Consider the following 45,041-nt stretch of genomic DNA (forward strand, 5'->3'; position numbering starts at 1 on the left):
AAACGGCTTTTGAATCGGTTTTGGATATGGCGGCAGCCCCGGGCTCCAAAACCACTCAGATTGCAGCCCTGATGAATAATCAAGGCATTGTCGTTGCCAATGAGTTTTCAGCCAGTCGAACCAAAGCACTCTACTCCAACATTGAACGCTGTGGCGTCAGAAACAGTGCCCTGACCACATTTGACGGCCGAGTTTTCGGTGAATGGCTTCCCGAACAATTTGATGCAGTATTAATTGATGCACCTTGCTCCGGAGAAGGCACCGTGCGCAAAGATCCGGATGCGATGAAAAACTGGAGCCCGGCATCGATTGCAGCAATTGCTCAAACACAAAAAGCGCTGATAGAAAGTGCTTTCTACGCTTTAAAGCCGGGCGGCATACTGGTTTATTCAACCTGTACCCTGAGCCGTGAAGAAAACCAACATGTCTGTCATCATCTGAAGCAAACTTTCGGTGACGCCGTCACATTTGAGTCCTTAGCATCGCTTTTCCCACAGGCAGAATCGGCATTAACCGAAGAAGGCTTCTTGCATATTTTCCCACAAATTTATGATTGTGAAGGCTTCTTTGTCGCTCGGATTCGCAAGACCGCTGCCGTGCCGGCGCCTCAAGTCACAAAACGGCTCGGCAAGTTTCCTTTTAATAAAGCGACCCTCAATCAGCAACAGACGATTAATCAGGCATTAAAACAGTCACTGGATATCGATTTGCCGACACAGAGTCAGATCTGGCTTCGCGATAATGAAGTATGGCTTTTCCCACAAGCTTTAGAGCCGATGATTGGCCAATTTAAATTCTCCCGTATGGGCATTAAACTGGCTGAATCTCATAAAAAAGGTTATCGCTGGCAACATCAGGTTGTGACGGCACTGACAACAGGACAAGAAACCAAGGCGATAACACTCTCCCGGGAAGAAGCCCGCCAATGGTTTATGGGCAAAGATATTCGTCCTGAACAGACAGCGACCGGTCAGGGCGAAGTTCTGATCCAATATCAGGGCGTGTTTCTCGGACTGGGGAAATGGGTCGGCAACCGGATTAAAAATGGCCTGCCAAGAGAGCTGGTGAGAGACGGTAATTTGTTTTAATTCCCCGTGTTCTGAGCGGTTTTATCCGATAGGTCCTGTACTGACATTTGCTTTGCTCACTCTGGTACAGACAAAAAGCCCGATACCAAAAACTGGTCTCGGGCTTATTTTTACAGCAAGATCGCAGCGTGCAATGATTTACTGAGGATCCTGAATCAATCGGATACCGTTTGCTTCAATATCGACTATTCCCTGTTTATAAAGCTGACCAATCGTCTTCTTATAAGTCCCTTTACTGGTTCGGAATGCTTCAAAAATGGCTTCAGGTGACGATTTATCCCCCAGAGGCAGAAAACCGCCTTTTTGACGGAGCTGAGCAACAATTTTACCACTCAACTCATCAAGTTTGGCGACGCCAAGTTTTTGCAGAGACACATCAATTTTGCCATCATCACGAATCTGCTTCACAAACCCTTTCAGTCTCTTACCGACAAAAACTTTGCCAAAAACATCCGACTGAAACAACATTCCCCAATGCTGGCCATTGATAATCACTTTGTATCCTAAAGCGGAGCGTTCCGCGACCAGTAGATCAACTTTCTCATTGGGCGTGTAATCTGCCGGCGTTTTATCCAGCCACTTATTGAATTTTGTAGTACCGACGATACGGCCGGACGCTTTATCTGTATAGACATAAACCAAAACAGACTGTTCGGCCGTCAGTCGTCCGCGTTGTTCACTAAAAGGAATCAATAAATCTTTACTTTCGATTCCCCAATTGACAAAGGCACCAATGCTGTTGACGCCGACGACTTTCATCATCCCCCATTCTCCGACACAAGCAATCGGGGTTTCTGTTGTGGCCGCGAGCTGACTGTCAGCATCGAAATATAAAAAAACGTCCACGAATGCACCGACTTCAACCGGCTGACGTATCAGCTTCTTCGGCAACATCACCGTGCCATAATCTTTTGCATCGAGAAACACACCAAAATCCGTTTCCCGCAAAATCTCTAGCTGATTGATTTGTCCAATATTAATCATCAAATAGGTCTCATCTCAAATTTGCAGAGATTATACGCGATCTCTGATATCCTTTCTCTACCATTTACAATTATATACTCAGTCAACGTCAGGATTTTATGTCCCTATGGTGATTCAGGTATAGGTGTGTTTACCGGAGGACAGGTTTGATCAAGGTTAGCAAGCATGATGCAATTACGCTGAAAATATCCCATACAATGTCAAAGAGTAAACTTTCCAGTCTGGAAATGTATCTGTTCGTTCCGGGAGAGATCGGGCTCAATCAAGACCTGATTGCCGAAACCGAACTGTATCATAATTGCCTGACCCAAAAACGCGCCTATTACAGCGATAAACATCTCTTGCCGTTGATTCACAGCCGCCTTGCCCAGCGAGGCAGATTGTCATCGACTCAGTATCGTATTAGTTTGAGTCTGTTTGCCTACCAATATGTAATGGCACTCGACAATGCGGTCAGCAATCTGCTCCATGATAGTGACAACGTCACTGAAACTGAGATTGATAATGTTGTTGAACTGACGTTAGATATTCTGCGCCGGCTCAGGCGAACCATTCCCTATGAAGAGACGCTCAAACGGTACTACACCAATATCGATAACTATCTCTCCTGGTATACCGAACAAAAATTCCTTTCTCTGGTCGCGCATTTAACCCGGGACAGTGAGTACAAAACCATTAAAGACCGGTTGATCATTCTGGCAGAAAAAGAGCAGGCTCACCGGGCACTGCATCACTATAACTCTGAACAAGCAGCCCAGGATATCACCCGGATTAGTAATAAGATGCGTCTGTTACGTCGTTTGATCGAGCACCCGGTCATTCTCAAGGAAACCCCCATTGCCTTAGGCAATAATATCCGCCGGGCAGTGAAAGGGCTCGCCACTGGTTTCGTAATGCTTTTTGTGACTATTATCGTTATTTTTGCCCGTGATTACTGGGGAGAGATTACCGCTTCATTTATTGTTGCCATGTCTTTCATTTATGCACTGAGAGAAATATTTAAAGATGATCTGAAAGATATGCTGTGGCGCTGGCTCCGCAAAGGCAAACCGAAATGGAAAAGACGTTACTACGATCCCAGTACGGGGAACCAGATTGGACAAAAATATGAGTGGTTGAATTACCAGTCGATTAGCAATCTTCCGGATCGTATTCAACGTATTCGGAAGAAACGGATTGTTCAACGGGAAGAACAAGTGATCAGCTACCGCTCTGAAACAGAAATGTCAACATCACGCTTTATGAGCGGTTACGAAGAAACCCGTGAAACGATCTACTTTGACTTTCGTGAAATTACGCGACTTTTCGATAAAGATACTTATCGTGTTTATCGCCTGAACAACGGTCAAGTCAGCCGTGAAAAAATTGAAAAACGCCACCTGTTTAATCTCATTATCAAACAGGACAATCATATTGATGAGCCCATGTACTATCGCTGGAAAGTGGTACTCAACCGTAGCAAGATAGTCGCGATTGAGCCGATAGAGCTTACATCTAACGAACTGGAATAAAATCAGACCATGAAAACCGATGAATTAAGAACAGAACCTTTAGGGCATATGCCAACGCCCGAACAATTGCGCACACAGTCTCCGGTCAGTGCTTCCGTTGGCCAGCACATCGCACAAAGTCGTAAAGAAATCGAAGCTATTTTACAGGGCCGGGATCACCGGCTCTTAGTCATCACCGGGCCATGTTCGATTCATGATCCAGAGGCTGCATTGGATTACGCACAACGTTTGAATACCCTGCGCCAACGCTATGCCGATAATTTATTGATTGTCATGCGGACTTATTTTGAAAAACCGAGAACGGTCGTCGGTTGGAAAGGATTAATCACTGACCCGTATCTGGATGGCCGCTATGCACTCGAAGAAGGTTTAAGTAAAGCCCGGAAGGTTTTACTGGCGATTAACCAACTCGGCTTGCCAACCGCCACTGAATTTCTGGATATGATTACCGGTCAATATATTGCCGATCTGATCTCTTGGGGAGCCATCGGCGCCAGAACGACAGAGTCTCAGATTCACCGGGAAATGGCTTCTGCGCTCTCCTGCCCCGTCGGTTTTAAAAATGCCACCAACGGTAATATCAAAGTTGCAGTTGATGCGATTAGAGCTGCGAAGGCATCCCACTATTTTTATTCACCTGACAGGCAAGGCCGCATGACCGTTTATCGAACCAGTGGCAATCCCGACGGCCATATCATTCTTCGTGGTGGAGAAAACGGCCCGAACTTTGACAGTCACTCTGTTCAACAAGCTTGTGCTCAATTAGAATCACACCACCTGTCTCCCCGGGTTGTCATTGACTTCAGCCATGCAAACTGCCAGAAACAGCATAAACGTCAGTTAAAGGTTGCTGAAGATGTTTGTCAGCAGATTCGTCGGGGCAGTGAGCAAATTGCCGGGGTTATGGCCGAAAGTTTCATTGAAGAAGGTCAGCAACCGATAGCCTCGCTTGAGCAGCTGACATACGGTATGTCGATTACTGACCCATGCCTGAGCTGGTCAGATACGGCGCTGATGCTCAGCCAATTAAACGCCGCCGTACAAGACAGAAATAACGATAAACGATAATACAAGGAGCTGGCCCATGCCTTCTTTTGATATTGTGTCAGAAATAGACACAGTTGAATTAAAAAACGCTGTTGATAATTCAAACCGTGAACTATCGACACGCTTCGATTTCAGAAATGTCGAAGCAAGCTTTGAACTCAAAGATGACATCGTCAAGCTATCGGCAGAAGGTGACTTTCAGTTAAAACAGATGCGCGATATTTTGCGGGGTAATCTGGCGAAGCGCGAAGTTGACGGTAACGCGATGGAAACACAGCAAGCCACTCAATCAGGCAAACGCTGGTATCAGGATGTTTTATTTAAACAGGGAATCGAGACGCAGTTGGCCAAAAAAATAGTTAAAAGCATCAAAGATCAGAAACTCAAAGTTCAGGTGGCGATTCAAGGGGATAAAATTCGTGTCACGGGTAAAAAACGAGATGACTTACAGAGTGTGATTACTTTTATCCGTTCAGAAGATTTTGGTCAGCCATTCCAATTCGACAACTTCAGAGACTGATCCCTGCAATGACTATCGTTGTGAATGACGGTCATTATAAATGAAGTGATTTGAACGTTCAGGGGCTCGTAATCACGAGCCCCTTTTATTCCTGCGAACATTATTTGTAAACAGTACTTGCAAACCGTATTGACAAACAGTGGTTGCCAGTCAGTATAAGCAGTCAGACAGCGTGTCCCTCAACAACGCAATCTTTGCAACACAATCTTTGCAACACAAAACACCTGAATCAAAACTTGCGAGGCGCAAACCCCGTCATCACTTCAAGATGCATCGCCTGACCTAATTTGGTCGTCGGATGGGCGATCACAAGCCCCTTCACTGATTTTTTCAGTTTACCGATATCGGCTTGCTCTTCACGGGTTATTTCCCGGAAAAAGGGTAAATCAGCTAATCTTTTACGCTCTTTATTTAAATCGTATTCCTGCTTACTTTTCAATGAGTTGATCTGTTTGTCCAACGCATCAATTTCATCCGTGAACTGGGTGATCATCTCATTATCCCCCCGAGATTTGGCTGCTTCCAGCTTATGTTTACACTTGTCCAATCGATTGTTCAATTGCTGGCTCTGCTCTTTTAAACTCATAGGAAATAACTCTCATCTGTTAGTAGTCGCGCAGTATATCACAAGCACGTTTGATTTTTATTGTTCAGCTAAATCGTGAGGATAATCATCTTTCTACTCACGGTGATAAACGCCGCTACCAAACTGACGTTCCCCGGTTACTCTCAAATCAGCCACAGCCTGAAACTCGGCTGCAGTGACCATAATACACAGGCAGCGGGTCTCATCCCGGGCTTTCACCAGCAAATCTTGTAATTGAGCCCGGCTATCAAACACGGCTCTTTCGGCATCCCGGCGGCATAAATCAAGCCCTTCCGGGGGGATATCCTGATGGTAAAGCACTTGCTCAGATTGCTGCATAAAACGCACCGCTTTCATCGGCAGTAATTCCACATCCGCATCACAAACAACCCACACCACTTCCCGGACAACCTGTTCCGGCTCAGCAAGGTAACGTTGATACATGTGCTCCAGCACCGCCGGGTCTCGCGTTTCTTTGACCATTGGATCTGCCAGAAAAGCTTCCCAGAAACGGCGACGGGCACTAACATCCGGACGTTTTGCTTTCAGATGTTCCCGTTTTTCACCACAAAACTGCGCCAGAACACGTAAATTCTGCGCCAAAATCGCTTCAATGGATTCCCGAATATTGCGCGCCAACACCGGTGAAGCGCCACCACTTGAAATGGCCACTTGGATTGCTCCGCGGTCAATCATTGCTGGCGTAATAAAATCACAATACGGTTGATCATCAACCACATTCACCAGTAATCCGAGTAATTTGGCATCCGCATAAATCTGGTGATTCAGTGAAGCATGATCTGTCGTTGCCCAAACCTGCACATAATTGCGGGTCAAAAACGCGCTGTCATAGCATTGCTGAATCCATTGAATCACATCATCCTGCCACAATGTCCGGAGTGTCGCGGAAATCTCCGGGGACAAAATAGTAACGCGTGCACCGGCTTTGACCAAAGCTTCAGTTTTTCTGCTGGCAACTTCTCCTCCTCCGACGACTAAAACGGCTTTATCGGTTAAATCCATAAACAGCGGAAAATACTGCATAACATTTGCAACCTTATATTAACATCTATAACAAATCACATGACCCAAAAAAGTGCAATGATTATCGAAACAAATGAGCAATTGGAAATTATTGATTAAATTAACACCTAACATTAGATTTAAAAACTAAATTAGTCATGAGTAAAGAAATAAAAATCTAAAAAATCATTCAATAAATATATGGACGCACAATTGCACTATGATTGAACTTGATTGCACTATTTACATTTAAGTAACAATTAGCCATGCTAAATGCAGGCTTGGTTTGCGATTATACTATCATTCTTTTTGATTATAAATTTGAGAAAAACCTAATCCCTACCTAAGCTTACAGACGATTGTTACTGAAAATGGAATAGCATTCTGGACAAATAGCGGTTTCAACCGTCAGAACCAATAAATGCAAAATGAATTACTTGTGTCAGGAATGCCTCTCACAACCGAGTGGTTCATACTGGAAGGATACAAACTCATGGCAAAAACAGTCAAAATTCTTGCTTCAATCACTGTCGCATCCGCTGCAATGATGGCGGCACAGTCTGCTTCAGCAGCAGAAAGCACCCTTGATAAAGTGCTCTCAAATGGCGTGGTAACCTGTGGTGTTAGTACAGGACTCCCCGGTTTTTCCAACCCGAATGCCAAAGGTGAATGGGAAGGCATTGATGTTGAATATTGCCGAGCATTAGCCGCAGCCGTTCTCGGTGATAAAACCAAAGTCAAATTTGTACCACTAACTGCGAAAGAACGTTTCACCGCGCTACAATCCGGTGAAATCGACGTCCTTTCCCGTAATACAACATGGACACTACAGCGCGACACAGCTTTAGGCCTTAATTTTGTTGGTGTCACTTATTACGATGGTCAAGGGTTCATGGTTAAAAAGAACCTGGGTGTGAAAAGTGCCAAAGAGCTTGATGGTGCTTCCGTATGTATTCAATCAGGGACAACAACCGAGCTAAACCTTGCGGACTACTTCCGTAAAAATGGCATGTCTTATAAACCAGTTGTTTTTGACACCTCAGCTCAAACTGCGAAAGGTTTTGATGCCGGCCGATGTGATGTACTGACATCCGATCAGTCTCAACTTTACGCACTCCGTGTCAACCTCAAAGATCCAAGTTCTGCGGTCGTACTGCCGGAAATTATTTCTAAAGAGCCATTGGGTCCGGTTGTCCGTCAAGATGACGACAAGTGGTTTAACGTTGCAAAATGGACGCTCTTTGCACTCGTCAATGCAGAAGAGTATGGCATCACATCGAAAAATGTTGATGAAATGAAAAAATCAACGGATGCCAACATTACACGTATTTTAGGCATAGACGGACCGAAAGGCTCCGGCCTCGGAATCCGCGACGACTGGGGTTATCAAATCGTCAAGCAAGTCGGAAATTATGACGAAGTATTTGAACGCTCTGTCGGTTCAGGCTCTCCACTTAACATTGCCCGTGGTGTCAACGCACTATGGAATGCGGGCGGCTTCATGTACGCTCCGCCAATCCGCTAATCATTCTATTAAAAACGGGCGGTTTAATCCGCCCTTTGTCGGAAATGGACTTGAGGTTATTGTTGTATGAAGCCTGAAAATAACGCTGTGTCCTCAACAGGTAATACTCCTGCCCCCAAAAAAGTGACACACTTATTCTACAACCCCACTTTTCGATCAGTTGTCTTTCAGATAATTGCTATCTTTGTACTGATCTTCTTTATCTACACAATTGTGAATAATGCACTGACAAATCTGGAATCTCGCGGCATTACCACCGGATTTGATTTTCTCGGTCAACAGGCTGGGTTTGGTATCAGTCAGTCTCTGATTGATTACAACGAAACAGATACGTATGGCAGAACCTTTGTTGTCGGGCTACTGAATACATTATATGTATCAATCATCGGTATCTTTTTCGCGACGGTGCTCGGGTTTATTCTCGGGATAGCCCGGCTGTCATCAAACTGGCTCGTGAGCCGCTTTGCTGCAATTTACGTCGAAACCTTTCGTAATATTCCGTTACTGCTACAAATTCTTTTCTGGTACTTCTCGGTCTTACAAGCATTACCCGGCAAAAGACAAAGTATTTCTATTGGAGATTCGGTTTTTATTAACGTCAGTGGTTTGTTTATTCCTAAGCCGATTTTTGCATCGGGAAGCGGTGTGGTATTCGCAGTATTGATTTTTGGTGTTATCGCCACGATTTGTGTGAAGATCTGGGCCAGTAACCGCCAAAAAGTGACAGGGCAACAAACACCGACCCTGCGTATTGCTCTCGGGCTGATTATCGGCCTGCCTGCTATTGCTTACTTCTGGACGGGAATGCCTATTTCAGCAGAATATCCCGTTCTGCAACGATTTAATTTTCAGGGAGGCATTGAGATTATTCCTGAATTCGTTGCCCTACTCGTTGCACTCAGTATCTATACGGCTGCATTTATTGCAGAGATTGTGCGCTCAGGTATCAACGCAGTCAGTTATGGCCAGACCGAAGCCGCCATGTCATTGGGTCTGTCTCGCCGCAGAACCCTCAAATTGATCATCATTCCTCAGGCAATGAGAATTATTATTCCACCATTAACCAGTCAATACCTCAACTTAACGAAGAACTCTTCGCTCGCGGTTGCCATTGGTTACCCTGATCTCATCAATGTCTTTGCCGGGACAACCCTAAACCAGACCGGGCAAGCGATCGAAGTGATCTCGATGACAATGGCTGTCTATCTGACGATCAGTCTGGTGACTTCATTTTTAATGAACACATATAACCGTAAAGTTGCTTTGGTGGAGAGATAAGATGAAAGTACATCAATTTCAACCGGATCTGCCGCCACCGTCAAATGCCAGCGGCCCGATTGTCTGGATGCGCAAGCATTTATTCAGCAATGTATTCAATTCGGTGCTGACGATCATCATCGCTTACTTTGCATTCACCGGACTCTACCATCTCATCGACTGGGCACTGATTAAAGCCGATTGGATCGGAGAAAGCCGGGAAGCTTGTTCAAAGCAAGGGGCATGTTGGGTTTTAATTTACGTCCGCTTCAATCAGTTTATGTTTGGGTTTTATCCGGAAAGTGAACTATGGCGACCACAACTTTTCTATGCCACTTTGGCGGTTTTAGTTGTCCTGCTGGCTTATCCGAAGACCCCGAAACGTGGTTGGTTAGCCCTGTTTACATTAACGGCTTATCCACTATTGATGACCGGGTTGCTCCATGGTGAATGGTTTGGTTTACCAGTCGTTGAAACCTATAAATGGGGCGGCCTGCTGGTCACGCTTGTACTGGCTTTAGTCGGGATCGTCGCATCTTTGCCGATTGGAGTGTTACTTGCTCTAGGACGACGCTCCCATATGCCGGTCATCCGTAGTTTCTGTACCGTTTATATCGAAGTATGGCGTGGTGTCCCCCTGATCACCGTTTTGTTTATGGCCTCCGTCATGCTACCGCTATTTATGTCTGCCGGTGCAGAAAGTGATAAATTAGTCCGGGCTCTGATCGGTGTGATGTTATTCAGTGCCGCTTATATTGCCGAAGTGATCCGAGGCGGTTTACAAGCCATCCCTAAAGGACAGTATGAGGCAGCAGACTCGCTCGGGCTCAGTTACCCCAAAAAGATGGGATTAATCATTTTGCCGCAGGCGCTGAAAATTACCATCCCTTCAATTGTTAATACCTTCATCGATCTATTTAAAGATACCAGTCTGGTACTCATCATCGGGATGTTTGATGTGCTTGGTATCGGTCAGGCAGCAAATACTGATCCCAATTGGCTTGGTTTTTCCACCGAAAGTTATGCATTTGTTGCGTTAGTGTTCTGGGTATTTTGTTTTGGCATGTCGAGATATTCGATCTGGCTGGAAAACAAACTACATACGGGTCACAAACGATAAAAATTTCAAGGAACGTATTATGACGCTACAAAATACTCAAGATAAAGAAACCGTGATCCAAATTAAGGACATGAACAAATGGTATGGTGAGTTTCATGTATTAAAGAACATCAATCTGAATGTGACCAAAGGTGAACGAATCGTCATCTGTGGCCCTTCAGGCTCTGGTAAATCAACCATGATTCGCTGCATTAACCGGCTCGAAGAACATCAGAAAGGTCAGATCGTTGTTGCGGGTCATGAACTCACCGAAGATTTAAAAGATATCGAAGCCGTCCGTCGTCAGGTCGGTATGTGCTTTCAGCATTTTAATCTTTTCCCACACTTGACCGTGCTGGAAAACTGTACGCTGGCACCAATCTGGGTAAAGAAAATGCCCAAAGAAGAAGCAGAAGCCCTGGCGATGAAATACTTAGAGCGCGTTAAAATCCCCAGTCAGGCCAAGAAATATCCGGGTCAATTGTCCGGGGGACAACAACAACGAGTGGCGATTGCCCGCTCACTGTGTATGAATCCTCATATTATGCTGTTTGATGAACCGACCTCCGCGTTGGATCCGGAAATGGTTCGTGAAGTATTGGATGTCATGGTTGAACTGGCCGAAGAAGGCATGACCATGCTGTGTGTCACACACGAGATGGGATTTGCCAAAGAAGTGGCAGACCGAGTTATCTTTATGGATGCCGGTGAAATTATTGAAGAGAATAATCCGCAAGAGTTCTTTGCTAATCCACAGTCGGATCGCACTCAAAACTTCCTTGCGCAAATTCTGCAACATTAATACTCAAAAACTACTTTGATTGAGAAGGCACATGATGTGCCTTCTTTTCATTACCGGACACCGGCAAAGTTAACGCTTGTTTCTCATCAGAAAAATTGTGTTACAACTTCGTCACGGTATTGCAGTTCACTTTTGACTAAGATAAGGTCATAGTCATCATGAAGGGTTGAAGATACGAACTTTTACCCCCATATTCAGTCTTAAGTAGTAATAGACAACCACTATACGAGGAAGCGTATGAACCGTCCTATGTATTCACGCACATCGACTTTAGATAGTGCACTTCAAACAAACAAAGTGTTAAGAAACACCTATGCGCTATTAGGGATGACACTGTTGTGGTCTGCTGTCGTCGCTGGCGTATCCATGGCGATGAACCTGCCGTCTCCGGGGTTGATCATCATGTTGGTCGGCTTCTATGGTTTGCTGTTCCTGACTGAGAAAAACCGTGATAACAGTATGGGGTTAGTTTTCACCTTCCTGTTTACTGGTTTCCTCGGTTATACGTTAGGACCGATCCTAAACGCATATATCAGTGCCGGTCTCGGCGATGTGGTATTAACAGCGCTCGGTGGTACAGCCCTGACCTTTATGGCGGCTTCTGCTTATGCCCTAACCACCAAACGTGACCTCTCATTCCTGTCCGGAATGCTGTTGGCCGGTTTTGCCGTACTGCTCGTTGGGTTTATTGCAAATATCTTCCTGCAACTCCCTGCGCTTTATCTGGCAATGAGCGGCCTGTTCGTGCTGTTCTCAACCGGTGCGATTTTGCTGACTACACAGCAAATTGTCCGCGGTGGTGAGACGAACTATATTTCGGCAACAATCACGCTGTATGTTTCAATCTATAACCTGTTCATCAGCCTGCTGAGTATTCTGGGCTTCATGAACGACGATTAATTGTTCTGAAACAGGCGTTCTGAAATAAAATCAGCGAACTGCCATGTTTTGAACGACACAGCAGCGCAAAAAAAGCCCAGATTCTGGGCTTTTTTTATATTTTCACACATCTTTTCGATAACAGTGATTGTGCCATTCCCGGCACTCCGCTACCCTTACCGCGTTCTAATTGATGAGGCAACACCGAGCTATGTTCGAATATAACGGTCAAATAATTGAAACCGACAGCGAAGGTTATTTACTTGATCACACCCAGTGGCAAGAAGGAATGATCCCACTATTGGCTGAAGCAGAAGGTATTGAATTAACTGAAGCACATATGGAAGTCATTCATTTTGTCAGAGCATTCTACGAAGAATACAACACCTCTCCTGCCATCCGCATGTTGGTCAAGGCCATGGAAAAAGCCCATGGTCCGGAAAAAGGCAACAGCAAGTATCTCTTTAAGCTGTTTCGTAAAGGCCCGGCTAAACAGGCAACCAAACTGGCCGGACTCCCCAAACCAGCAAAATGCCTGTGACACCATCACGATCTCAGGTCGGTGAACATTAAATTAGATGTAACCGACACATTCAAATGACATCGAACCGGTTGAGGTACAGCCTGTTTACGGTTAAACACATTATCGCCTATCGCGCTATCCGTTGAAACAAAGCCCCCTCAACCACGACATTACCCATGAATGAAATTGCCCATTAATGGATTGAAAAGCCCCGAAATGACTTTTCACTGTGAAAATCGGTCCGTTCAACTGCTTCTACACGCGCAGCCGGAGAACCTTGCTGGAGCCAGTGATAAAATAATTCCAGTTTATCCGCTTCACCACAGGCAACCACCTCAACATCACCATTATGTAAATTTTTCGCATAACCGGTCAGCCCTAATTTCAAAGCCTGATGCGAGGTGTAATAACGAAAACCAACCCCTTGGACAACACCTTTCACGGTAAAGATTTCTCGTTTTTGTGACATTTTCAGCTCCTCCTCTTTCGCATCAGAAAACTCATCGAGCCATGAGATTCGCTATAGGGACAGTATATCTGAATTTCTATCAAATGTGATGGATACCCCGCTCACTGTGAACAATAATTCACCACATTCAAAAACACTTGCAACCCAAAGGCTAATCCCTTCAAGCAATTGCTTTTCCCCCTCACATCACCGACAATATCGTTTTTCAAGCTACAGAATACATCTATGACAGCCGCTATCTATCTCGCCAAAGGGCGTGACAAATCCCTCCTCCGCCGCCATCCTTGGATTTTTTCCCGCGCAATTCATCACGTTCAAGGTGAGCCAGTTTCAGGCCAGACTGTGGATGTCTATAGCCACGACGGACAGTGGCTGGCGAAGGCCGGTTTTTCGCCGCAATCGCAAATTCGCGCCCGGGTCTGGAGTTTCGAGCCGACTGATATTGATACCGACTTTTTCATCCGGCGTATCCGTCAGGCACAACAGCTTAGAGAACCCGTCATTCATCAGGGTCAATTAACCGGCTATCGGCTGATCGCCGCTGAATCTGATGGCTTACCGGGAATTACGATAGACAGATATGGCGATTATCTGGTTTGTCAGGTGTTAAGTGCAGCCGCTGAGTTGTTAAAACCCTTGCTGGTCGAAGCGCTTAAAACTTGTTTCCCGGAATGCCATATTTATGAGCGTTCAGACGTTGCCATGCGCAAAAAAGAAGGGTTACCAGAACAAGTCGGTGTATTACATGGTAGCGCACCGACCGCACCGGTTATCATTGAAGAAAATGGTATAAAAATCAGCGTTGATATCATCAATGGCCATAAGACTGGCTTTTATCTGGATCAACGGGACAGTCGTTTGCACGCCATGAAATATGTTCAGGATAAAGAAGTGCTGAATTGCTTCTCTTATACTGGCGGGTTTGGTCTCTACGCACTAAAAGGTGGGGCGAAACGGGTAATCAACGCCGATGTATCCCAACCGGCACTAGATACCGCCAAGGCCAATGCCCAATTGAATGAGTTCGATCTCTCTAAAAAGCGCGCAGTCTTTCTAAACGCAGATGTCTTCAAATTATTACGCGAATACCGTGATCAAGGTACTCAATTTGATGTCGTTATTATGGATCCGCCAAAGTTTGCCGAATCAAAAGCACAGTTGAACGGTGCTTGCCGAGGATATAAAGATATTAATATGCTGGCAATGCAGATTCTCAGACCGGGCGGGACGTTACTCACCTACTCCTGCTCCGGTCTTATGGATCAGATGTTATTTCAGAAAATTATTGCTGATGCCGCACTGGATGCCGGGCGAAGTGTTAAGTTTGTCGAACGTTTTAGTCAGGCCGCAGATCATCCCATCGACTCGGCCTATCCGGAGGGCTTCTACCTCAAAGGTTTAGCCTGTAAAGTTCTGTAACAATAGCTCTCGATGAATGGGTGTGCAGTGCGCCCATTCTTTCCCCGATTCCCCTCACTACTCACACCGTTTTCAATTACAAAAAAACAGACGATAACTCTTATAACAAGTCGCTCACAAAGCAAAAAAATGAGAGCTCACTCCATATTCTGCAACATGAATGTAAATAAAAAGAAAGATTCTGGTATTGACTAACTCATGTTTATAACCTAATTAAAAATATGAGGGAAGATTTTTAGACATCGTCAGTAGTTTTTTAATTTTCGTTAATTAAACAACTAATTAGATAAATGATGGACTGTATAATAAATTATATAAAAGCCAGCCATATAGATAACTACCGGAAATCGGCATATCCAGGATTGATATTTTGTGAAAAATGTTGAGTCAAACGGGAATCACGCGTTCAGGATATCGATTTTCAACCACTTGATATCACTTAGTAGGAAATGAGAATGTTTCAGAATCGCCTCACCTTAAAATTACGACTGGTCATTGCTGTGGCAATTCCTTGTCTTGCTCTGATTCTGGTTGGTATCAATAGCCTCCATAAGATGGCCAATATTCAACATCAATCCGAGCAGCTTTATGTCAATACCGCAGAGCCTTTGCGAGCAATGGCTGAGGCCGCGTCGCGAATTCCGAGAATGCGGGTCGGTATCGATATGATGTTGATGCAAGATACTTCCCTCAAAGATAAAAAAGGGATTCAGACTCGCGTAAAAGAGGCATATAAAGAAGATATTCCCGAAATGCGTCAAGCAATGCAACTTGCGGTGGATACACAGGTTGATCCAGATATGAAGCGAGATGCCCTCAAGCTGCAAAAAGACTATGAAGAGATGATCTCTCAGGCAATTACACCATTGCTGGAAGCTCTGAGTAAAAACGATCTGGAAGGTGCCAGAGAAATCTACAAAGCACGCTATGCCGGATACTATAACGTCACACGTAAAGCATCGAACAAATTACTGGATACCCTACTGGAGCAAGCCCGAAAGCACAATCAAATCAGTATTGATACATACAACCAAGCTCAAATCGTGATGATAATTACCATTGCTCTCGGTTTGCTTGCTTCCATCGTTGTCTCTACATGGATCGTCATTCAGCTCAGAAAACGAGTAAGCTCTCTGAGAAACTCCATTACTTATGCCGCCAATAATCTCGCACTACATACACGAATCACACTCACCGGTCAGGATGAAATCAGTCAAATTGCCGAAAGCTTCAACCGCTTTATCGAGAAAGTCCACAGCTCAATACAGGACGTTTCCAATAATGCCAGAGAACTAGCCGAAACCGCGCAGAATGTAGCCAAACAATCCAACCTCACTCACAACAACTGTACTCGTCAGAGTGAACGGATTATTCAGGTCGCCACCGCAATTACTGAAATGGGCAGCACCGTGAGTGAAATTGCTTCAAATGCGGCAAACGCTGCTGAAACAGCCCATCAGGCAACTCAACAGACATCTGAAAGTAATCAAATTGTGATGCGAACACAGCAAGAGATTGAAGCACTGACAGAAACGTTGAATCAGTCAAGTGATGTCGTCCAGTCACTCAGTCATCAGGTTGATGACATCAGTACCATACTGGATACGATTCGCGGGATCTCGGAACAGACGAACTTGCTGGCGCTTAACGCTGCAATTGAGGCTGCCAGAGCGGGTGAACAAGGGCGTGGTTTTGCTGTCGTGGCTGATGAAGTCCGTAATCTTGCCACGCGCTCAGCCGCATCGACTGATGAAATCCAAGAAGTTATCGAAAAATTACGTCATGAGTCATCTCGCGCAGTCTCCGCCATGCAACTCGGTAAAGATAAAAGCCAGCTGGTAGTCGGCCATGCAACAGCCACCAGTAATTCATTACAGGAGATCAGCCACCATATCCATCAATTAAATGATCAAAACACCCAAAATGCCGCAGCAACTGAAGAACAATCATCGGTCGTGGCTGAGTTGGGCGAGAATATCGAAGACATTAGTATGCTGACGGATGAAACAACCAGACTGTCTGAGCAACTGACAGACGCCAGTACTCATCTGCACAATGTGTCCCAGCAATTGGATGATTTGGTGAAATATTTTGATCTAGGCAAGCAATAACAGTTTTATATCCCACTCACTTAACATGAAGCGCATTTTGTATTCAGTCATAAAAACCAATACGAAATGCGCTTCATCACAGCACCATACAACAGTATGTATGCGCCAGTGATGATTAAAAATATCTCCCCCAGATAAAAAACTTCGGTAGAGTAACGTCACCTACCGAAGAAAAAGTACCACCAAATCTATCCAAACTTACTTTAAACCGAATAAAAATGAGCAGCAAAAGGTCAGTAGCCCCTAATCTATCGGGGAAAAGATGCTCTCTAATTCTGCAATCAGCCAAGTCACAGCCAGTAAATCAGCGCTACCGCCCGGGCTGAGATGACGTTCTATCAGGCAACGGTCAAACTGATTCAATGCCATTTCGATATCCGGATGGGCAATTCCCCCGGATGCCAACAGGCTGGACGCATATTGCTGAGCATACAGTAATCCGGCCATTCCTCCGCGAGCAAGCAAATTAGTATCCTGATTATTGGCAATCAGCACCAACAACGTCTGCCACAAAGCTTGTTCTGTCGAGACCCCTTGTGCGATAGCAGATTGGTAGGCCGGTAATGCATGTACCATAATCGTCTCAAAACCCGACGCAGCTTCACCCCGGGCACCGGTCACACCATATTGTTGATAGAGCTTTTCTCCTTGCGTCACCGGTGTACGATGTTTCATCTCCCGCAGCTCATCCCAGACCGGCTGTTGACAACACTGACTCACCGCTGCACTGATAGCTCGAGCGTTTATCTGCTGCTGATTGGCTTTCAACCAACCGACCACACCACCAATGAGCCCCATCGAAAAGATCATCCCCTTATGAGTATTGACGCCCGAAGTGGCCTGAAACATGGTTGTTTCTGCATCAATGCCTATCGGTCGCAACTCATTTAAGAGCGATGAGAGCGGTTGATGATGCTGCTGCCACCCCATCCGAACAAAACTGGTCATGTATGGGGCAAGCGCTTCAGCACTGCGGACAAATAACGCCAGATCCATGTCCTGATGGGCTCCTTGATTTACGGTATCAACCAACCCCGGTTTCGGTGTCAGATGAACTTCTAGCATCATGGCATGATAAGCCAAATGGCCGACGAATTGGTCGAAAGGAAACTGACCTCGATCGTGACAGTGTAACATGCTAATATTGTCACGATTCAGCTCATCTCTATCCCGTTGTTTTTCAAACAGTAAATCAATGACAGCACTCGTCTGCATGAACCATTTCCTCAATTTTCGCCAAAAGCGCCTGCAACGGATGTCGGCGGGAACGGGCACAGATGACCGCATCTTCCTCACAGAGCAAACACTTTCTCCGCCCTATCTGATAAGCTTTACGACTAATACTTTTGCCTTGCTTATCAATCACGTCTAAGTCCATCAGCCGCCCTGTCGGATGCGTCTTCTCTATGTGCATCATCTGCTTCTTGAGTATGGATGCACTCACCCCTTGCACTGCAAATATCCCCTCAGGACCTGTTTTTTCATGATGTATTTGCTGCGCGATGAGTGTCCATCCCTGTTCATGACAAATGGCTTCTAATGCTGCGAGCCCCTGAGCAAAAATTTGCTCACTGACCGCATTCAGTTTTACCGGCCCCGGCATATTGATGCTAAACGAAACCAGAGGAACACCATAAGTTCTCAACCAAGCCAATTGTGTTTTTGCCCGTTGTTCTTTGCATGCAAGTAACTCGCATAATTGGACGGGTGTTTCTTCTGCTATGTGTGTCATTGAGCAACCTCTTTAATCACATCAATGACAGAACCATCCCGGTAACGAACAAAGGCAATTGTTCTGTCAGTAAATTGAATGGGTTCAGGCTTACCGGTAATTAATTCAGCCCGTGCCTGCAATGCATCGATAGAATAAACCGGAATTGAAATTGCATTCAGTCGTTCGATCAGGTCTTCACGTCTCGGATTTACAGCAATACCGTGATCCGTGACTAACACATCAACCGATGCGCCCGGTGTTACCACATTCGTTACCCGCTCAACAACGGTCGGAATCCGTCCCCGAACTAATGGTGCGACCACAATCGTTAAATTCGCAGCGGCAGCAGTATCACAATGACCACCGGAGGCGCCACGAATCACCCCGTCAGAGCCCGTAATCACATTGACATTAAACTGCATATCAATTTCTAAAGCACTGAGGATTACCACATCCAGCCGATCAACAACAGCTCCTTTGGAAGAAGGATTGGCGTATTCATTGGCTGAAATTTCATGATGGTTCGGATTCCGGGACAAAGAGTCAGCAGCCACCGAATCAAAACACTGCACATCCAGTAGTGTTTCGATCAAACCCTGCTCATGTAAATCAACCATCGTGGCCGTAATTCCGCCCAGACCGAAAGATGCCACAATATTATGTTTGATCATCTTATCTTTGAGGAAACGCGTCACCGCAAGAGAAGCGCCGCCGGAGCCGGTTTGCAAAGAAAAACCCGGTTGAAAATAACCGGAATGTTCAATGACCTCAGCCGCATGTTTTGCAATCAACAATTCACGTGGATTGGTAGTCATTCGCGTTGCATCTCCACCGATTTTATCCGGGTCCCCCACCTCTGCGACCTGAACCACTGCATCGACACAGTCCTGACGAATTGAAGCGGGCGCATTGGGATAATCAACAATTGATTCCGTCAGAATGATAACCCGATCCGCATATTGCGCATCAACCTGAGCATAACCTAAAGAACCACAGCGAGATTTGCCTTGAATGCCGTTAGCATTGCCAAACTCATCACTACATGGCACACCGATAAATGCGACATCGATATGGACTTCACCACTTTGGACTAAGTGAACCCGTCCGCCATGCGAATGAATGTGAACCGGCTCTTCCAGCAGCCCCCGGGAAACCGCTTCAGCAAGCTCTCCCCGTAATCCGGAGGTATACATTTTACGGACGACACCATTGCGGATATGTTCAATTAATGGTGCATGAATCGACGTCAGAGAGCTGGAAGCTAAAGTTAAATCTTTGAACCCCATTCTGGCAATCACATCCATCACAGCATTGATAGTTTTATCACCGCCTCGAAATGCATGATGAAAAGAAATCGTCATCCCATCCGCCAAGCCCATTTCTTTAATGGCCTGCTCAAGTGAACCTTTTAGTTTTCTGCCTTTTTTAAATCGTTCTTCAGCCAGATGCGGTGTAATTGCGTTGGCTCTTGTATATGGCGTTAATGAATGGATTTCCAGTTCATCAAGCGAAATAGGATTATTTAACGTACTGACACTCATAACACACTGCCTTCTATTGTTTGATACCGGATTCAGCACGTTGCAATGTCCAGCGTGCACGTTCAATGATTGGGCTATCGACCATTTTCCCGTTAAGAGACACAACCCCTAGCCCTTGCTGCTCTGCTTCTTCAGCCGCTTCAATGACGGCATAAGCATAATCAACCTCTTTTTGGGTCGGCGCATAGACATTGTGAAGTAAATCGATTTGGCGTGGGTTAATCAGTGATTTACCATCAAATCCAAGCTGTTTGATGTGCTCAGCCTCGCGGAGAAACCCTGCTTCATTGTTCGCATCCGAATAAACCGTATCAAATGCCATAATTCCGGCAGCTCGTGCAGCCTGAAGAATACTACACCGGGCAAACAGTAACTCCGTCCCTTCCGGAGAGCGGTTTGTTCTCAGGTCACGGACATAGTCTTCCGCGCCCAGCGCAATCCCGATAAGCCGGGAAGAACTATGCGCGATCTCGACTGCATTATTGATTCCTTGAGCACTCTCAATCGCAGCCAAAAGTTTGGTACTACCGACGGCACGACCACAGGCTCTCTCAATTTCTTCAATTTGGCTTGCCATCAGTGTCACGTCATGAGCCGTATCGGTTTTAGGAAGACGCACAACATTCGCTCCTCCTCTCACGACTGCATTTAAATCATTGATACCGAATCTGGAGTCAATCGGATTCACCCGGACAACTGTTTCAATATCCTGATATAACGGATGTTGCAATGCACGATATACCAACATCCGGGCAGTATCTTTTTCCCGTAGTGAAACCGAGTCCTCAAGATCGAACATGATCGCATCAGGTTTATAGATAAAGGTATTACTCAACATTGCGGCATTAGCGCCCGGCACAAATAACATACTTCTGCGTAATCGACTCATGACAATAAGCTCCAATCAATCTGTTCGACACCACAAGCACGCATTACTGCCGCCTGCACCCGAGCCTGAATCACGCAATCCAAAGCCCCTTTATCTTCAATGGTTAAAATGGCATCGGCAACTTTCAGTTGCTGGAGAGAATCGAGAACAACGTGCCTGATCACTTCACCGAACTGCTGCTGAACCGTACTATCAAGATGAATGATGATGCCACCTTCGTGATTAGGGGCGATTCGAACCTGAAGATCACTGGACTCCAGAGTTCCTGCAAACGCTGGTTGTTTAATTTCCATGGATTTGGCCTTTCTGATTTTAAATTTTTATATGAGATGCCGTTCAGGCCGCAACCGACTTGGCCCTATGGTACTGAACGTCATCGCTAAATAAGATTTTATAGGTGGTTTTCGGTACCAGTTTTGCAACTAGCTCATCCTGTTGCTGAGATAGCAACCGTCGTACTCTGGACGCCGATACAGGCTCACCATCAATGGCTTTTCTTGGCACTTCGACAATTTCAATACGGTTTGACCGGCAAGCCCCTGATGCCAACCAACAATGCATCGACTCGTTATAATGATTGGTTACCGGACAAAGTGGTTCCGTGCCGACATAGCGGTGGGTGATCCCTAAAGCAGGAACAATCCCGTCGCGAAATAGCTGAAGATCCAGTGCTGCATGACAATAATTAATTTTTTTCTGATCTTTGATGAAGTAAGTCGGGAATGTCGCTCTGGAAATCATGTAATCCGAGCCCGGATGAACCGTTACATTTTTCAAGTGCTGTGTACCGGCTCGAATCATGCTCAGCCGTTCAAGATAAGAGAAATCCTTTCCTTCTTCCCGGACAACAAACAGATGAACCCAATCACACTCCGCACAGGCTTTTTCAACCAGATATTGATGCCCCAATGTGAATGGGTTGGCATTCATGATCATGCCACCGATACGTTCTCCGGCCACTTTCATGAGTTTGAGTTGTTGACAGTAGGATTGAAAACGATTGGGACTATTTTCCATGAGAATCATGGCGTCATCGACTTGCGCAAGCGGGAAAAAGCCAGACTGGCGGAATAAATTAAAATTCTGAGGTTTGGTAAATAAAAATAAATTGTATCGTCCTAACTCATAAGCAAAGTTGGTTAATTCGGTCATCAGTGTCAATGATAATCCACTGCCGCGATACGTCTTCTCAATTGCAATCGACTTTAAAACTTTTCCGGCGATTGCACCACAGGCAAGTATCTGTCCAGAGATATGTTTCCCAATCACGAAGTATTCTACATCTTCATCAATATCCAACCCGTTATGTGCTAAAAAGGTTTGAATTTTGTCTATTTTATAGCGATTCGTAATCGGAACTCGAGAAAAGGATATCTCGTCTAACATGACGTACTGCCTCTGTAACTAAATTCATCACGACATAGTTTGCGGTGTTTATATTCATAAAATAATGATATGAATCACTTTATATACGAGCTTAAAAACTCTTTATGAATTTAATGAATTAAACTATTTATCTCATTGTTTTTTAAAAATAAAAAACAATAAAAACCATTAACGCCATTGACGTTTTTAACGTCACTTCATTCAATGAACTTTTTCACAATTATGGATCAATTTTTTATCTAAATTGCTAAATTGAACATCAACCTACGGAAATTGATTATGAATGAAAAAACGTTACGAATAACAAGTGACGCCCCCAGCGCTCATTCGCTTCTGTCACAAATAAAAATATTCGGGATACCATTCCATCTTTTTGCCCTACTATTTCTTGTGGTTTTGACTGCACACATTACCGATACACTACCGAACAATATTGTCGGTGGGTTCTGTTTTATGTTTGTTGTCGGTGCCATATTCGGTGAAATCGGTAAACGTCTACCGATATTCAATAAATATATTGGTGGCGCGCCTGTGATGATTTTTCTGGTCGCAGCTTGGTTTGTCCATATGGGACTGCTAACTCAGAAAGAAATTACCGCGGTCTCCGATGTGATGAAAAAAACCGATTTTCTCGATCTGTTCATCGCGGTCTTGATTACCGGATCGATTCTTGCCGTGAATAGAAAACTACTGTTGCGCTCCTTAGTCGGCTATATTCCAACAATTCTCGCCGCGGTAGCTGGTGCATCGATTCTGGGTATTCTGGGTGGTATGATTTTCGGCATACCGGTGGATCGTATTATGATGCTGTACGTCCTCCCAATCATGGGGGGTGGTAATGGTGCCGGTGCGATTCCTCTGTCTGAGATTTATGAATCCGTAACCGGCGGCTCAAAAGAACAATACTATTCGGTTGCTATCGCCATTCTGACGATTGCCAATATCGTGGCAATCATTGCTGCAGCCGTCCTGAATGGTTTAGGAGATAAGATCCCGTCATTAACGGGTAACGGAGAACTGCTACGCAAGTCAAAATTCGATGTCGGTGAAAAAGCTAAAACACCGACGATTACCCCTCGTGAAATCGCGATTGGTCTTATGCTTGCGGCCTGTGTTTATACGTTATCAGCCTCGCTGTCAAAGCATATTCTCCCCGGATTTGGTGATATTAAAATTCATACTTTCGCTTATATGGTGATCATTGTTGCGCTCATTAACGGTGCCGGTCTCTGCTCTGACGAAATCAAAGAAGGTGCAAAATGTCTGTCTTCCTTCTTCTCGAAACAGTTGCTTTGGGTTTTGATGGTTGGTGTCGGTATTGCCTACACCGATCTCGGTGAAGTCATGAATGCTTTAACTTTCACCAATGTCATTATTGCTGCACTTATTGTATTCGGTGCAATTTTTGGCGCTGCAATCGGTGGTTGGATGATGGGCTTTTATCCGGTTGAATCTTCAATCACGGCGGGTCTGTGTATGGCAAACCGTGGTGGCTCTGGTGACCTTGAAGTGCTGGCAGCCTCTAACCGGATGAATTTACTCTCTTATGCCCAAATATCCTCTCGGCTTGGTGGTGGGATTGTTCTCATCATTGCCAGTGTGATATTCGGAATATTTATGTAATTCTCATTTCTTTGTAGCGTGTCATCCGACGCGCTACAAACCACGATACTTCACGGAATCGTTCATGATATAAGACATCGTATGATAATCGCCTGCCAGCGTTGACCGGAATGAATTGTATTTATCACAATGGTGATGCTGAAAAACGGTTATGGCAATACAAGAAATTAACGCTTAAATGGATTTTGAATCACTTTGATCAATCTATTCATCCGCAGAATCGATATAATCACCTGATAACTATAATCCTTTACCTACAGCCTTTGATAATCATCAGCCTATTATAACGTTATGCTCAAAACGATCTTTCAAGCCGCTCATACACACATATGTCAGAAGCTTTCATTCCGGCTCAGGGTTGCACTTCTGCTTATCTTTGTTATTTCAATTCAATTAATACTGGTCACAGTTTTTTTTCATCTTACGCTCAGTAAAAGTCTCGAACATCAGTTCAGAACCAAAGCCGTTATCCAGGCCAGAGAGATTGCACACAATAAAGTTCTGATCCAAAACATCGAACAACATAATGTTGCAGCGATTCAAGAGACCGTCCATGAACTACAAGCTATCTCCGATGCCGACTTCATTGTTGTCGGCAACAAAAAGGGAATTCGGCTGGCACACCCTGATTCAGATAAAGTCGGTTTTCCTATGCAGGGAGGTGACAACGTTCGGGCATTAAAATACGGGGAATATTACTCGTCTTTAAGAAAAGGCAGTCTGGGGTTTGCGATTCGTGGTAAATCAGCAATTATTAATCAGCACGATGAGATTATTGGTGTCATCTCCGTTGGTTATTTAGTGAATAGTATCAGTGACTGGCTGGCATTTTATTCTTATCCGTTGTTTTATGCCGTATTTGCCCTGCTGATTTTATCCATGCTCGGAGCTTGGTTATTTACCAAACATATCAAACAGCAAATGTTCGACATGGAACCGGAAGAAATAGCTCTTTCTCTGCGCTTACACAGTTCAATCTTACAGAGCGTTTATGAAGGTATTATCGCTGTCAGTACCCAAGGGGAAATATTGTCGGTTAATAACCGTGCACTCAAAACATTAGGAATCGCACATCCCCCCAAGTATTTGCTCGGCAGAAACATTACTGAATTTGTCACACCCGCTTCTTTTTTTATGGGAAGTAACCCGCATGGTCAGACTGATACCAATGATCAACAAGATGAACTGATCACTTGTAACGGAGAAACATTGGTTGCTAACCGAGTCAACATTTGGGAGTACGAAAAACATATTGGCTGGGTCGTGAGTTTTCGTCGACGGGATGACATCAATACCCTGACGTCGCAAATTTCACAAATTCGCCAGCATACGGAAAACCTTCGTGTGCTCAGCCATGAATACACCAATCGATTATCAACTATCGGAGGATTAGTACAAATTGGCGCTTACGATGAAGCCATTCAGGCAATTCAGAAAGAAACGCACAACCAACAACAACTCATCGATTATATTACTCAAACTTTCGGCTCGCGGATTATTGCCGGGCTGCTGCTGGGCAAATACAGCCGCGCGAAAGAACTCGGCCTCCAGCTGGAATTTGATCCGCTCTGTCAGATGCAAAAACAACCACAATGCATGTCATCCGACGAACTGGCCGCAATTTTGGGGAATCTACTTGACAATGCCTTTGAAGCTACTTTAAAAAACGATAGCAGTAATAAAACAGTCTCACTGCTTTTAACCGATGCCTCAGACGAACTCGTCATCGAGGTAGCGGACAATGGTACCGGTATCCCAGAAGAAATTTCTGATTCACTTTTTACCAAAGGTGTCAGTAGCAAGGAACAGCCGGGACATGGTATCGGTTTATATCTCGTTCACCGTCTGGTAACACAGGCCAATGGCACGATATTGATTGATCATGCAGAACCGAAAGGTACCATTTTTTCTATTTTCATCCCTAACGTGAGTACATAATAATGGATGTGTTTGATGTATTGATTGTTGAAGATGAAGTCAGTATTTCTGATTTTCACACTTACTACCTGAATCAAATGCCTAGATTTCGCCCGGTTGGTGTTGCCCGCTCCCTCGCTGAAGCGCGCAACATGCTCCGCTTTTTAAAACCACAATTAATTATATTGGATAATTTTCTTCCCGATGGACGCGGCCTGGATTTATTGAAAGAGATGATCTCTGGCGGGAATATGCCGGACGTTATTTTTGTCACCGCGGCTTCAGATATGGAAACCGTCCGTGAGGCGGTTCGCTGCGGTGTTTTCGATTACCTGTTAAAACCGATTGCCTATGACCGGTTACAAGATTCACTTGAACGATATTTAAAATATAACAATTCGCTGAAAGCTGCTGATAACTTCAACCAAAGACATGTTGATGAATTACTCAACTTTCAATCAAAAGCACAATACCATCAAGATAATCTCCCCAAAGGTATTGATGAACTTACACTGGATAAGATCAAAGTCATTTACCAAGAAGATGATGTAACACACACCGCAGAATCACTGGGTAAGCTCGTTGGCATCAGTAAAACGACCGCTCGCCGATACCTTGAATATTGTACGTCCACCAGCTTCCTTGAAGCGATTATTCAACACGGTCGGGTTGGCAGGCCCGAAAGACTGTATCGTCGGAAGTAAAGCCATGGATGGGTCAGTCCTGTTGCTGACTCTTTTCATATAGCTCCCCCAGTGTCACTTGTTACATCTGCTGTTATTTCTCGTGACCGATTGATTCTTATCGTCTTGCCCCTCAAAGCGTCATGATTCATTCAGTACATATCTCGAATGAATAATCTTGCATCCGGCATTCGCCATTTTCGCCAGCGCTTTTTCTTCATCGTCAGGATCCAAATTCACAGCACGGCAGGCATCCTGAATAACATAAGTTTTAAAGCCAAGTTCAACGGCATCAAGTGCTGTAAACAGAATACAGTAATCTGTTGCAAGCCCGACAATATATAATTCATCTGAATCAATTGTTTTTAAATAATCCAAAAGTCCGGTGGTCTGTCGTTTTCCGTTATCAAAGAATCCACTGTAACTATCAACCTCTGGATTACTGCCTTTGTGAACAATGTATTCAATATGATGTGTTGCTAACCCGGGGATAAATTCAGCGCCCCAAGATGACTGAACACAATGATCAGGCCATAAAATCTGCTGGATGCCATTCAGCTCGATCATCTCCCCGGGAGAAAGATGATATACGGATGCGAAGCTACCGTGCCCTGCGGGGTGCCAGTCTTGCGTAGCAACAACATGGTCAAAACAAGGCATTAACCGATTGATCACAGTGACAATACTGTCTCCATCGGGTACAGGCAATGCCCCCGACGGTGAAAAATCATTCTGAACATCAACAATAACTAAGGTTTGAGTCACTGGTACCTCCTGAATACGCTTCATCACCCTAAAATTGTAACATCTGCAATCACAACATGTATCAGCTAGCGTATTTTACGAGTGCAATATTGATTCTCTTTTAAAGTATACCATACTGAAAGATGACACTCGCGTCCTGAAGTAGATTCGACATGTCAATATTTTTGATAAAATCGGTATCTATAACCGGAAAATCGTTAGATAGACGTCATTTCAAAATCTTTCACTAGATGATCGCATTTAATGCTTATATATATCCAATTTATTAACATGAAAGCGCTAACATTCTTATATAATCCTATCCAACAGAGTAATTCTCACAAAAGAAAAATTAAGAAAAATTTCTCATATTAGAGACTGTAGAGCATATTTTTTATTTTTTTAGATGATTTTATTTTATTTTATATTTTATCCACTACGCCTCTTCCTTCCTAGCGATTGACTAGCCGTATCAAGATCACTTCTCCCTCTTTTGATAATTATGACGATAAGCAACTATTTACATTAAAACCAAGAGCAAATAACTTAAATTTATATGGATAATTCAAAAAGGGAATGTTTTAACTAAGCACCATTCATCTGATTAAAGTTTAACCGTCACTTTTATGCTTCATTATGCACTTTATTACATAGTGACCAGTTGAATAAATTTAGATATTCATATATCAATAACAATAATGATGTAATAAATATGTTTAAAAACATACAAAGAGAGTTCAGCTCCTTACCGAGAGTTCACAACCTTGCCTTCTGTTTCCGGTTATGTGGATCAACAGACGGACAAAAAATAAAAGTATTAGAACGAGATGTAGAAGCATCAAATTGGGTAACCCACTTGAGCAAGTGTCACTCCCATAGGAATCACATTGAAAAATGTGACGATGATAAACAATTGAACAACTGAAGTTTGGCGGTAGGTAGATATGAATAACGTTATATGTAGCAAATATGGCATCACGCTGCGCAAGTGGAATGATGAAGATATTCAGGGGTATGCAACACTGGCTTCCGATGAAGAAAATATGAAGTTTATTTCTTCCGGGCATGCAAGAACCATCGACATCATCAAAGATGAAGTTGAACGATTCAGACAGAATCAGGAACAGAAAGGATGGGCTCGCTGGGTTGTTTCTCAAGGCCCCGGTGCACCTTTTATGGGCTATGCAGGATTTGAAGAGAAGCAGTTCGGGATTAACTTCGGTATGCGCTATTTACCAAAGTACTGGGGAACGCCTTGGACATATCTGGCAGGCCATACAGCATTGTGTTGGGCTTTTGATGTACTGGGGTTCACATCAGTTTATACACTCACAAACATCAAACACACTCGTGCCATTCAGATGAACCTGAAATATCTCAATCTTGACCGTGATCAGTGCCGAGTTGTATCCACCCAATTCGGTGACCATCTGAAAATTGACTACGATCGGGATAACTTCTTCAAAGTCCGAGACAAAAACGAAAGTACCGCTCAAAAATTACATCAGTACATTCAAAAACAAGAAGCACGGGAAACAGTACATGCAAAATCTTGAGCAACCAACGTTATGTCAAGATGTCCCTATCTCGACATTATGTGATGTGAAATTGTGGCACCATTTTTCAGTCCTGACAGTCATGTATATGCCATTCGGCTTTTTATTATTGCTGTCACGTCTGGTGCTCATTGGTGCTTACGGACTCGTGTTTCCGCTCTTTCCTCATGAAAAAAGAAAATCGGTATACCGAGTATTTATTCGTCTACTGGGGATTCGCGTCCACTGTAATATGTCACCGGAAGCTGTAGGTCAGCATACTGCCGGATGTGTTGTTGCATCCACTCACGTCAGTATTTTTGACCATATTCCGGGTTTGGCTATGCCACATGCGACACTGATGATTGATAAAGCAGATAGTCCTCTGGGGAAATTTGTCGGCTATATCTTATTCAAAGGTTCGAACTCTAGCTATTGGCTCGTCAAAAACCAACGGCAGTTAGTCCAGTGTTTCCGTGAGTGGAATAAAGCACCGGAAAATCACGCGTTATACATTACCCCGGAAGCCACACTGAATAACGGTCAGGCTCTGTTCCGTTTCCGTCCTGAATTTATGATTCGCGGACAGCCTGTGGTACCGGTCGCTTTAAAAGTCAGGCTTCCTTTTGGATTATCTCCAAGTCCGATGATGTCGCCGGGATATATTCGCTTCATGACGATTCTCATGATGCCCTATATCCACTTTGAAGTGACTTATCTGGATAAACTTCACTACTCCAAGGAGCAATCACCGCAAACATTTGCAGACACAGTCCAACAGGCAATTGCCGATTATCTCAAGATACCGGCCACCCGCTGGACCAGAGACGATAAATATAGTTACAAAGCGCAGTTAAAACAGCCATGAATGTCATTTTTGATTTTGATAATACATTACTGCCGGAAGAGAGTACGGTAGAAGTATTGAAAATTGCATTGAGTCAGAAGCCAAACGGTCATGAAACAATGCGATATCTGGCAGAAATTGCACCTCGAGCGTTTGCCGGTCGTGCGACTTGGCAAGAAAAGCTGATCATGCTCAGAACTGCGATGTTTGTTAGCAAACAAACTATCGAACAGTATGTCGCAAGCCGGGTGGATGCTCTGGATCCCGTATTGAAAGAAACATTTCGCTCGCTGAACGACAGAGGTGTCAAACTGCATGTTATTTCCGGAGGGTATACTGAATGGATTGCACCTTTATTAGATGCATGGGAGGTTCAATATGAGCAACTCACCGCAAACCGCTTTATCTGGCTGGGAAACAGAGTACTTAGTATTCGCCCTTCGCCATTACTTTCTTCAAAAGGAAAAGTACAGGTGATCGAGCAGTGGAAACGTCAGAATAGAACGACCGGGAAGTTTATCATTGTTGGCGACGGCTCAGCCGATCAAGATACATTACGCTATCACGCCAGCGATGCCTTTGTTTCAGCCGAATATTTCCAGAATAATCAGCTGCCTTCAATGGAACAGATGAGACGGGCTGCGACACCGGCAGAGGTTCGACAGCACATTGATCATTTTTTAACGCAGCTCTCCCCTGCAACTTAACCCCCGGACGTCCTCATAAAATTATCGATACACTCAGTGGGTCATAGGCCCACTGAATTTTTGTCATCTTCATTTTACCCTTTACGTTGATAGCAACGTTCAGGACGACCAACCGTTCCATAATTGACATCTGAGATGAGTTCTCCGGTACCATTCAAATACTCCAGATAACGTCTGGCAGTCGTTCGGCTTGCTCCGATCTGTTCTCCGGCCTCATCCGCAGTCAGCGAAACATTATCTTGAAAAAGCTTGCGGATTTTATCTAAAGTCACAGCATCAATACCTTTCGGGAGTTTCTCCACATTTGTTGTTGATACGACGGCTGAACTGGAAAGCATTTTATCCACTAGCCCCTGATCAAGGCCGCCCGCTTCCGTTAACTGTTGTCGTAACAGCTGGTACTTTTGCATGGCTGACTCAAGACGGGAGAACACCACCGGTTTCAGTAAATAATCAACCACGCCATAACGCATTGCCTGCTGTAATGTTCCGACATCTCTCGCTGCTGTGATCAAAATGACATCACACTGATCTTGATTGTTTCTCGACTGCTGCAAAATATCCAGCCCGGTACCATCCGGCAGGTAAACATCCAGAAGTATCAGGTCCGGTTCAAGCAATGACAATTGCATCTCAGCCTCAAGTTTATTGGTTGCAATGCCGACAACGTCAAACCCACCGATCTGTTCTAAATAACGCTGATGAAGCTGAGCAATCACCAGATCATCCTCAATAATCATGACTCTGGTATTCATATCAATGGTTCCTTGGGCAAATAAACCGTCATTCTTGTACCATTTCCTTTCTTATCGAACATATCCAACTGCCCGTGGTATCTGTCTGTCAACTGTTGCACCAGAAACAGCCCGACACCTCGCCCCTGATGGCTTTTACTTGATACGCCTCTTTCTGTCAGTATATCAACACTGACCCCATCCGGCAGACCACATCCTTGATCATCAACTTCCAGAATGATTTCATTCCCATAATCACTGATCGAAACATCAATAATACGTCGTTCATACGCAATATGTTTAATTTGCCGTACCGATGTCAATACCGCTTCAAAGGCATTGTCAATTAAATTGCCCAGTATGGTCACAACATCTTCAGCATGGAGGTGCTCAGGTAAGGCATCCAGTTTTGTCCCTTCTTCAACCCGAAGCTCTAGCGATAATTCCCGTGCCCGTTCACTTTTACCCAGCAACATACCTGCGATCAATGGATCTTTAATCGCACCGCGCAAAAATTCGATCAATGCCTGATAATGTTCGGTCTCCTGACCAATCAGCTGTTGAACGGCTTCCAGTTCTCCCATTTGAACTAACCCGCTGATCGTATTTAGCTTATTTCTATGTTCATGCGTCTGCGAACGCAATAACTCCGCATAAGCTTTCGTTTGGGAAAGTTGCTCGGTTAAGTCGTTGATTTCATCACGCAGCCGGAAACTGGCAACGGCACCGACGACACGCCCGTCGACAACAATCGGGCTTCGGTTAGCAATCAGCCATTGATGATTGAGATACAACTCAATATCACTATCGGTTCGCCCGGTTTCCAACAAGGTGTAGAGATTGCTGTCATGTAGCGAATCAGTTAATAAACGATTCAGCGCCTTGCTTTTATCAATCCCGAGAATTTTGCAGGCACTCCGGTTGATCGAACGAAGGTACCCCTTTTCATCAATACTCAAAATGCCTTCTTTTAATGTACTCATCGTGACATCGAGCTCTCCGTAGAGACGGCCGATCTCTTCAGGCTCAAAACCTAAAATTGCTTTTTGAAAACGTCGGGAGATGTAGCCGGAGATGAGTCCATTTACAATCACTACCAGCACCACAATAATCAATAGATAATGCAGATAAGGTTCAACCCTATCTTGTAACCGTTCAATCAGATAGCCAACTGACACCACACCAATAATATGACCGGAAGCGTCAACGACAGCGGATTTCCCCCGTACAGAACGGCCTAAAGAACCGTGCGCAAAGGAGATATAAGACCGGCCTTCCCGCAGGGCTTGCTGATTATCTCCGCCAACCATCGGCAGACCAATCCGCTGATTCAAAGGGTGAACCAGTCGAATCCCCTGGCGATTGCCGATGACGATAAATGCAGCACCAATCATATAAGTCAGATCGCGATAATATTGTTGCTGGCTGGTATCTTCCTGACGAATCATTTCAATGACGGCCGGGGATTCAGACAAGAATTTAGCGACGCGCAATGCCTTCTGCCCCATGTCTTCTTCTTGCTGATGGCGAATATAGGAAAAACCGGCCAATGCCAGAATCAGTAACTCAACGAGCCCTGAAAACGTCATGATGATCAACATCCGTTTACGGAAACTAATCTCATTCCATGTCATATGTACCTCCGGAAAAGAAGCCGTACATTAACACTTATCTAACATTGTTAAGAGGAATAAGACCAATAACTGTGATTGATTCAACGCATTACGCATCATGACCAATATGAACAAAATATATTTAATGCTCTTTATTCTCTTTTATCACCATAAACAGGACAAATAATTAACATTTGTATAACTTTTGTCATGCAATCGCGAATGAAGTGATCCATCAATACAAACAATAAAGCGAATAAAGCATCAATTGCACACTGCAAAAGGAACGTGAATTATGAAGCAACTGAAAACCCGCCTGATCATATCCATGCTCACCGCTGGCTTTTCCATCAACGCACTCGCAGCAAATATTGAAGAAATCCACTTTCTGGTTCCCGGTGGTGCCGGTGGTGGCTGGGACATGACCGCACGAGGCACAGGTGATGTACTGTACAAATCCAAACTCATTGATAACGTCTCTTTTCAAAATATGTCCGGTGGCGGTGGCGGAAAAGCAATCGCTCATCTGATTGAAACCGCAGACCGCCAGCAAGATACCCTGATGGTTAACTCCAGCCCCATCGTCGTCCGCTCCCTTTCCGGTGTTTTCCCTCAGTCGTTTCGAGATATGACCCCTGTCGCTTCCATTGTGTCTGATTACAGTGCCATTGTTGTGCGTGCCGACTCAAAATATAAAACGTGGAAAGATATCGTTGCCGACTTCCAAGACAATCCACGGAAAGTCAAGATTGCAGGGGGTTCAGCCCGGGGAAGTACCGATCATCTGGTCGTTGCAGAGGCATTCAAGAATGAAAATTTCGACCCGAGAGCGGTTCGTTACATCGCATATGATGGCGGGGGTAAAGCAATGGCCGCCCTACTATCGGGAGAAACACAACTCCTCTCAACCGGTTTAGGTGAAGTACTGGAAATGTCAAAAGCAGGACAAATCCGAATTATAGCTGTCACTGCACCTGAACGGTTACCTTCAGCTCCCCAGATTCCGACGTTAACCGAATATGGCAACTCAACGGTTTTTGCTAACTGGCGTGGTTTCTTTGCAGCGCCGGGAGTCAGCAAAGAAAAAGTCGCGGAGTGGGACAACGTGCTGGAAAAAATGTACCAGACCCCGGAATGGAAAACACTTCGGGATCGCAACGGTTGGGTTGATAACTATAAACCCGCGCCAGAATTCAATGCATTTCTTGAAAAACAGGAAAAGCAGATGGGAACCCTGATGCGTGAATTAGGTTTTATCCAATAACTTTCCTGCAACCGGAATACCAACTGTCATATACAGGTTTTTGCTGAATCCTTTGTTGCGATTCCCCCGTCCAGGCAGCCTGTATATGACCCCCTCATATCCAATGGAGTAGGATAATGTCTACTAAAATGAACTCACTGCTCTCAAGTGAAAATTTGTTATGTCGGGACAGAGTCGGCGCATTAATCTTTCTCGTATTTTGTCTGGTCTATGGTTACCAAACCTTTAATATTCCACTGTTTCCCGGAGATGAATACGAACCCTTCACCGCCAGAACATTACCGATCTTGCTCACTTACATCGGCATCATTCTGTCCGTTGCGCTGCTCGTCACCGGACAACCCGATGAAAAAAGTGGTGCCGTCCTCTACTTCAACTGGAAATTGCTGATCAAATTCCTGCTGTTAATGACACTTTATGGCATCGGGCTGACCTATGTCGGATTTGTGATCGCCACAACGCTCTTTCTGGCTGTCGGGTTTTATCTGTTAGGTGAACGACGTAAAAAAGTGCTGTTCGGGGCGTCATTCCCCTTTGTCTTAAGCTTTTATCTGTTGCTGACCCAAGGTCTGGATATCTATCTGGAACCCGGTGTCATTTTCACCATCTGGTAAGGAGACTGCAATGTTAGATGGAATTCTTCAGGGACTCAGCACAGCAGTCCTGCCGATGAACCTGATGATGGTTGTCGTCGGCTGCTTTGTCGGCACATTTATCGGTATGCTACCGGGATTGGGGCCAATTTCAGCAATTGCGTTGATGATCCCGATTACTTATGGATTAGAACCCTCTTCCGGGCTGATTTTGATGGCGGGCGTCTACTACGGGGCAATATTCGGGGGCTCAACCTCATCGATCTTGATCAATGCACCGGGTTGCTCATCAACTGTCGTGACCGCTTTTGACGGCTATCCGATGGCTCAGAAAGGGCAAGCGGGCAAAGCTCTCGCACTGGCGGCCTACTCTTCTTTTACGGGCGGGACTCTCTCCGCAATCATGTTGCTATTTGCAGCACCGGCACTCGCCACTGTTTCACTCAGTTTCCAGTCAGCCGATTATTTTGCACTAATGTTAGTCGGTCTCTCTGCTGTGGCTGCTTTTGCCGGCAAAGGACAAGTATTGAAAGCATGGATGATGACCGTATTAGGACTGATGCTCTCTACCGTTGGAATCGATAAAGGTATTGGCGTTGAGCGATTTACCTTTGGTTTAACCGATCTGATGGACGGATTTAGCTTTTTGATGCTGGCGATGGCAACATTTGCTTTAGGTGAAACCTTAATGGGAATCCTGAAACCAGATACTGATTCGAGTCAGACTGAAACTCAGAAAATGAGTGAACTGGGCAGTATGAAGATCAATAAAGAAGAGTTTAAAGAAGCAGCGCCAGTTGCTATTCGCTCTTCTATTCTTGGCTTCTTTACCGGAGTTTTGCCCGGTGCCGGTGCAACCATCGCTGCATTCCTCAGCTATGGTATGGAACGGAATCTGGCTCCGAAAGAAAAGCGCGATTTATTTGGCCATGGTTCGCTCCGTGGGCTCGTTGCTCCGGAATCGGCTAACAATGCCTCTTCCAGTGGTTCATTCGTGCCATTACTGACGCTCGGTATTCCCGGTTCAGGTACAACTGCAATCATGCTGGGTGCATTGATTGCTTATGGTATTCAGCCAGGGCCGCGCTTGTTTGTTGAGCATCCGGATGTATTCTGGTCTGTGATCATTTCTATGTATTTTGGCAATATCGTACTGATTATTCTGAATCTGCCACTGATTCCTTATATTTCACGCTTACTTGCCGTCCCGAGAACTGTACTACTGCCGATGATTCTGTTTTTCTCTATTACCGGTGTCTATCTCGTATCATTCAACACGATGGATGTTTTCATCATGATTTTGATCGCGATCGGTGCCATCCTGCTGCGACTTGCGAATTTCCCACTGGCGCCCTTATTACTTGGATTTATTCTCGGCGGGCTTATGGAAGAAAACCTCAGGCGAGCCCTGATGATCAGTGATGGCGAACTTAGTTTTCTCTGGGAACGCCCTATTACTTTCACATTCACATCACTGGCGGTGTTATTACTCATCAGCCCACTGCTCAGTCTTGTTTTCAGTCATCTGAAAACACGAAAAGCCTCATTACGTCATTCTTGATGTTGTTATACAGCCCGGCATAGCCGGGCGTTTTCAAAGATAATAGTTTTACTTTTTTTTAACAATTTCATTCTCTTCCATCGAACCAAACGTAACTTCCTGCTATGATGATAAAAAATGCTCGTTATCTCGTTATAGGGAAACCTACATGCATACAGAATTATTGGAAATTAAACAATTTTTTGCCCAATATCCACCATTCAACGAGTTTGAAGATTCAGTCCTTGAAGAGATCATTCAACAGATAGAAATCACCTATTTCCGCAAAGGAACACCGATCATTCAAAACGGTGGTGAAATTCAGGAATTGTTTATGATCCGAAGTGGCGCTGTTGAAGTCTACCGACGCAAAGGTGAACTCTATAACCGCCTTTCACAAGGTGACCTGTTTGGGCAGATGGGATTACTCACTAATAACAAAGTGGTTTTTCCTGTCACCGCGATTGAAGATACATTGGTTTATCGGATTCCTGAATCCACCTTCCAGTCTTTGTATGATAACTATGAAGTCTTTGCTGATTTTGTCGAAGTGAATGATAAAACCAGACTGCGCCATGCTGTTTCCAGCACCGTAGAAACCAACGATCTTTCTACCGCCAAAGTTAAAAATTTGCTAACCGGGGAAGCTGTCTGGATTTCTCCGGAAACATCGATTCATGAAACCGCGCAAAAAATGGCTGAAGAAAATGTCTCGGCCCTGCTGATTTTAAATACAGAACAACCCGCAGCGGATTGCCATGATGACAAACCTCAGTTAGGGATCATTACTGACAGAGATCTTTGCAGCCGGGTACTGGCGAATGCCATTTCTCCGCAACGCCCAATCCGTGAAGTAATGACAACCGAGTTGCTGACGCTTGATCATAACGCTTATGTTTATGAAGCGATGATGGTGATGTTACGGCACAAAATTCATCATTTACCAATCCTGAAAGAGAACAAACCATTAGGGATACTCGAAACGACCGATCTGGTTCGTTATCAGTCCCAGAACTCACTGTTATTAGTCAGTAGTATATTCCATCAAAATAGTGTTGATGATTTGGTTACCATTGCCGAGCAGGTGAAAGATAGTTTTGTTCGTCTGGTCAATGAAGATGCCAATGCACATATGATCGGAACAGCGATGTCAGTCATCGGCAGAAGTTTTAAACAACGGATTATTGAGCTGGCGGAAGCGGAATATGGCCCACCACCAATCCCCTACTGTTTTCTGGCACTCGGCTCAATGGGAAGGGATGAACAACTGGTGGTGACCGATCAGGATAACGCGATCATTCTCGACAATCGTTATGATGCGAACAAACATGACGCTTATTTCAGTAAACTCTCTCAGTTTGTCTGTGATGCTCTTGCACGCTGCGGCTATAGCTATTGCACCGGTGGGATTATGGCTACGAATCCGATTTGGCGGATGACCCGTCAGGAGTGGGAAGCTTGCTTCTCCGATTGGATAGATGATCCGAATCCCAAAGCCTTGTTGAATGCATCCATCTTTTTCGATCTGGATGGCGTCTATGGACAAACGCGTTGGGCAGAACAACTCAATCGCTTTATTGTCAGACGTGCTCAAAGAAGCCCGCGTTTCCTTGCCTGTCTGGCACGGAATGCGTTAAACCGTACACCACCACTGGGATTTTTCAAAAACTTTGTGATGGAAAAAGATGGCCGACACAACAACTCGATCAACCTGAAACGACGGGGAACAGCACCACTGGCAGATGTTATTCGGGTTCATTCCCTTGCGATCGGCTCACATGCGAAAAATTCGTTTGAGCGACTGGATGATATTATCGAATCCGGTCTGCTTCCCAAAGGTGGTGGTGAAAACCTCCGAGATGCGCTTGAATTTATTTCAATGGTGCGTATACGCCATCAAGCCTACGATGTTGAGAATCGCATTGAGCCGGATAACAATATTGAGCCGGAAAATCTCTCGGACTTTGAACGACGGAACCTGAAAGATGCATTTCAAATTTTGAGCAATGCGCAAAACTTTTTGAAATATCGTTATAAAGCCAACAGTTCACCACGTTCATCATAAAAACATGCTAAAAAAATTATTGAAAGCCCCCAGTATTGACTGGCAAAAAAAATATCAACTCAAACAGAAACGGGTCACGCACCCGTCTCTCAATTATTTCTATCAACAATTACTGCCGGATGCAGACACCCCGATTGAGGAAATCGAGTTTCTGGCGCTTGATTTTGAAACCACGGGACTGAATCCAGCCAAAGATGAAATCGTGACAATAGGAGCCGTCCCTTTTACCTTGGATCGCATTAAATTGAGTCAGTGTAAACATTGGCTGGTAAAACCTCGTCGTCCTTTGAAAGAATCTTCCATCATTGTGCATGGTATTACGCATACGGACATCATGGATGCACCAGATTTAAACGAGTTTCTTGATGAAATTCTGCACCTGATGGCAGGAAAAGTGATCGTCGTCCATTACTACCCGATAGAACGTCAGTTCCTTGATCAAGCACTGAAAAAGAGAATTAAAGAAGGAATTGAGTTCCCGGTTGTAGATACCATGAATATCGAAGAACGAGTTTTGCTTCAGCAATCCGGTGGTATTCTCAATCTGATGAATAGTTTTAAGAAAAAACCGTCAGTGCGATTGGGAAATACGAGAGAACGTTACGGGCTACCACTCTATCCACTGCACGATGCCCTACTTGACGCTCTTGCTACCGCTGAGCTGCTTCAGGCACAGATTGCCAATCATTATGCCCGCACTCAGGCAATCAGTGATTTTTGGATATAAATCTCTTCTCCAGCACGACCAATATATTGGCTAAAATATTCCCGATAAAAAAGAAGCCGGCATACGCCGGCTTCTTTCATAACATTCGAACTCACAATTAATTTATTCGCTCGGTTTTCATTCCCATAACCAAGCTGACACACATCATGAGCAGGACAAATGTAAATGGCAGTGCTGTCGAAATGGCACCGGCTTGTAGTGCCTGAATCGCTTGCGTTCCGCCAATCCACAATAATGCAATCGCAATTGCCCCCTCAATCGAAGCCCAGAAGATTCTCTGCGGAACCGGAGCATCAACCTTACCACCGGCAGTAATGCTATCGATAACCAATGAACCGGAGTCTGAAGAGGTAATAAAAAATACCAAGACTAATACAACACCGATTAAAGACAGTACCTTACCGTAAGGTAAGACATCAAACATCTGGAACATTGCCAGTGAAACTTCGGTAATCCCTTTATGACCCAGTTCACCAACTTGCTGAACGACTTGATCGATCGCCATACCGCCGAATACGGACATCCAAACTACGGTCACCAGCGTCGGTACAAAGAGTACCGCAGTGATAAATTCTCTGACTGTACGACCTTTTGAGACTCGGGCAATAAACATACCGACAAATGGCGACCATGAGATCCACCAAGCCCAGTAGAAGACAGTCCAGCCTTGGAACCATGCTTCATCTTCACGGCCATGCGGGTTACTCAAAGAAACAATATTTTCGATATACGAAAGTAACGTCGTTTTAATTGAGTCAAACGTGACAGCGTAACCAATCAAACCCACCGCAACCAACAGCAAGAAAGCGATGAGCATATTGATGTTTGAAATGACTTTCACCCCACCATCAATACCACGAACCACTGAAACGACGGCCAACATCGTCACGGCAATAATCACAATAATCTGTAGCCCGATACCGGCGTCAATGCCAAAGACATGATGAATACCACTCGCTGCCTGTTGCGCACCAAGCCCCAACGATGTTGCTAATCCGAATAATGTTGCAACAACGGCAAGGATATCGACCAAGTGCCCGGGCCATCCCCAAGCGCGATCCCCGAGCAACGGATAAAAGATTGAGCGTATTGATAACGGCAACCCTTTATTGTAACAAAAGAATGCAAGTGACAGGGCAACAACGCCATAAATCGCCCAAGGATGTAATCCCCAGTGGAACATAGTTGCACCCAAAGCCAGCTTCGCGGCTTCCGGAGAATATGCTGCAACATTCAACGGCGTTTTATACCACCCGGTATAGTAGGCCACTGGCTCAGCAACACTCCAGAACATCAGTCCTATCCCCATACCGGCAGCGAATAACATCGCCAGCCAAGAGAGATAAGAGTAATCGGCCGTTGCTGACGGGCCCCCCAAACGAATCTTACCGAATGGTGAAACGACAAGAACCAAACAGAAAATCACAAAAATATTACCAGCCCAAATAAATAGCCAGTCAAAATTACCGATGATTTTCCATTTGATACCGTCTAAAACAGATTTTGCAGTTTCAGGATCAGTGATTAACGTTGCTACAAGGAACAGAAGAATCAGCCCCGCGCTAATACCGAATACAGGGTTATGAACATCAAACCCCCACTTCTGCACATTATCCTGCCCGACAGTGTAATCTGTACTGTCGATACTATATTTATCAATACCTTTGGTCATAATTCCCCTCTTTATGATTTAGCCTTCAAATTATTATTACCTATCCCTAGGAAAATCAGCTAAAAATCATCTGAATACGCCATAAACAATTACGTAATGGTCGTAGGATAATTTATCTTAAACAAATCGATAATGCTATCAAATGGTTAAAATATAGACCAAAAAACAGATAATACAGGATTTTATGATTAAAATTCCAACACACATGGCGTGCTTCACTGGCAAAATTGTTTTGTACACTAATATTTTATACAGATGACTTTATTGTAAAAATCTTATGCTATAAGCTAGCAAACGACTGCATTGCAACAACATAACATTCATGTCATCCTTTATCATCTCGTCCTGCATGATATGATATGGACAAATCAACGAAATACTTTCAGTCACCTCTTTTCTGAAGATAATTGGCAAAGTAACGATGACATCAATACTTTTCTTCTGTGAATAAGTAAGGTAATGTCCGCGTTATTTATATGAGTAATCAATCACAAAGTCTGGATATCGATTTTGGAAAAACATGAAGAAGTACTGGTTGCTATACGCCAGATCATCCGAGCTATTGACCTTCATTCGAAAAAACTGAGCAAAATCGCGGGGCTCACCGGGCCACAACTGATTTTAATGCGTTCGATCGAGCAGTTAGGTGAAGTCACAATTCGTGAACTTTCACGTAATACCAATATGAGTCAGGCGACTGCAACGACCATTCTTGATCGTCTGGAAAGAAATGGTTATGTGAAACGTGTTCGCAGCGTGAAAGACAAAAGAAAAGTTCACGCACATCTGACGGAATTCGGTCGAGAGCTGTTACATAAAGCGCCACAACCTTTACAGGATAATTTTGTTTCTCAGTTTCAACAGTTGGAAGAATGGGAACAGACTCTGCTACTTTCTTCGATTCAGCGTCTTTCGACAATGATGAAGGCAGATAATATCGATGTAGCACCGATGCTGGAAATTGGTAGTATTCTGAATCACGAATAATTAATTGACGACGAACGCCTCTTGATGTCCCGAAAGATCCAGTGGAATCACATCGCGACTGGATCTTTGAGGAAACATCGGGGGTTAAGCGCGTTTATAAAGCACCTTATTCCCTGCCAGTTGCACTTTCTCAACAAGATTGTCTTCTAAAAGTTTTTTCAGTGCCCCTGTTGCCCAGCTGGCTGCTTTTGCTTCTTCTTGGCCGGCTTCCAGTCCAATACTTTTCGGATTAATCCCATCAGCATGTTGAGCGACAATTTCCAGTACCTGAGCCTGCTTCGGGGTGAGATTTTCGTTGACGATTTTCGCAACCTTTGGCTGACCCGAAGAAACAGAAGCCTGCATCTTAGTTTCAGACGACTGTTTTAAAGTCTGGTTTACAACAAAGGCTTTCATACGCTTTTGCAGCTTATTCTGCACATTACGCTTATGCGCTAGTCTCATCGAATATTCTCCATTACAACTGTCGAGACAGTATTCATTAAACAAAGTGCGGTTTATATCAAAATTTTGCCCTAATTTATAGGCAGCAGGAATGATTTGGTATGAAAAGTTCGTTTGCCCATAAAAAATGCTTAAAAACCATACAAATCAGGTGTAACAAACCAACAATGAGAGAGGAAACCTGTATCTTCCGAATACTTAACGATACTATATTCAGATAGCTTCAGAGTGTCCGCTCCCGAGTCTTATTTCTTTTGGATATTCGCTTTCTTCAAAAATGGACAACAATTTAGTTTATTGAGGAAAAAACATAGAACGAAGTGATTGTGGAACAGATATGCAGACGGTTCATCTTTCGAATTTTGAATTTGATTTTCACCAGCGCTCTGTGCGCTTAACGATGATGGCGTATACCACAGCCGCCCTGCTTATTATCATGACGGCAAACACGCTTTCTCTGGCTTTGGTTTATACAGCACTGTTCTCAGGAGCAGCGGTACTGCTCTATTGGCTCATCCGTAAAAGTCAGGTACGCTATACGCTGACAGCGACCCACTTCCAACAGCATACCTTTCGCGGTGGTTGGGTGGTCAAGTGGAATAATATCCAAGATATTAATCAATGTACCTACAATATTGATGGCTGGCATCAACCGCTACCTTGGGTCGGTATCCGCCTGAAGTCCTATTCACCTTACCTTGACAGTATTTGTCCACGGATTATCAGTGAGATTTTACTCTCTCAGCGTGGGTTGCTCTATCTGGGCATGAAACAGCATCATGTCCGACTCTCTGAATTTGAAGATATTGTTCTGGATCCAAGTTTATATAAATCAGCAGAGGGGCAGCTATATTCCGGTTTGCTGGCGATGCTGGCAAACCGGATGAGTTATCAAAGAAATTACCATGGATACGATATCTTCATTCCCATGAGTGATTTGGGAATTCAAGGAGACGAACTAATTGGGATGGCCAGGCGCTATATTGCCGCAGCAGAGCCGGAACACCCCCATCAATAAAGTGGCATTTCATCAGCAACAAAAGGATTGGAGGCACGTTCATGACCGAATGTGGACTGTGGCCCATGTCCGGGAATAAAGGTGATATCATTGCCCAACGGCCAAAGTTTGGTTTTAATCGAACGAATCAAAGTCTCAAAGTCGCCTTGCGGAAAATCTGTTCTTCCGATGCTCCCCTGAAACAAAACATCACCGACAAAAGCAACCTTCGCAGACTCACTGAACAGGCAAACATGGCCCGGTGTATGCCCCGGTGTGTGGTAAACCTGCAACACTTGCTGACCAAAAGTAATTGAATCTCCCTCATTTAGCCACTGATCGGGATCAAATGACGTTGTCCGGGGAAAACCGAACATCTGGCTTTGCTTTTCCAGTTCTTGCAGCCAAAACCGATCAGCCTGATGAGGCCCGATAATATCGACCGAGCCCAGAGATTGACGCAACGCTTGCGTCCCCCCCACATGATCGAGATGCCCGTGCGTTAAAACAATATGGACGACTTGTACCCCTAATTCATGAATGACTTCAGCAAGATGCTTTTCATCTCCGCCGGGGTCAATCACGATCCCTTTCATTGTTTCATCACACCAAACAATTGAGCAATTCTGAGCAAAAGCAGTTACCGGAACAATTTGATACTGAAGAGACATATTTTTCCTTATGAAACCAAATTTCAGTGAACTATGACACTCCAGAATAAGTTTGACAAGGATCGGCTAAGCCACGAATCGTCCATTCAATTGCCTTCCGCATTCATAACAAACGAAAGCTTGAGAAGTGCTCTTACTTTACGTCATGAATACAGAGGCAACATTTCCACTACAGGGAACCACATCACAGCATATACAAACATTGAGGGGACGAGTGGGATGACAATCAGTTCAATGGTGCCACTTACAACGAAAGTTTATGCTTACCATAACTGACTTTGGCTTTCAGATAATTGGCATTACCCGCTTTAATATGAGCCGCGGTATGGACAATCTCAACAATTTCAATACCGTGTGCTTTTAAGTCATTAACTTTCTTCGGATTATTAGTCACCAGACGAATTTTAGTGATATTCAGCGCCTGCAGCATTTGAGCCGCTTCAGAAAACTCTCTGAGGTCATCCTCAAAACCAAGTTTCCGGTTTGCTTCGTAGGTATTCAACCCCTGACTTTGAAGTCGATATGCATCAATTTTATTATACAAACCAATCCCTCGCCCTTCCTGACGAAGGTAAAGGATGATTCCACCAGCCTCTCCCATTTTCGTAATCGTTTCTTCTAGTTGTTCACCACAGTCGCATCTTGATGAGTGGAAAACATCCCCTGTCAGACACTCTGAATGCATCCTCACTAAAGGAATTTCTTGATTTAAGTCTGCAGATTTAAAAATCAAAGCAACGTGTTCTTTATCTGTATTCAAACCGTTAAAAGAGAGGATCTCAGCATCAATATCACTTTTTGCTCCAACTTTTAAATCCACTCTGGCTCGGACATCCGCCATATCAGTACTCTCTACTCAGATATTTCTATATTGATAACAATCAAAACATTTCGCACTCGCGTCCCCCGTGAATACAGGGGGGGAATGTTATAATATTACAAATAGAAGATACCACTAGATGCGCAAGAGAAAAAGAGATTATTCTATATTACGATGCAATTGCCTCTGGCAAATGTCAGCAACCAGATTGCCAAACAGTACCATCGATCGCATCTCTAAAAATTTTCAATATAAAAAAAGTATCCACCGGCATAGCCGGTGGTTTTTCATATGCGCCTATAAGGCTCTCCTACTAGCAGCGCCCTAGCAGGCGCGTAGTGATCTGACATTTGCATATGACTACTTCCTGCGGCCCGTAAACGGGCTACCTGAATACGGGATCGACAATTGCTCTCCCATTTTATCCTGCTCTAGTTGCTGCTTAATGTAATTTTGTATCTTGCTCGTATTTTTACCTACCGTAT

42 protein-coding genes and 1 pseudogene (1 of these 43 only partly in view) are annotated in these 45,041 nt (G+C 44.5%); 25 read left to right on the forward strand and 18 right to left on the reverse strand.

Annotated features, from left to right (window positions below; translation table 11 throughout):
- On the forward strand, nt 1–1,088 hold the 3' portion of the coding sequence (gene rsmF, locus VR7878_RS08915; RefSeq protein WP_077335386.1) for a 16S rRNA (cytosine(1407)-C(5))-methyltransferase RsmF. Its footprint begins 340 nt before the window's first position; 1,088 of the gene's 1,428 nt are visible here — the last part of the coding sequence; its start codon lies beyond the left edge, outside the window; the stop codon is at nt 1,086–1,088.
- Nucleotides 1,089–1,226: 138 nt separating this feature from the next.
- On the opposite strand, the gene VR7878_RS08920 is transcribed toward rsmF, so the two are convergent.
- Nucleotides 1,227–2,072: a CvfB family protein gene (locus VR7878_RS08920; protein WP_077335388.1), complete on the reverse strand. Its 846-nt coding sequence runs from the start codon at nt 2,070–2,072 to the stop codon at nt 1,227–1,229.
- 146 nt (nt 2,073–2,218) lie between these two features.
- Here VR7878_RS08920 and VR7878_RS08925 point away from each other — a divergent pair, with 146 nt between their 5' ends.
- From VR7878_RS08925 to VR7878_RS08935, 3 genes are read left to right on the forward strand one after another with little or no spacing between them, the layout of a single operon-like run.
- Complete coding sequence (locus VR7878_RS08925; RefSeq protein WP_077335390.1) at nt 2,219–3,583, forward strand: hypothetical protein; 1,365 nt, start codon at nt 2,219–2,221, stop codon at nt 3,581–3,583.
- Between the two features lie 9 nt (nt 3,584–3,592).
- On the forward strand, nt 3,593–4,651 hold the full coding sequence (locus VR7878_RS08930) for a 3-deoxy-7-phosphoheptulonate synthase (RefSeq protein ID WP_077335392.1): 1,059 nt from the start codon (nt 3,593–3,595) through the stop codon (nt 4,649–4,651).
- A gap of 16 nt (nt 4,652–4,667) precedes the next feature.
- Nucleotides 4,668–5,150: a YajQ family cyclic di-GMP-binding protein gene (locus tag VR7878_RS08935; RefSeq protein ID WP_077335394.1), complete on the forward strand. Its 483-nt coding sequence runs from the start codon at nt 4,668–4,670 to the stop codon at nt 5,148–5,150.
- A 229-nt stretch (nt 5,151–5,379) separates the two neighbouring features.
- Here the strand turns inward: VR7878_RS08935 and VR7878_RS08940 are convergent, their stop codons facing one another.
- On the reverse strand, nt 5,380–5,736 hold the full coding sequence (locus tag VR7878_RS08940) for a YibL family ribosome-associated protein (protein WP_077335396.1): 357 nt from the start codon (nt 5,734–5,736) through the stop codon (nt 5,380–5,382).
- A gap of 93 nt (nt 5,737–5,829) precedes the next feature.
- A complete protein-coding gene (locus tag VR7878_RS08945) occupies nt 5,830–6,780 on the reverse strand; it encodes a precorrin-2 dehydrogenase/sirohydrochlorin ferrochelatase family protein (protein WP_077335398.1) in 951 nt (316 codons plus the stop codon).
- Nucleotides 6,781–7,252: 472 nt separating this feature from the next.
- On the opposite strand from VR7878_RS08945, the gene VR7878_RS08950 reads away from it, so the two are divergent.
- From VR7878_RS08950 to VR7878_RS08975, 6 genes are all read left to right on the forward strand, one after another.
- Nucleotides 7,253–8,284 carry an amino acid ABC transporter substrate-binding protein gene (locus tag VR7878_RS08950; protein WP_077335399.1) on the forward strand — a complete coding sequence of 344 codons (1,032 nt, stop codon included), beginning with the start codon at nt 7,253–7,255 and terminating at the stop codon, nt 8,282–8,284.
- 66 nt (nt 8,285–8,350) lie between these two features.
- Nucleotides 8,351–9,562 carry an amino acid ABC transporter permease gene (locus VR7878_RS08955; RefSeq protein WP_077335401.1) on the forward strand — a complete coding sequence of 404 codons (1,212 nt, stop codon included), beginning with the start codon at nt 8,351–8,353 and terminating at the stop codon, nt 9,560–9,562.
- 1 nt (nt 9,563) lies between these two features.
- Complete coding sequence (locus VR7878_RS08960; protein WP_077335403.1) at nt 9,564–10,661, forward strand: amino acid ABC transporter permease; 1,098 nt, start codon at nt 9,564–9,566, stop codon at nt 10,659–10,661.
- 19 nt (nt 10,662–10,680) lie between these two features.
- The gene (locus VR7878_RS08965) at nt 10,681–11,442 is read left to right on the forward strand and encodes an amino acid ABC transporter ATP-binding protein (protein ID WP_077335405.1); all 762 of its coding nucleotides are present in this window, start codon (nt 10,681–10,683) and stop codon (nt 11,440–11,442) included.
- Between the two features lie 237 nt (nt 11,443–11,679).
- Nucleotides 11,680–12,342, forward strand: a complete 663-nt coding sequence (locus tag VR7878_RS08970) for a Bax inhibitor-1/YccA family protein (RefSeq protein WP_077335407.1) — start codon at nt 11,680–11,682, stop codon at nt 12,340–12,342.
- 190 nt (nt 12,343–12,532) lie between these two features.
- The gene (locus VR7878_RS08975; RefSeq protein ID WP_077335409.1) at nt 12,533–12,862 is read left to right on the forward strand and encodes a TusE/DsrC/DsvC family sulfur relay protein; all 330 of its coding nucleotides are present in this window, start codon (nt 12,533–12,535) and stop codon (nt 12,860–12,862) included.
- 175 nt (nt 12,863–13,037) lie between these two features.
- Here the strand turns inward: VR7878_RS08975 and yccX are convergent, their stop codons facing one another.
- On the reverse strand, nt 13,038–13,313 hold the full coding sequence (yccX, locus tag VR7878_RS08980) for an acylphosphatase (RefSeq protein ID WP_077335411.1): 276 nt from the start codon (nt 13,311–13,313) through the stop codon (nt 13,038–13,040).
- A gap of 225 nt (nt 13,314–13,538) precedes the next feature.
- Here yccX and VR7878_RS08985 point away from each other — a divergent pair, with 225 nt between their 5' ends.
- Both VR7878_RS08985 and VR7878_RS08990 read left to right on the forward strand, forming a co-directional pair.
- Nucleotides 13,539–14,732, forward strand: coding sequence for a class I SAM-dependent methyltransferase (locus VR7878_RS08985; RefSeq protein WP_077335413.1), 1,194 nt, complete (start codon nt 13,539–13,541; stop codon nt 14,730–14,732).
- 455 nt (nt 14,733–15,187) lie between these two features.
- The gene (locus VR7878_RS08990) at nt 15,188–16,843 is read left to right on the forward strand and encodes a methyl-accepting chemotaxis protein (protein ID WP_077335415.1); all 1,656 of its coding nucleotides are present in this window, start codon (nt 15,188–15,190) and stop codon (nt 16,841–16,843) included.
- Between the two features lie 243 nt (nt 16,844–17,086).
- Here VR7878_RS08990 and citG read toward each other — a convergent pair whose 3' ends face one another.
- The 6 genes from citG to citC are packed head-to-tail and all read right to left on the reverse strand — an operon-like array spanning nt 17,087 to nt 22,373.
- Nucleotides 17,087–18,058 carry a triphosphoribosyl-dephospho-CoA synthase CitG gene (gene citG / locus VR7878_RS08995; RefSeq protein WP_370737077.1) on the reverse strand — a complete coding sequence of 324 codons (972 nt, stop codon included), beginning with the start codon at nt 18,056–18,058 and terminating at the stop codon, nt 17,087–17,089.
- Entirely contained in the window at nt 18,036–18,575 is a 540-nt protein-coding gene (citX, locus tag VR7878_RS09000) for a citrate lyase holo-[acyl-carrier protein] synthase (RefSeq protein WP_077335417.1), read from the reverse strand. Before citX ends, citG begins: the two co-directional genes overlap by 23 nt.
- The gene (citF, locus tag VR7878_RS09005) at nt 18,572–20,098 is read right to left on the reverse strand and encodes a citrate lyase subunit alpha (protein ID WP_077335419.1); all 1,527 of its coding nucleotides are present in this window, start codon (nt 20,096–20,098) and stop codon (nt 18,572–18,574) included. Before citF ends, citX begins: the two co-directional genes overlap by 4 nt.
- A gap of 13 nt (nt 20,099–20,111) precedes the next feature.
- A complete protein-coding gene (citE, locus tag VR7878_RS09010; protein WP_077335421.1) occupies nt 20,112–20,987 on the reverse strand; it encodes a citrate (pro-3S)-lyase subunit beta in 876 nt (291 codons plus the stop codon).
- Complete coding sequence (gene citD / locus VR7878_RS09015) at nt 20,984–21,280, reverse strand: citrate lyase acyl carrier protein (protein WP_077335423.1); 297 nt, start codon at nt 21,278–21,280, stop codon at nt 20,984–20,986. Before citD ends, citE begins: the two co-directional genes overlap by 4 nt.
- A gap of 43 nt (nt 21,281–21,323) precedes the next feature.
- Nucleotides 21,324–22,373 carry a [citrate (pro-3S)-lyase] ligase gene (gene citC / locus VR7878_RS09020; RefSeq protein WP_077335425.1) on the reverse strand — a complete coding sequence of 350 codons (1,050 nt, stop codon included), beginning with the start codon at nt 22,371–22,373 and terminating at the stop codon, nt 21,324–21,326.
- A gap of 279 nt (nt 22,374–22,652) precedes the next feature.
- Between citC and citS the strand changes: the two genes are divergently transcribed.
- The 3 genes from citS (at nt 22,653) to VR7878_RS09035 (ending at nt 26,617) form a co-directional block, all read left to right on the forward strand.
- Nucleotides 22,653–23,996 carry a citrate/sodium symporter CitS gene (gene citS / locus VR7878_RS09025; protein ID WP_077335427.1) on the forward strand — a complete coding sequence of 448 codons (1,344 nt, stop codon included), beginning with the start codon at nt 22,653–22,655 and terminating at the stop codon, nt 23,994–23,996.
- A 291-nt stretch (nt 23,997–24,287) separates the two neighbouring features.
- The gene (locus tag VR7878_RS09030) at nt 24,288–25,934 is read left to right on the forward strand and encodes an ATP-binding protein (RefSeq protein WP_077335429.1); all 1,647 of its coding nucleotides are present in this window, start codon (nt 24,288–24,290) and stop codon (nt 25,932–25,934) included.
- The gene (locus VR7878_RS09035; RefSeq protein ID WP_077335431.1) at nt 25,934–26,617 is read left to right on the forward strand and encodes a response regulator; all 684 of its coding nucleotides are present in this window, start codon (nt 25,934–25,936) and stop codon (nt 26,615–26,617) included. Before VR7878_RS09030 ends, VR7878_RS09035 begins: the two co-directional genes overlap by 1 nt.
- A gap of 120 nt (nt 26,618–26,737) precedes the next feature.
- On the opposite strand, the gene pncA is transcribed toward VR7878_RS09035, so the two are convergent.
- The gene (gene pncA, locus VR7878_RS09040) at nt 26,738–27,361 is read right to left on the reverse strand and encodes a bifunctional nicotinamidase/pyrazinamidase (protein WP_077335433.1); all 624 of its coding nucleotides are present in this window, start codon (nt 27,359–27,361) and stop codon (nt 26,738–26,740) included.
- Between the two features lie 923 nt (nt 27,362–28,284).
- On the opposite strand from pncA, the gene VR7878_RS09045 reads away from it, so the two are divergent.
- From VR7878_RS09045 to VR7878_RS09055, 3 genes are read left to right on the forward strand one after another with little or no spacing between them, the layout of a single operon-like run.
- Entirely contained in the window at nt 28,285–28,896 is a 612-nt protein-coding gene (locus VR7878_RS09045) for a GNAT family N-acetyltransferase (protein WP_077335435.1), read from the forward strand.
- Nucleotides 28,883–29,743, forward strand: coding sequence for a lysophospholipid acyltransferase family protein (locus tag VR7878_RS09050; protein ID WP_077335437.1), 861 nt, complete (start codon nt 28,883–28,885; stop codon nt 29,741–29,743). The genes VR7878_RS09045 and VR7878_RS09050 overlap by 14 nt, the downstream gene beginning before the upstream one ends.
- Nucleotides 29,740–30,429 carry an HAD-IB family phosphatase gene (locus VR7878_RS09055; RefSeq protein WP_077335439.1) on the forward strand — a complete coding sequence of 230 codons (690 nt, stop codon included), beginning with the start codon at nt 29,740–29,742 and terminating at the stop codon, nt 30,427–30,429. The genes VR7878_RS09050 and VR7878_RS09055 overlap by 4 nt, the downstream gene beginning before the upstream one ends.
- 74 nt (nt 30,430–30,503) lie before the next feature.
- Here VR7878_RS09055 and VR7878_RS09060 read toward each other — a convergent pair whose 3' ends face one another.
- Nucleotides 30,504–31,184, reverse strand: a complete 681-nt coding sequence (locus VR7878_RS09060) for a response regulator (RefSeq protein ID WP_077335441.1) — start codon at nt 31,182–31,184, stop codon at nt 30,504–30,506.
- Nucleotides 31,181–32,797: an ATP-binding protein gene (locus VR7878_RS09065; protein WP_077335443.1), complete on the reverse strand. Its 1,617-nt coding sequence runs from the start codon at nt 32,795–32,797 to the stop codon at nt 31,181–31,183. Before VR7878_RS09065 ends, VR7878_RS09060 begins: the two co-directional genes overlap by 4 nt.
- 271 nt (nt 32,798–33,068) lie before the next feature.
- On the opposite strand from VR7878_RS09065, the gene VR7878_RS09070 reads away from it, so the two are divergent.
- The 5 genes from VR7878_RS09070 (at nt 33,069) to VR7878_RS09090 (ending at nt 38,965) form a co-directional block, all read left to right on the forward strand.
- Nucleotides 33,069–34,040, forward strand: coding sequence for a tripartite tricarboxylate transporter substrate binding protein (locus VR7878_RS09070; RefSeq protein ID WP_077335445.1), 972 nt, complete (start codon nt 33,069–33,071; stop codon nt 34,038–34,040).
- Nucleotides 34,041–34,156: 116 nt separating this feature from the next.
- Nucleotides 34,157–34,654 (forward strand): tripartite tricarboxylate transporter TctB family protein, encoded by a 498-nt coding sequence (locus VR7878_RS09075; RefSeq protein ID WP_077335447.1) that lies wholly within the window; start codon nt 34,157–34,159, stop codon nt 34,652–34,654.
- Nucleotides 34,655–34,664: 10 nt separating this feature from the next.
- Complete coding sequence (locus VR7878_RS09080; protein WP_077335449.1) at nt 34,665–36,194, forward strand: tripartite tricarboxylate transporter permease; 1,530 nt, start codon at nt 34,665–34,667, stop codon at nt 36,192–36,194.
- Between the two features lie 148 nt (nt 36,195–36,342).
- A complete protein-coding gene (locus VR7878_RS09085; protein ID WP_077335451.1) occupies nt 36,343–38,238 on the forward strand; it encodes a DUF294 nucleotidyltransferase-like domain-containing protein in 1,896 nt (631 codons plus the stop codon).
- A gap of 4 nt (nt 38,239–38,242) precedes the next feature.
- Nucleotides 38,243–38,965 (forward strand): 3'-5' exonuclease, encoded by a 723-nt coding sequence (locus tag VR7878_RS09090; protein WP_077335453.1) that lies wholly within the window; start codon nt 38,243–38,245, stop codon nt 38,963–38,965.
- A gap of 97 nt (nt 38,966–39,062) precedes the next feature.
- Here the strand turns inward: VR7878_RS09090 and VR7878_RS09095 are convergent, their stop codons facing one another.
- Complete coding sequence (locus VR7878_RS09095) at nt 39,063–40,637, reverse strand: BCCT family transporter (RefSeq protein ID WP_077335454.1); 1,575 nt, start codon at nt 40,635–40,637, stop codon at nt 39,063–39,065.
- A gap of 510 nt (nt 40,638–41,147) precedes the next feature.
- On the opposite strand from VR7878_RS09095, the gene VR7878_RS09100 reads away from it, so the two are divergent.
- Entirely contained in the window at nt 41,148–41,624 is a 477-nt protein-coding gene (locus VR7878_RS09100) for a MarR family winged helix-turn-helix transcriptional regulator (protein WP_077335456.1), read from the forward strand.
- Between the two features lie 84 nt (nt 41,625–41,708).
- On the opposite strand, the gene VR7878_RS09105 is transcribed toward VR7878_RS09100, so the two are convergent.
- Nucleotides 41,709–42,068 (reverse strand): MarR family transcriptional regulator, encoded by a 360-nt coding sequence (locus VR7878_RS09105; protein ID WP_077335458.1) that lies wholly within the window; start codon nt 42,066–42,068, stop codon nt 41,709–41,711.
- A 337-nt stretch (nt 42,069–42,405) separates the two neighbouring features.
- Between VR7878_RS09105 and VR7878_RS09110 the strand changes: the two genes are divergently transcribed.
- Nucleotides 42,406–43,086, forward strand: coding sequence for a DUF2982 domain-containing protein (locus VR7878_RS09110; RefSeq protein WP_077335460.1), 681 nt, complete (start codon nt 42,406–42,408; stop codon nt 43,084–43,086).
- On the opposite strand, the gene VR7878_RS09115 is transcribed toward VR7878_RS09110, so the two are convergent.
- The 3 genes and pseudogenes from VR7878_RS09115 to VR7878_RS09125 all read right to left on the reverse strand — a co-directional run.
- Nucleotides 43,080–43,736: an MBL fold metallo-hydrolase gene (locus VR7878_RS09115; protein WP_077335462.1), complete on the reverse strand. Its 657-nt coding sequence runs from the start codon at nt 43,734–43,736 to the stop codon at nt 43,080–43,082. The two genes, VR7878_RS09110 and VR7878_RS09115, sit on opposite strands and share 7 nt — an antisense overlap.
- Nucleotides 43,737–43,980: 244 nt before the next feature.
- Nucleotides 43,981–44,577 (reverse strand): GTP cyclohydrolase II, encoded by a 597-nt coding sequence (locus VR7878_RS09120; protein WP_077335464.1) that lies wholly within the window; start codon nt 44,575–44,577, stop codon nt 43,981–43,983.
- A 339-nt stretch (nt 44,578–44,916) separates the two neighbouring features.
- Nucleotides 44,917–45,041, reverse strand: a pseudogene (locus VR7878_RS09125) (IS200/IS605 family transposase); the annotation flags it as partial.

The sequence above is a fragment of the Vibrio ruber DSM 16370 genome (assembly GCF_900163965.1).
GTDB classification, from domain to species: domain Bacteria; phylum Pseudomonadota; class Gammaproteobacteria; order Enterobacterales; family Vibrionaceae; genus Vibrio; species Vibrio ruber.

Excerpts from the sequence above, each read along its gene's own strand:
- citG (WP_370737077.1), bottom strand. The coding sequence starts at position 18,058 with ATGCAGACGAGTGCTGTCATTGATTTACTGTTTGAAAAACAACGGGAT.
- citS (WP_077335427.1), top strand. The coding sequence starts at position 22,653 with ATGAATGAAAAAACGTTACGAATAACAAGTGACGCCCCCAGCGCTCAT.
- VR7878_RS09045 (WP_077335435.1), top strand. The coding sequence starts at position 28,285 with ATGAATAACGTTATATGTAGCAAATATGGCATCACGCTGCGCAAGTGG.
- VR7878_RS08970 (WP_077335407.1), top strand. The coding sequence starts at position 11,680 with ATGAACCGTCCTATGTATTCACGCACATCGACTTTAGATAGTGCACTT.
- VR7878_RS08990 (WP_077335415.1), top strand. The coding sequence starts at position 15,188 with ATGTTTCAGAATCGCCTCACCTTAAAATTACGACTGGTCATTGCTGTG.
- VR7878_RS08955 (WP_077335401.1), top strand. The coding sequence starts at position 8,351 with ATGAAGCCTGAAAATAACGCTGTGTCCTCAACAGGTAATACTCCTGCC.
- VR7878_RS08960 (WP_077335403.1), top strand. The coding sequence starts at position 9,564 with ATGAAAGTACATCAATTTCAACCGGATCTGCCGCCACCGTCAAATGCC.
- VR7878_RS08975 (WP_077335409.1), top strand. The coding sequence starts at position 12,533 with ATGTTCGAATATAACGGTCAAATAATTGAAACCGACAGCGAAGGTTAT.
- citE (WP_077335421.1), bottom strand. The coding sequence starts at position 20,987 with ATGAGTCGATTACGCAGAAGTATGTTATTTGTGCCGGGCGCTAATGCC.
- VR7878_RS09075 (WP_077335447.1), top strand. The coding sequence starts at position 34,157 with ATGTCTACTAAAATGAACTCACTGCTCTCAAGTGAAAATTTGTTATGT.
- VR7878_RS08930 (WP_077335392.1), top strand. The coding sequence starts at position 3,593 with ATGAAAACCGATGAATTAAGAACAGAACCTTTAGGGCATATGCCAACG.
- VR7878_RS09085 (WP_077335451.1), top strand. The coding sequence starts at position 36,343 with ATGCATACAGAATTATTGGAAATTAAACAATTTTTTGCCCAATATCCA.
- VR7878_RS09055 (WP_077335439.1), top strand. The coding sequence starts at position 29,740 with ATGAATGTCATTTTTGATTTTGATAATACATTACTGCCGGAAGAGAGT.
- VR7878_RS08940 (WP_077335396.1), bottom strand. The coding sequence starts at position 5,736 with ATGAGTTTAAAAGAGCAGAGCCAGCAATTGAACAATCGATTGGACAAG.
- VR7878_RS09030 (WP_077335429.1), top strand. The coding sequence starts at position 24,288 with ATGCTCAAAACGATCTTTCAAGCCGCTCATACACACATATGTCAGAAG.
- VR7878_RS09095 (WP_077335454.1), bottom strand. The coding sequence starts at position 40,637 with ATGACCAAAGGTATTGATAAATATAGTATCGACAGTACAGATTACACT.
- VR7878_RS09110 (WP_077335460.1), top strand. The coding sequence starts at position 42,406 with ATGCAGACGGTTCATCTTTCGAATTTTGAATTTGATTTTCACCAGCGC.
- VR7878_RS08920 (WP_077335388.1), bottom strand. The coding sequence starts at position 2,072 with ATGATTAATATTGGACAAATCAATCAGCTAGAGATTTTGCGGGAAACG.
- citD (WP_077335423.1), bottom strand. The coding sequence starts at position 21,280 with ATGGAAATTAAACAACCAGCGTTTGCAGGAACTCTGGAGTCCAGTGAT.
- VR7878_RS09105 (WP_077335458.1), bottom strand. The coding sequence starts at position 42,068 with ATGAGACTAGCGCATAAGCGTAATGTGCAGAATAAGCTGCAAAAGCGT.
- VR7878_RS09120 (WP_077335464.1), bottom strand. The coding sequence starts at position 44,577 with ATGGCGGATGTCCGAGCCAGAGTGGATTTAAAAGTTGGAGCAAAAAGT.
- VR7878_RS08950 (WP_077335399.1), top strand. The coding sequence starts at position 7,253 with ATGGCAAAAACAGTCAAAATTCTTGCTTCAATCACTGTCGCATCCGCT.
- VR7878_RS09060 (WP_077335441.1), bottom strand. The coding sequence starts at position 31,184 with ATGAATACCAGAGTCATGATTATTGAGGATGATCTGGTGATTGCTCAG.
- VR7878_RS09090 (WP_077335453.1), top strand. The coding sequence starts at position 38,243 with ATGCTAAAAAAATTATTGAAAGCCCCCAGTATTGACTGGCAAAAAAAA.
- VR7878_RS08985 (WP_077335413.1), top strand. The coding sequence starts at position 13,539 with ATGACAGCCGCTATCTATCTCGCCAAAGGGCGTGACAAATCCCTCCTC.
- citC (WP_077335425.1), bottom strand. The coding sequence starts at position 22,373 with ATGTTAGACGAGATATCCTTTTCTCGAGTTCCGATTACGAATCGCTAT.
- VR7878_RS08965 (WP_077335405.1), top strand. The coding sequence starts at position 10,681 with ATGACGCTACAAAATACTCAAGATAAAGAAACCGTGATCCAAATTAAG.
- citX (WP_077335417.1), bottom strand. The coding sequence starts at position 18,575 with ATGACACACATAGCAGAAGAAACACCCGTCCAATTATGCGAGTTACTT.
- yccX (WP_077335411.1), bottom strand. The coding sequence starts at position 13,313 with ATGTCACAAAAACGAGAAATCTTTACCGTGAAAGGTGTTGTCCAAGGG.
- VR7878_RS09115 (WP_077335462.1), bottom strand. The coding sequence starts at position 43,736 with ATGTCTCTTCAGTATCAAATTGTTCCGGTAACTGCTTTTGCTCAGAAT.
- VR7878_RS09080 (WP_077335449.1), top strand. The coding sequence starts at position 34,665 with ATGTTAGATGGAATTCTTCAGGGACTCAGCACAGCAGTCCTGCCGATG.
- VR7878_RS09065 (WP_077335443.1), bottom strand. The coding sequence starts at position 32,797 with ATGACATGGAATGAGATTAGTTTCCGTAAACGGATGTTGATCATCATG.
- VR7878_RS08945 (WP_077335398.1), bottom strand. The coding sequence starts at position 6,780 with ATGCAGTATTTTCCGCTGTTTATGGATTTAACCGATAAAGCCGTTTTA.
- VR7878_RS08935 (WP_077335394.1), top strand. The coding sequence starts at position 4,668 with ATGCCTTCTTTTGATATTGTGTCAGAAATAGACACAGTTGAATTAAAA.
- citF (WP_077335419.1), bottom strand. The coding sequence starts at position 20,098 with ATGAGTGTCAGTACGTTAAATAATCCTATTTCGCTTGATGAACTGGAA.
- VR7878_RS09050 (WP_077335437.1), top strand. The coding sequence starts at position 28,883 with ATGCAAAATCTTGAGCAACCAACGTTATGTCAAGATGTCCCTATCTCG.